Source organism: Microbacterium sp. MYb62, assembly GCF_002979475.1.
In the GTDB taxonomy this organism is placed as follows: domain Bacteria; phylum Actinomycetota; class Actinomycetes; order Actinomycetales; family Microbacteriaceae; genus Microbacterium.
In genome coordinates, this window is the sequence record NZ_PCOY01000017.1 from 1 (window position 1) to 54,470 (window position 54,470).

The 54,470-nt window shown below is 69.2% G+C and carries 58 protein-coding genes (1 of these 58 running past the window's edge); 30 read left to right on the plus strand and 28 right to left on the minus strand.

The window, feature by feature from the left end:
* Positions 1-36: 36 nt before the first annotated feature.
* The 4 genes from CQ042_RS14875 to CQ042_RS20830 form a co-directional block, all read right to left on the minus strand.
* On the minus strand, positions 37-786 hold the full coding sequence (locus tag CQ042_RS14875; protein ID WP_105671236.1) for a sulfite exporter TauE/SafE family protein: 750 nt from the start codon (positions 784-786) through the stop codon (positions 37-39).
* Positions 783-1,370 carry an ankyrin repeat domain-containing protein gene (locus CQ042_RS14880; protein WP_258132267.1) on the minus strand — a complete coding sequence of 196 codons (588 nt, stop codon included), beginning with the start codon at positions 1,368-1,370 and terminating at the stop codon, positions 783-785. The genes CQ042_RS14875 and CQ042_RS14880 overlap by 4 nt, the downstream gene beginning before the upstream one ends.
* 160 nt (positions 1,371-1,530) lie before the next feature.
* On the minus strand, positions 1,531-2,169 hold the full coding sequence (locus CQ042_RS14885) for a bifunctional 4-hydroxy-2-oxoglutarate aldolase/2-dehydro-3-deoxy-phosphogluconate aldolase (protein WP_105671238.1): 639 nt from the start codon (positions 2,167-2,169) through the stop codon (positions 1,531-1,533).
* Positions 2,170-2,231: 62 nt separating this feature from the next.
* A complete protein-coding gene (locus CQ042_RS20830) occupies positions 2,232-2,819 on the minus strand; it encodes a ribosomal protein L7/L12 (protein ID WP_374954472.1) in 588 nt (195 codons plus the stop codon).
* A gap of 70 nt (positions 2,820-2,889) precedes the next feature.
* On the opposite strand from CQ042_RS20830, the gene rlmN reads away from it, so the two are divergent.
* Positions 2,890-4,191: a 23S rRNA (adenine(2503)-C(2))-methyltransferase RlmN gene (gene rlmN / locus CQ042_RS14895; protein ID WP_181157586.1), complete on the plus strand. Its 1,302-nt coding sequence runs from the start codon at positions 2,890-2,892 to the stop codon at positions 4,189-4,191.
* On the opposite strand, the gene CQ042_RS14900 is transcribed toward rlmN, so the two are convergent.
* On the minus strand, positions 4,140-4,784 hold the full coding sequence (locus CQ042_RS14900; RefSeq protein WP_105671239.1) for an NAD(P)H-dependent oxidoreductase: 645 nt from the start codon (positions 4,782-4,784) through the stop codon (positions 4,140-4,142). The genes rlmN and CQ042_RS14900 overlap by 52 nt on opposite strands.
* Before the next feature lie 67 nt (positions 4,785-4,851).
* On the opposite strand from CQ042_RS14900, the gene CQ042_RS14905 reads away from it, so the two are divergent.
* Positions 4,852-5,424 (plus strand): TetR/AcrR family transcriptional regulator, encoded by a 573-nt coding sequence (locus tag CQ042_RS14905; RefSeq protein WP_105671240.1) that lies wholly within the window; start codon positions 4,852-4,854, stop codon positions 5,422-5,424.
* 160 nt (positions 5,425-5,584) lie between these two features.
* A complete protein-coding gene (locus CQ042_RS14910; RefSeq protein WP_105671241.1) occupies positions 5,585-7,120 on the plus strand; it encodes a DUF4407 domain-containing protein in 1,536 nt (511 codons plus the stop codon).
* Here CQ042_RS14910 and CQ042_RS14915 read toward each other — a convergent pair.
* The gene (locus tag CQ042_RS14915; protein WP_105671242.1) at positions 7,108-7,446 is read right to left on the minus strand and encodes a hypothetical protein; all 339 of its coding nucleotides are present in this window, start codon (positions 7,444-7,446) and stop codon (positions 7,108-7,110) included. The genes CQ042_RS14910 and CQ042_RS14915 overlap by 13 nt on opposite strands.
* 19 nt (positions 7,447-7,465) lie before the next feature.
* On the opposite strand from CQ042_RS14915, the gene CQ042_RS14920 reads away from it, so the two are divergent.
* The 3 genes from CQ042_RS14920 to CQ042_RS14930 are packed head-to-tail and all read left to right on the plus strand — an operon-like array spanning position 7,466 to position 10,550.
* Positions 7,466-8,965, plus strand: coding sequence for a PLP-dependent aminotransferase family protein (locus tag CQ042_RS14920; protein ID WP_258132268.1), 1,500 nt, complete (start codon positions 7,466-7,468; stop codon positions 8,963-8,965).
* 10 nt (positions 8,966-8,975) lie between these two features.
* Positions 8,976-9,485 carry a hypothetical protein gene (locus CQ042_RS14925; protein WP_105671244.1) on the plus strand — a complete coding sequence of 170 codons (510 nt, stop codon included), beginning with the start codon at positions 8,976-8,978 and terminating at the stop codon, positions 9,483-9,485.
* A gap of 51 nt (positions 9,486-9,536) precedes the next feature.
* Positions 9,537-10,550 carry an aldo/keto reductase family protein gene (locus CQ042_RS14930; RefSeq protein ID WP_105671245.1) on the plus strand — a complete coding sequence of 338 codons (1,014 nt, stop codon included), beginning with the start codon at positions 9,537-9,539 and terminating at the stop codon, positions 10,548-10,550.
* A gap of 94 nt (positions 10,551-10,644) precedes the next feature.
* Here CQ042_RS14930 and CQ042_RS14935 read toward each other — a convergent pair whose 3' ends face one another.
* Genes CQ042_RS14935 through CQ042_RS14950 form a run of 4 tightly spaced genes read right to left on the minus strand, consistent with a single transcriptional unit; the run spans position 10,645 to position 15,130 of the window.
* The gene (locus CQ042_RS14935) at positions 10,645-11,565 is read right to left on the minus strand and encodes a carbohydrate ABC transporter permease (RefSeq protein WP_219844868.1); all 921 of its coding nucleotides are present in this window, start codon (positions 11,563-11,565) and stop codon (positions 10,645-10,647) included.
* Positions 11,562-12,524 carry a carbohydrate ABC transporter permease gene (locus CQ042_RS14940; RefSeq protein ID WP_105671246.1) on the minus strand — a complete coding sequence of 321 codons (963 nt, stop codon included), beginning with the start codon at positions 12,522-12,524 and terminating at the stop codon, positions 11,562-11,564. The genes CQ042_RS14935 and CQ042_RS14940 overlap by 4 nt, the downstream gene beginning before the upstream one ends.
* A gap of 3 nt (positions 12,525-12,527) precedes the next feature.
* Positions 12,528-13,838 carry a sugar ABC transporter substrate-binding protein gene (locus tag CQ042_RS14945; protein WP_105671247.1) on the minus strand — a complete coding sequence of 437 codons (1,311 nt, stop codon included), beginning with the start codon at positions 13,836-13,838 and terminating at the stop codon, positions 12,528-12,530.
* A 56-nt stretch (positions 13,839-13,894) separates the two neighbouring features.
* On the minus strand, positions 13,895-15,130 hold the full coding sequence (locus tag CQ042_RS14950; protein WP_105671248.1) for an aminotransferase class V-fold PLP-dependent enzyme: 1,236 nt from the start codon (positions 15,128-15,130) through the stop codon (positions 13,895-13,897).
* A 178-nt stretch (positions 15,131-15,308) separates the two neighbouring features.
* Here CQ042_RS14950 and CQ042_RS14955 point away from each other — a divergent pair, with 178 nt between their 5' ends.
* Positions 15,309-15,992 carry a FadR/GntR family transcriptional regulator gene (locus CQ042_RS14955; protein WP_105671249.1) on the plus strand — a complete coding sequence of 228 codons (684 nt, stop codon included), beginning with the start codon at positions 15,309-15,311 and terminating at the stop codon, positions 15,990-15,992.
* A 15-nt stretch (positions 15,993-16,007) separates the two neighbouring features.
* On the opposite strand, the gene CQ042_RS14960 is transcribed toward CQ042_RS14955, so the two are convergent.
* The 6 genes from CQ042_RS14960 to CQ042_RS14985 form a co-directional block, all read right to left on the minus strand.
* Positions 16,008-16,523, minus strand: a complete 516-nt coding sequence (locus CQ042_RS14960; protein WP_105671250.1) for a glycine cleavage system protein R — start codon at positions 16,521-16,523, stop codon at positions 16,008-16,010.
* A gap of 23 nt (positions 16,524-16,546) precedes the next feature.
* A complete protein-coding gene (locus tag CQ042_RS14965; protein ID WP_105671251.1) occupies positions 16,547-17,605 on the minus strand; it encodes a PLP-dependent cysteine synthase family protein in 1,059 nt (352 codons plus the stop codon).
* Between the two features lie 42 nt (positions 17,606-17,647).
* Complete coding sequence (locus tag CQ042_RS14970; protein ID WP_105671315.1) at positions 17,648-18,004, minus strand: cupin domain-containing protein; 357 nt, start codon at positions 18,002-18,004, stop codon at positions 17,648-17,650.
* 43 nt (positions 18,005-18,047) lie between these two features.
* Positions 18,048-18,860, minus strand: coding sequence for a GntR family transcriptional regulator (locus tag CQ042_RS14975; protein WP_105671252.1), 813 nt, complete (start codon positions 18,858-18,860; stop codon positions 18,048-18,050).
* A complete protein-coding gene (gene rbsD / locus CQ042_RS14980) occupies positions 18,860-19,264 on the minus strand; it encodes a D-ribose pyranase (RefSeq protein ID WP_105671253.1) in 405 nt (134 codons plus the stop codon). The genes CQ042_RS14975 and rbsD overlap by 1 nt, the downstream gene beginning before the upstream one ends.
* Positions 19,265-19,327: 63 nt before the next feature.
* Positions 19,328-20,290 (minus strand): ribokinase, encoded by a 963-nt coding sequence (locus CQ042_RS14985; RefSeq protein WP_105671254.1) that lies wholly within the window; start codon positions 20,288-20,290, stop codon positions 19,328-19,330.
* 118 nt (positions 20,291-20,408) lie between these two features.
* Between CQ042_RS14985 and CQ042_RS14990 the strand changes: the two genes are divergently transcribed.
* A complete protein-coding gene (locus tag CQ042_RS14990) occupies positions 20,409-21,071 on the plus strand; it encodes a transaldolase family protein (RefSeq protein ID WP_105671255.1) in 663 nt (220 codons plus the stop codon).
* A 25-nt stretch (positions 21,072-21,096) separates the two neighbouring features.
* Here CQ042_RS14990 and CQ042_RS14995 read toward each other — a convergent pair whose 3' ends face one another.
* Positions 21,097-21,774 (minus strand): FadR/GntR family transcriptional regulator, encoded by a 678-nt coding sequence (locus CQ042_RS14995; RefSeq protein ID WP_105671256.1) that lies wholly within the window; start codon positions 21,772-21,774, stop codon positions 21,097-21,099.
* A gap of 46 nt (positions 21,775-21,820) precedes the next feature.
* On the opposite strand from CQ042_RS14995, the gene CQ042_RS15000 reads away from it, so the two are divergent.
* Complete coding sequence (locus CQ042_RS15000) at positions 21,821-22,795, plus strand: amidohydrolase (protein WP_105671257.1); 975 nt, start codon at positions 21,821-21,823, stop codon at positions 22,793-22,795.
* Positions 22,796-22,860: 65 nt separating this feature from the next.
* On the opposite strand, the gene CQ042_RS15005 is transcribed toward CQ042_RS15000, so the two are convergent.
* Positions 22,861-23,628, minus strand: coding sequence for an SDR family NAD(P)-dependent oxidoreductase (locus CQ042_RS15005; protein WP_374954473.1), 768 nt, complete (start codon positions 23,626-23,628; stop codon positions 22,861-22,863).
* Positions 23,625-24,485: a fumarylacetoacetate hydrolase family protein gene (locus tag CQ042_RS15010; RefSeq protein WP_105671259.1), complete on the minus strand. Its 861-nt coding sequence runs from the start codon at positions 24,483-24,485 to the stop codon at positions 23,625-23,627. The genes CQ042_RS15005 and CQ042_RS15010 overlap by 4 nt, the downstream gene beginning before the upstream one ends.
* A gap of 123 nt (positions 24,486-24,608) precedes the next feature.
* Between CQ042_RS15010 and CQ042_RS15015 the strand changes: the two genes are divergently transcribed.
* Both CQ042_RS15015 and CQ042_RS15020 read left to right on the plus strand, forming a co-directional pair.
* Entirely contained in the window at positions 24,609-25,904 is a 1,296-nt protein-coding gene (locus CQ042_RS15015; protein WP_105671260.1) for an L-fuconate dehydratase, read from the plus strand.
* 55 nt (positions 25,905-25,959) lie between these two features.
* A complete protein-coding gene (locus CQ042_RS15020; RefSeq protein WP_258132269.1) occupies positions 25,960-26,952 on the plus strand; it encodes an aldo/keto reductase in 993 nt (330 codons plus the stop codon).
* Positions 26,953-26,970: 18 nt separating this feature from the next.
* Here CQ042_RS15020 and CQ042_RS15025 read toward each other — a convergent pair whose 3' ends face one another.
* Positions 26,971-27,972 carry a LacI family DNA-binding transcriptional regulator gene (locus CQ042_RS15025; RefSeq protein WP_105671262.1) on the minus strand — a complete coding sequence of 334 codons (1,002 nt, stop codon included), beginning with the start codon at positions 27,970-27,972 and terminating at the stop codon, positions 26,971-26,973.
* 196 nt (positions 27,973-28,168) lie between these two features.
* Here CQ042_RS15025 and CQ042_RS15030 point away from each other — a divergent pair, with 196 nt between their 5' ends.
* From CQ042_RS15030 to CQ042_RS15075, 11 genes are all read left to right on the plus strand, one after another.
* Positions 28,169-29,038 (plus strand): sugar phosphate isomerase/epimerase, encoded by an 870-nt coding sequence (locus CQ042_RS15030; protein ID WP_105671263.1) that lies wholly within the window; start codon positions 28,169-28,171, stop codon positions 29,036-29,038.
* 189 nt (positions 29,039-29,227) lie between these two features.
* A complete protein-coding gene (locus tag CQ042_RS15035) occupies positions 29,228-30,730 on the plus strand; it encodes a sugar ABC transporter ATP-binding protein (protein ID WP_105671264.1) in 1,503 nt (500 codons plus the stop codon).
* Positions 30,730-31,764, plus strand: a complete 1,035-nt coding sequence (locus CQ042_RS15040) for an ABC transporter permease (protein ID WP_171011018.1) — start codon at positions 30,730-30,732, stop codon at positions 31,762-31,764. The genes CQ042_RS15035 and CQ042_RS15040 overlap by 1 nt, the downstream gene beginning before the upstream one ends.
* A gap of 156 nt (positions 31,765-31,920) precedes the next feature.
* Complete coding sequence (locus CQ042_RS15045) at positions 31,921-32,922, plus strand: ABC transporter substrate-binding protein (RefSeq protein ID WP_105671265.1); 1,002 nt, start codon at positions 31,921-31,923, stop codon at positions 32,920-32,922.
* 106 nt (positions 32,923-33,028) lie between these two features.
* Positions 33,029-33,325, plus strand: a complete 297-nt coding sequence (locus CQ042_RS15050) for a hypothetical protein (protein WP_146115411.1) — start codon at positions 33,029-33,031, stop codon at positions 33,323-33,325.
* Entirely contained in the window at positions 33,322-33,807 is a 486-nt protein-coding gene (locus tag CQ042_RS20520; RefSeq protein ID WP_181157587.1) for a putative T7SS-secreted protein, read from the plus strand. The genes CQ042_RS15050 and CQ042_RS20520 overlap by 4 nt, the downstream gene beginning before the upstream one ends.
* A gap of 52 nt (positions 33,808-33,859) precedes the next feature.
* Positions 33,860-35,149 carry an alpha/beta hydrolase gene (locus tag CQ042_RS15055; RefSeq protein ID WP_181157588.1) on the plus strand — a complete coding sequence of 430 codons (1,290 nt, stop codon included), beginning with the start codon at positions 33,860-33,862 and terminating at the stop codon, positions 35,147-35,149.
* A 115-nt stretch (positions 35,150-35,264) separates the two neighbouring features.
* Positions 35,265-35,612 (plus strand): hypothetical protein, encoded by a 348-nt coding sequence (locus tag CQ042_RS15060; RefSeq protein ID WP_181157589.1) that lies wholly within the window; start codon positions 35,265-35,267, stop codon positions 35,610-35,612.
* Positions 35,613-36,168: 556 nt separating this feature from the next.
* Complete coding sequence (locus CQ042_RS15065) at positions 36,169-36,642, plus strand: hypothetical protein (protein ID WP_105671269.1); 474 nt, start codon at positions 36,169-36,171, stop codon at positions 36,640-36,642.
* A gap of 496 nt (positions 36,643-37,138) precedes the next feature.
* The gene (locus CQ042_RS20525; RefSeq protein WP_181157590.1) at positions 37,139-37,423 is read left to right on the plus strand and encodes a WXG100 family type VII secretion target; all 285 of its coding nucleotides are present in this window, start codon (positions 37,139-37,141) and stop codon (positions 37,421-37,423) included.
* Between the two features lie 120 nt (positions 37,424-37,543).
* On the plus strand, positions 37,544-38,125 hold the full coding sequence (locus tag CQ042_RS15075) for a glyoxalase/bleomycin resistance/extradiol dioxygenase family protein (RefSeq protein ID WP_105671271.1): 582 nt from the start codon (positions 37,544-37,546) through the stop codon (positions 38,123-38,125).
* A 14-nt stretch (positions 38,126-38,139) separates the two neighbouring features.
* Here the strand turns inward: CQ042_RS15075 and CQ042_RS15080 are convergent, their stop codons facing one another.
* From CQ042_RS15080 to CQ042_RS15105, 6 genes are all read right to left on the minus strand, one after another.
* Entirely contained in the window at positions 38,140-39,111 is a 972-nt protein-coding gene (locus CQ042_RS15080; RefSeq protein WP_105671272.1) for a phosphotriesterase, read from the minus strand.
* Positions 39,111-40,070, minus strand: coding sequence for a shikimate dehydrogenase (locus CQ042_RS15085; protein ID WP_105671273.1), 960 nt, complete (start codon positions 40,068-40,070; stop codon positions 39,111-39,113). The genes CQ042_RS15080 and CQ042_RS15085 overlap by 1 nt, the downstream gene beginning before the upstream one ends.
* Positions 40,067-41,056, minus strand: coding sequence for a phosphoglycerate dehydrogenase (locus tag CQ042_RS15090; protein WP_105671274.1), 990 nt, complete (start codon positions 41,054-41,056; stop codon positions 40,067-40,069). Before CQ042_RS15090 ends, CQ042_RS15085 begins: the two co-directional genes overlap by 4 nt.
* Positions 41,032-42,522: a xylulokinase gene (gene xylB, locus CQ042_RS15095; RefSeq protein ID WP_105671275.1), complete on the minus strand. Its 1,491-nt coding sequence runs from the start codon at positions 42,520-42,522 to the stop codon at positions 41,032-41,034. The genes CQ042_RS15090 and xylB overlap by 25 nt, the downstream gene beginning before the upstream one ends.
* A 9-nt stretch (positions 42,523-42,531) precedes the next feature.
* Positions 42,532-43,107 carry a glucose-6-phosphate isomerase family protein gene (locus CQ042_RS15100; protein ID WP_105671276.1) on the minus strand — a complete coding sequence of 192 codons (576 nt, stop codon included), beginning with the start codon at positions 43,105-43,107 and terminating at the stop codon, positions 42,532-42,534.
* A 231-nt stretch (positions 43,108-43,338) separates the two neighbouring features.
* On the minus strand, positions 43,339-43,875 hold the full coding sequence (locus tag CQ042_RS15105) for a CGNR zinc finger domain-containing protein (protein ID WP_105671277.1): 537 nt from the start codon (positions 43,873-43,875) through the stop codon (positions 43,339-43,341).
* 39 nt (positions 43,876-43,914) lie between these two features.
* Between CQ042_RS15105 and CQ042_RS15110 the strand changes: the two genes are divergently transcribed.
* The 5 genes from CQ042_RS15110 to CQ042_RS15130 all read left to right on the plus strand — a co-directional run bounded on the left by CQ042_RS15110 (position 43,915) and on the right by CQ042_RS15130 (position 49,286).
* Positions 43,915-44,922 (plus strand): DMT family transporter, encoded by a 1,008-nt coding sequence (locus CQ042_RS15110; RefSeq protein WP_105671278.1) that lies wholly within the window; start codon positions 43,915-43,917, stop codon positions 44,920-44,922.
* A 34-nt stretch (positions 44,923-44,956) separates the two neighbouring features.
* Positions 44,957-45,637 carry a GntR family transcriptional regulator gene (locus CQ042_RS15115; RefSeq protein ID WP_105671279.1) on the plus strand — a complete coding sequence of 227 codons (681 nt, stop codon included), beginning with the start codon at positions 44,957-44,959 and terminating at the stop codon, positions 45,635-45,637.
* A 3-nt stretch (positions 45,638-45,640) separates the two neighbouring features.
* Positions 45,641-47,167, plus strand: coding sequence for an MmgE/PrpD family protein (locus tag CQ042_RS15120; protein WP_105671280.1), 1,527 nt, complete (start codon positions 45,641-45,643; stop codon positions 47,165-47,167).
* A complete protein-coding gene (prpB, locus tag CQ042_RS15125) occupies positions 47,167-48,075 on the plus strand; it encodes a methylisocitrate lyase (protein ID WP_105671281.1) in 909 nt (302 codons plus the stop codon). Before CQ042_RS15120 ends, prpB begins: the two co-directional genes overlap by 1 nt.
* Before the next feature lie 77 nt (positions 48,076-48,152).
* Complete coding sequence (locus CQ042_RS15130) at positions 48,153-49,286, plus strand: bifunctional 2-methylcitrate synthase/citrate synthase (RefSeq protein ID WP_105671282.1); 1,134 nt, start codon at positions 48,153-48,155, stop codon at positions 49,284-49,286.
* A gap of 72 nt (positions 49,287-49,358) precedes the next feature.
* On the opposite strand, the gene CQ042_RS15135 is transcribed toward CQ042_RS15130, so the two are convergent.
* Entirely contained in the window at positions 49,359-50,024 is a 666-nt protein-coding gene (locus tag CQ042_RS15135; protein WP_105671283.1) for a type 1 glutamine amidotransferase domain-containing protein, read from the minus strand.
* 93 nt (positions 50,025-50,117) lie between these two features.
* On the opposite strand from CQ042_RS15135, the gene CQ042_RS15140 reads away from it, so the two are divergent.
* Positions 50,118-51,011, plus strand: a complete 894-nt coding sequence (locus CQ042_RS15140; protein WP_105671284.1) for a LysR family transcriptional regulator — start codon at positions 50,118-50,120, stop codon at positions 51,009-51,011.
* A gap of 25 nt (positions 51,012-51,036) precedes the next feature.
* Here the strand turns inward: CQ042_RS15140 and CQ042_RS15145 are convergent, their stop codons facing one another.
* The gene (locus CQ042_RS15145) at positions 51,037-51,621 is read right to left on the minus strand and encodes an antibiotic biosynthesis monooxygenase (protein WP_105671285.1); all 585 of its coding nucleotides are present in this window, start codon (positions 51,619-51,621) and stop codon (positions 51,037-51,039) included.
* A gap of 425 nt (positions 51,622-52,046) precedes the next feature.
* Between CQ042_RS15145 and CQ042_RS15150 the strand changes: the two genes are divergently transcribed.
* Positions 52,047-53,546, plus strand: coding sequence for a CoA-acylating methylmalonate-semialdehyde dehydrogenase (locus tag CQ042_RS15150; protein ID WP_105671286.1), 1,500 nt, complete (start codon positions 52,047-52,049; stop codon positions 53,544-53,546).
* 26 nt (positions 53,547-53,572) lie between these two features.
* Positions 53,573-54,470 carry the 5' portion of an acyl-CoA dehydrogenase family protein gene (locus tag CQ042_RS15155; RefSeq protein ID WP_105671287.1) on the plus strand. 308 nt of this gene lie beyond the right edge of the window, so only the first 898 of its 1,206 coding nucleotides appear in the window; its start codon is at positions 53,573-53,575; its stop codon lies off the right edge, out of view.

Genomic DNA, 54,470 nt, shown 5'->3' on the forward strand with positions numbered 1-54,470 from the left:
AGGGCTGGAGTAGGGGGCGGGAGACAGGGCCGCGGGTCAGATCAGCAGATACACCGCACCGACGATCGTGAGCGCGATCACGATGCGGTCGAACACGCGCTGGTTCATGCGACGCGCGACCCGCAGGCCGAGGAGTGCGCCGATCACGACGAGCGGGGCGAGCACGGCATCCATCAGCAGCACGGGCGCCTGGAACAGCCCGAGGCCCGTGAGGAACGGCACCTTGATCACGTTGATGATCGCGAAGAACCACGCGGACGTGCCGAGGAACACCTGCACGGGCGTGCGGGTGGCCAGGAAGTACATCGACATGACCGGGCCGCCCGCGTTGGCGACCATCGTGGTGAACCCGCCGAGCGTGCCGTAGGCGGCCGCGAGCACGAGGCCTCCGGATGCCGGTGCCACGGCATCCGCTCTGCTCTGCCGCCAGCGCCGCCACAGCGTCACGGCGATCATCAGCAGCAGGATCACGCCGATCGCCCGACGCACCACCCCGTCACCGGCGAGCGCGAGGAAGGCGAATCCGACGAGGAGACCGGCGATGACCGCGGGGGCGAGCCGCAGCAGCGTCGGCCAATGCGCGTGACGACGGTAGGCGAACAGCGCGAACAGGTCACCGACCATCAGCAGCAGCAGGGTCGCCGCGGTGGAGGTGCGCGCGGGCAGCACGGCCGCGAACAGGGCGATCGCCAGGATGCTGCCGCCGGGCAGCGCGGTCTTCGAGATGCCGATCGTCACCGCGGCGACGGCGAGAGCCGCCCAGGCCCACGGATCGAGGGCGATCACCGTTCGAGCTCGGTGACGATCGCGTCGTAGCCGCGGGCTGTCGCGAGGTCGATCGGGAGCACGCCGTCACCGTCGGGGATGCCGATGTCGGCGCCGCCGTCGATGAGTGCCCGCACCACGTCGACGTAGGTCGCTGATCCGTCTCCGAGTACGATCGCCTCGTGCAGCGCCGTCCAGTTCAGGTTGTTGACGTGGTTCGGGTCGACGCCCGCCTCGAGCAGGATCTCGATGGTCGAGAGCAGCCCGCGTTCGGACGCCGGGATCAGGGCGGTGCCGCCGAAGCGGTTCGTGCTCTCGAGGTCGGCGCCGTTCTCCAGAGTCAGCAGGAGGATGTCGTCGTGTCCGCGGGCGCCCGCGTAGAGGTAGGCGGAGTCCTGGATGTCATCCTTCGCGTTCACGTCGGCGCCGGCGTCGATGAGGATCCGCGCCGCGTCGACGTGGTTCGCCTTGGTCGCGGCGATCAGGGCCGTCATACCGCCGGCTCCCCGCGCCTCGATGTCCGCGCCCCGGTCGATCGCCGCTCGCACGGACTCGGCGTCTCCGGCCTCGGCGGCGGTGAGCAGCTCGCGAGTGGCGTCGGTCATGGGGGCCTCCTGAGTCGGCGGGGATGAATGCGGTGCCGACGCCGACGACGCCGCCGTGCAGCCGGTCGCGGTCAGCAGGACGGCCACGACGGCGCCGGTGACCAGGATCCGTCGCACACGCATGCGTCCGGTATACCAAACGATGGGGCGTGTGGAAGAATCAGCCCCGCGTGGCGGCGAGCGCGGCGGCGAACCGTGCGGCGCGCTGCTCGATGTCCGCCCAGTCGGATGCCGTGATCGATGCGCTGTTCGCGAGGTCTCCGCCGGCGCCGACCGCCACCGCGCCGGCCGCGAACCAGGCGGCCAGGTTGTCGGGGTTCACGCCGCCCGTCGGCATCAGAGGCGCATCGGGGAACGGTCCGCGCAGGGCACCGAGATAGGACGGGCCGCCGAGGGACGCGGGGAAGATCTTCACGACGTCGACGCCGAGCTCGAGGGCTCCCATGACCTCGCTGGGCGTCATCGCGCCGGTCATCACGACGCGGCCGGTGTCGAGCATGCTGCGCGTGAGGTGGGGGAGGGTGCCGGGGCTGACGAGGAACTCCGCTCCGGCCTCAGCGGCCTCCGCGGCCTGTTGCGCTGTGGTCACGGTTCCGGCGCCGATGTAGGCGGCGTCACCGTGGCGGGAGATGAGCTCGCGGATCACGGCCGGTGCGTCGGGGGTCGAGAAGGTGACCTCGATGCCGGTGACCCCGCCGCGGATGATGGCCTCGGAGGCCTCCAGTGCCAGTTCGGGGGAGGGGGCGCGGAGGACGGCGAGGATCCCGGTGGTGCGGGCGCGGTCGAGACGGTCGGACATGGGGCTCCTTCATCGGGCGGGCTCGTCCATTCTCGCGGGCGCAGCCTGTAACGACAAGTTGATCAGGAGGCGTGCGTGTGCGGCCAGGCCTCGATCAGGTCCTTCGACTCCTTGAGCCCGAGTCCGGTGTGCTCACGGAGCGCCTTGATCGCGACGATCTTCGCGCCGCCGGCGACCAGCTTGTCGATGTCGGACGCCACCGAGGCCGGCAGCTGCGCGCGCACCGACGACGGGATCGGTGCCGTCGGGGTGATCGACGAGCGCGTGGCGGTGGCGTTCGACACCGCCGCGAGGTGCGGGGCCGTGGTGCTGACAGACCAGTGGTCGATGCGGTCCTTCGCCTCTTTCAGACTGACTCCGGAGCGGTCGCGGTACAGCTTGATTGCGTGGATCTTCTGTCCGGCCGCGACGAGCCGGTCGATCTCGGCGACCACGTCGGGGGTCAGGCCGGAGACGGTCGTGGTCGCGGAGGAGGCGGCCACGGAGTGCGACATCGCGGTCGTCGGCGCGTAGGCCGGCGGCTCGGGCAGTTTCGGCCGCGTCTTGCGCAGCGCGATCACGATGATCCAGATGCCGCCGATGATGACGCCGCCGAGGAAGAGGAAGAATCCCAGGAAGAGCCAGGGGAGAGTCTCCCATGCGTCCATCATGGGGGCAGTCTACGGGGCGGTGCCGCCCGCCCCAGGCGCTTCCCATCCGTCACCGCGTACCCTGGAGGGTATGACCGAGACTCCCCGCACGCGCGAGACGCGCCCCGCTGCATCCGCGTCCGCCCCGCAGGGTCGCCCCGCTCAGGGAAAGGTCCGTGAGACCCAGAAGCCACAGGTGCGCCCCGCGACCGAGGGCTGGACCCAGCAGAAGGATGCCGAGGGGCGTCCGCTCCTGCAGTTCGCGAGCCCCAAGCGCGGCAAGCCGCCGGTGCACCTGGCCGACCTGACGCCGGCCGAGCGTGTCGAGAAGGTGAAGGAGCTCGGGCTGCCCGGCTTCCGCGCGAAGCAGCTCTCGACGCACTACTTCCGTCACTACACGTCGGATCCCGAGCAGATGACCGACCTCCCGGCCGACACCCGCGAGCAGCTCGTCGCCGGGATGCTGCCGCCGCTGCTCACCGAGGTGCGGCGCCTCGAGACCGACCGCGGCGACACGATCAAGTTCCTGTGGCGTCTGCACGACGGGGCACTCGTCGAGTCGGTGCTCATGCGCTACCCCGGCCGCATCACGCTCTGCGTGTCGAGCCAGGCCGGCTGCGGCATGAACTGCCCGTTCTGCGCGACCGGTCAGGCGGGTCTGACCCGCAACATGTCGACCGCCGAGATCATCGAGCAGATCGTGCGTGCCAACCGTCTGATCGCCGAGGGCGGCCTCGGTGGCAAGAAGTCCGACGACCACAGCATGGAGCGCGTCTCGAACATCGTCTTCATGGGCATGGGAGAGCCGCTCGCCAACTACAAGCGCGTCATGGATGCGGTGCGGTCGATGGTCGCCCCGCAGCCCGACGGTCTGGGCATGAGCGCCCGCGGCATCACCGTCTCGACGGTCGGCCTGGTGCCCGCGATCAAGAAGCTCGCCGACGAGGGCATCCCCGTCACCTTCGCGCTGTCACTGCACGCCCCCGACGATCACCTGCGCGACGAGCTCATCCCGGTGAACTCGCGCTGGAAGGTCGACGAGGCCCTCGACGCCGCGTACGAGTACTACGCCAAGACCGGTCGTCGCGTCTCGATCGAGTACGCCCTGATCAAGGACATGAACGACCACGCCTGGCGCGCCGACCTGCTGGCCGAGAAGCTCAACCAGCGCGGACGCGGCTGGGTGCACGTGAACCCGATCCCGCTGAACCCGACACCGGGATCGATCTGGACGGCTTCCGAGAAGGATGTGACGAACGAGTTCGTGCGTCGGCTCAACGACGCCGGCATCCCGACGACCCTCCGCGACACCCGCGGCAAGGAGATCGACGGCGCGTGCGGTCAGCTCGTCGCCACGACCGAGGACGAGGCTGCCTCCGCCGCCATGGCCTGAGGCGCAGAGGCGACGGCCTGAGGTGCACCGTCTCGGCGTCCGTCCGCGGCGCCGAGACGTTCGGCGCGGTCGAGCCATCGAGTGATGGTCGCCTCCTTGGCGTCCTTCACGCCGAGCATGCGATGCGTGCGCACCGAGCGGATCCCGCAGAAGCGCATCGTCCCTCGGGCGACGTGGGTCTGGGCGGGGAGCCCGGTGAACGGCACGAAGTACCAGGGTGTGTCCGCGAGCAGCAGCAGGCGGCCGTTGCGCGCCGGCAGCAGCCCCTCGACGAGGCCGAGCTGCGTGTAGCGGTACTCCTGCTGCGGCAGCAGGGCACGGTCGAAGAAGCCCTTGAGCAGGGCGGGGACCGAGCCCCACCACAGCGGCGTCGCGATGACGACCGTGTCGGCGTTCTGCAGCGCGTGCTTCGCGTCGACGAGGTCGGGCTCCAGCGTCATGCGCTCCCGGTAGCCGAAGCGCAGGTTCGGATCGAAGTCGAGGTCGCGGAGGGCGAGCACGCGGGCGTCGCCGTGGGCTTCGGCATAGCGCTGGGCGAGCGCGGCGGTCAGGGAGCGGGCGTCTGGGTGGCCGTCGATCACGAGAGCAGTCATGGCGTTGTTTCCTATCTGGACAGTGTCAAGCTGGTGGACACTGTCAAGATAGGAGAGGATGTTGCTCATGTCAAGTTCGAAGGACGGCTACCACCACGGCGATCTCGCCCGTGCCCTGGAAGATGCCGCGATGCAGCTGCTGGAGCGGATGCCGGCGGCGGAGATCAGCCTGCGCGAGGTCGCACGGGCCGCGAACGTCAGCCACAACGCCCCGTACCACCACTTCTCCGACCGGCTCGGACTGCTCAAGGCGATCGCCGAACGCAGCATGGCCGACCTCCTCGGGCAGGTCCGCGCCGCCGCGGAGAGGGCCGAGACCCCGCGAGCAGCGCTCACCGACGGCGGTTCCGCATACATCCGCTTCGCCGTCGAGCACCCGCACGCGTTCGATGCCGTCTACGACCCGACCGTGTGCGTCCCCGGATCTCCGACTCCGACGATGGCGCCCCTGATCGATGGGCTCGAGGCCGTGCTCGCCGGGGGTGCGGCCGCCGTGGGCCTGGACCGGCCGACCGACGTCGTGGCGCTGTGGGGGCTGATTCACGGACTCGGCACGCTCGCCGCCGCCGGGCACTTCACGCTCGATGAGGGCCTGTCCGCCTACGCCGCCGCCCTCGACCGCCTGCTTCCCGTGGACTGATCCTGCCGCCGTGCGCTTTCGAATCGCGCAACCGGTTCGAAATCGGGCCCGGATCGAGCCACGTGCGCGATTCGAGACCCGAGGGGACACCCCTCAACCTGTGAGTCGCTCAAAGGACTCTTCCACGCGATGCACAGGCGACCTTTCGTAGATTGTTCGGATGCCCTATTCCGCCCATCGACCGGGTCGCTACGACTCGCAGGGTCGGATCATCCTCGACAGCGAACCCGACGCCGTCACGGATGACCTCGACTTCCTGCGCGAGTTCGAGCCCACCGGCACCGACGACGCCACCCGCGAGGCGCCCGAGTCCGCGCCGTCGGAGGCGACCCCGATCGCCGATGCCATCGCCGCCGAAGCGCCCGCTGCGGAAGAGCCCGCCGCGGTGAAGGCACCGCGTGAGCCGCGGGTCCGCAAGCCCCGCAAGACGCGTGCGCCGCGCACTCCCGGTTCGCGCGCACGGACCCTCGCGATCCTCGGCGGCGCGGAAGGCGAGATCCTCGACCGCGTCCCCGGCGAGACGCCCCGCTTCGTGCAGATGTTCTTCGTGCTCGCCGGCACCGCGCTCGTCTCCGCGATCTCGATGCTCTTCGCGCTCACCACCGGCGTGCAGGCCGCCGTGTGGCTGGCCGTGCCGCTGGCGCTCGTGTGGGCGCTCATCATCTTCAACCTCGATCGCTTCCTCACCTCGACCATGAGCTCGACGAGGAACGTGTGGCGGCTCATCGGTCTCGCGATTCCTCGAGTGATCATGGCCGCGATCATCGGCTTCGTCGTGGCCGAGCCGCTCGTGCTGCAGATCTTCCACAACGACATCGCCCGGGAGGTCGCCTCCACCAACATCACGCAGTCGCAGTCCGACCAGGAGGCGCTCGAGACCGGGCCGGAGAAGATCGCCCTCGATGCGGCATCCGCCAAGGTCGCCGAGCTCGAGAACCAGGCGGCCACCGGCATCGTCGCGGGAACCGACTCGTCGTCGGCGACCGAGTCCGCGGCGCAGGCCACGGTCGACGATGTGACGGCGAAGATGACCGCGCAGCAGGCCGTGATCGACCAGGCGCGCGTGCTCTACCAGTGCGAGCTGACCGGTGAGGGTGCCGGCACGGTTCCCGGCTGCACCGGCGTCAACGGCCAGGGCGCCAGCTCGGATGCCGCCCAGGCGCAGCTCGCCGAGGCCCAGCAGACCTATGACGCGCTCGCCGCGCAGCTGCGCACCGCCAACGACGAGCTCGCCGCCGCCGGCACCGCCGCGAAGGAGAACACCTCGTCGTCGGAGACGCAGAACCGCGAGCAGGCGAAGTCGCAGCTGCCGACCGCCCGCGATTCCTACGACCAGGCGCTCGCCGCGTACAACGCGAGAGCGGATGCCGTGGCGCAGGGCAACGCCGGAGCGGTGGGGCTGCTCAGCCAGATCAGCGGACTGAACCGATTGAGCGAGAAGGAGCCCTCGATCCTGTGGGCGCACATCCTCATCGCGGCGCTGTTCTTCATGATCGAACTGCTCCCGGTGCTGGTGAAGGTGCTCACGAGCTACGGCGACCCGAGCCTGTACGAGAAGGCCGCCGCGATCCGCAAGCAGGTCGCGCTCGACCGGGTGACGGCCGAGGGCTTCCGCGACCGCGCCGACATCGTGACGACTCCGACCCCTCCCTCCCCTCCGTCCGCTCCGTCTGCTCCGTCGGCTCACGCGACCTGACGCTGCGGCTTTCCTTCCGCTCGCGGTTTCGGTCGTCCGCTCACGAGATGAGCGGCAGGAACTGCGACCGGAAGGAGGACGTCGGCGATCACGGAGTCGGGACGGTGCGGGGCCGCCAGGGTCAGGGAGCGGATCAGGGCGACGGTCGACGGGGTGCGCGACCACTGCTCGCCGGTGAGCGCGGACTCGATCAGAGCCAGCGGAAACTGCAGTGCCGGGTCGTGCTGACGGGAGTCGTCGCTGAGCCATTCGATGAGCTCGGCGATGGTCCAATAGGGATCGATTGGCCCAAGATCGGTGGCGAGGGTGGTCAATGGCTTGTCCATTGGTCCAGAATCAGTTCTCATGAGCACGGATGACAGGGCCAATGGGTGGCCACTGGACCACCGATCGGCCACGGATGGCGCTTCGTCGCTCGTGCGTGCCGGGGACGTCTCTTCCGATGCGCTCTCGGCGCGGCTCGGCCGGTGGACGCATGGCGACGGCACGCTCGCGACCCGTCTCGCCCGCGGCATCGAGGCCCTGATCGCGAGCGGCGAACTGCGTCCCGGTGACCGTTTGCCGGCGGAACGCACACTCGCCGCCGCGAGCTCCGTCTCCCGGGGCACGGTCGTGGCCGCATACGCGGACCTCGCCGAACGGGGTGTCGTCGAGCGGCGACAGGGGAGCGGCACCCGCATCACCGGTGTCGCGGCGTCCGTCGTGCCCCCATCGCGACCGGGCAGGGGCGAGGCGCTGTTCTCGGCCCTCCCGAACGCCATCGATCTGCTGCGCACGGTGCCGCAGATCTCCGAACTCGGCGTCCAGCTCATCCGCGACCACAAGCCGCGGCTCGATCTCGCGCTGCTGCCCGAGGCGGACCCGGCCGGGCTTCCGGCGCTGCGTACGCTCATCGCCGACATGTACACCGCGGAGGGGACGCCCACCACGCCCGAGCAGATCCTCGTCACCCACGGGGCGCAGCAGGCCATCAGCCTCGTGGTCAACGCGCTCGTGGGACCGGGCGACATCGTGCTCGCGGAGGAGATCACCTGGCCGGGCGCCAGCGACTCGGTGGGGCTCCGCGGTGGCACGATGCACGGCATCCCGATGGGCCCCGACGGGCTCGACGTCGGCGCGCTCGAGCAGGCGCTCGCTCGCCTGCGTCCCGTGCTCGTCGCCCTCAACCCGCATCACCAGAACCCCACGGGCACGCGCCTGCCCGCCGCGGCACGGCACCGCGTCGCCGAGCTCGCCGCGCAGTACGGCGTTCCCGTCATCGAGGACCGGGTGCTCGCCGGCATCGCCTTCGACGGCGTGGTGGCGCCCACGCTCGCCGCCGAACGTGCGGATGCCCCGATCATCGTCGTCGAGTCGGTGTCGAAGTGGGTGTGGGCGGGGCTCCGCATCGGCTGGCTGCGCGCCGATCCCGTGCTCGTGCGCCGCCTGCGCGGTGCGCGGCAGCTCGCCGACCAGTCCACGAGTGTGCCGGGGCAACTGCTCGCGCTCGACCTGATCGCCCGTGCCGACGACCTCCGCCGCGCGAACAGCCGCATCCATCAGGAGCGGCTGCGGCTGCTGCAGAGTCTGATGGCCGAGCACCTTCCCGACTGGACGGCCGAGCCGCCCCGGGGCGGGCTCTCGCTGTGGGTGCGGGTGCCTGCGGGGTCGGCTGCCGCGCTCGTCAGGGTCGCGGCGGCGCACGGGGTCTCGATCGCCGGAAGCGCGGCGTTCGCGGTGGCCGAATCGCCCGACGACCACATCCGCATCCCCTTCACCGCACCCGACGACGCGCTCGCCGAGGGTATCCGCCGGCTCGGGGCCGCCTGGCGCGAGTATCGGGAGACTCTCGGGATGTCTTCCTAGGATGACCCGCATGACTCGGCTGCGGCATCGGACCCTGCGGATCCAGACCGTAGGGATCTCGATCGCCGGCGTGCTCGCCGTCACGGCCTACGCCGTGCTCGCCGCGATGCAGATCCTGGTGTGGACGCCGCTCGCGGCCGCCCCGGGGCTCACCCTCGAACAGATCAGAGGCGAGCTGAGCGGAGCGGGCGAGTCCATGAACGAGGGCATGACCATCGCGATCGTCGGTGTGGGGGTCGTGCTCGCGCTCGCCCTCGGCGTGATCGCGGTGACGGCGCGTGCCGCTCCGATGATCGCGGCGGCCGGATTCCTGAGTCTGCTCATGTTCGGAGCGCCGGGCTTCTTCGTCGCCTCGTTCGGCCCGGGCATGGCGCTGGCGGACACCTTCATGATCTCGGCGGGCGTCCACCTCCCCGGGGTGAGGGTGTTCTACGCGATCAGCGCCCTGGCGGCGCTGCTCCTGGCGATGGGCGGGATCGTCGCCGTGATCCGCGCCCGATCCGCGCCCGCGCCGGCCTGACCCGATCCCGCATCCGGCCCCACCGTCGGAGGCAGCCAGTAGCGTTGATCCATGGTCAACTATCGCTATCTCGGCAACAGCGGTCTCAAGGTCTCGGAGATCACCTACGGCAACTGGGTCACCCATGCCTCGCAGGTCGGCGACGATGCCGCCGTGAAGACCGTGCATGCCGCGCTCGACGCCGGGATCACCACCTTCGACACCGCCGACACCTACGCCAACACGGCGGCCGAGGTCGTGCTCGGCAAGGCACTGGAGGGTCAGCGCCGTGAGGGGCTGGAGATCTTCACGAAGGTCTACTTCCCGACCGGTCCCAAGGGTCCGAACGACACCGGCCTGAGCCGCAAGCACATCTTCGAGTCGATCAACGGTTCGCTGCAGCGCCTCGGCACCGACTACGTCGACCTGTATCAGGCGCACCGCTTCGACTACGAGACCCCGCTGGAGGAGACGTTCCAGGCCTTCGCCGACGTCGTCCGTCAGGGCAAGGCGCTCTACATCGGCGTCTCGGAGTGGACGGCCGAGCAGCTGCGCGACGGGCACGCTCTCGCCAAGCAGCTCGGCATCCAGCTCATCTCGAACCAGCCGCAGTACTCGATGCTGTGGCGTGTGATCGAGGGCAAGGTCGTTCCGGCGTCGGAAGAACTCGGCATCTCGCAGATCGTCTGGTCGCCGATGGCGCAGGGCGTGCTCAGCGGCAAGTACCTGCCCGGTCAGCCGGTGCCGGAGGGCTCGCGCGCGACCGACCCGCACAGCGGCGCCGACTTCATCAAGAGCTTCCTGCAGGACGACATCCTCACCGCCGTCCAGCGCCTGAAGCCCATCGCCGAGCAGGCCGGGCTCTCGATGCCGCAGCTCGCGATCGCCTGGGTTCTGCAGAACCCGAACGTGGCGGCGGCCCTGGTCGGAGCCTCGCGTCCCGAGCAGCTCGCCGAGACCGTCAAGGCCTCGGGCGTCAAGCTCGACGCCGACACGATGGCTGCCATCGACACGGCCCTCGGCGACACGGTCAACCACGACGCCGAGAACACGTACTCGGTGTCGCCGAAGTCCCGCCTGGTCTGACGCATCCAGGTCTGACGCATCCTCGTCTGACGCACCACACGAAGAAGGCCGCCGTTCCTCGAAACGGCGGCCTTCTCGCTGCGCGATTCGAGTATTACTCCTTGACGGCGCCGGCGGTCAGGCCCTGCACGATCCAGCGGCTCGCGAGTGCGAACATCGCCATGGTCGGCAGGATCGTCAGGACGGCCGCGGCGCTCATGGAGCCCCAGTCGATGTTGAACGTCGAGATGAAGCCGTTCAACGCCGACGGGACGGTGCGGTTCGCGTCGGTGTTCATCAGCACGACTGACAGGAACAGTTCGTTCCAGCAGTTCACGAAGTTGAAGATGAACGCCGCGATGATGCCGGGGGTCATCACCGGGACCAGCACCCGGAACAGGGCGCCGAGGCGTGAGCATCCATCGATCATCGCCGCCTCTTCGAGCGCATCGGGCACGTTCTCGAAGAAGCCGCGGAGCATCACCGTCGAGAAGGGGATGCAGATCGCGATGTAGACGAGGATCAGGCCGGGCTTGGTGTCGACCAGGCCCAGGTCGGTCATCATCGAGTACAGCGGGCCGAGCGCGATGAACGCCGGGATCATCTGCGTGAGCAGGAACGCGATCAGGACCGCGCCCTTTCCGCGGAACTCGAACCGGGCGAGCACGTAGGCGCTCAGCAGGGCGATGAGCGTCGCCACCGCCCCGCCGACGACGGCGACCAGGGCGGAGTTGCCGAGGAAGACGCCGAACGAGCTCTTCTGGAACAGGCTGATGTAGTTCTCGAGCGACGGCTCGCTCGGCCAGTACTCGATCGGGAAGCGGTTGATCGTGCCCGGCGACTTGATCGACGTCAGCGCGATCCAATACAGCGGGAACAGCGTGATCACGAGCCAGAGTCCGAGACCCACGACGCGGACGACGCCGCCGATCGTGACGCGCGGCTTCGGGCGTGGGGCGGATGCCGGATCCGGCACGGTGATGCGGCGGGTCTCGGTGATCGAGGAGCCCGTTCGCGAGGCGTCTGTCATGGTCATCGCTGCACTCTCCGCATCGCCATCAGGTAGAACGCGCAGAACACGAACAGGACGGCCATCACGATGAGGCCGATCGCGCTCGCGAAGCCGTAGTTGCCCTGCTGGGTGTAGTTGATCATCCAGGTCGTGATGATGTGCGTCTGGTTGGCGGGGCCGCCGTTGGTCATCGCGTAGATGATGTCGGGGAAGTTGAAGATCCAGATCACCCGCAGCAGGATCGTCAGCAGCAGCGTCATCGAGATGTACGGGATGATGATCGAGAACAGCTGCCGGAACTTACCGGCGCCGTCGAGGCTCGCCGCCTCCAACATCTCGTCGGGAACCGACTGGAGGGCCGCGAGGATCATGATCGCGAAGAACGTCACCCCGTACCAGACGTTGGCGACGATCACCGCGAACATCGCGAGCTTCGGGTCGGCCAGCCAGGGGAGAGGCGCGTCGATCAGCCCGACCTTCATGAGCAGGTCGTTGACCACGCCGAACTCGGCGTTGAACATCCAGCGGAACAGCATGCCGATCAGGAAGCCCGACACCGCCCACGGGAAGAACACCAATGCCTGGTAGAGGCCCCGGAAGCGGAACCTCTTGCGCAGAGCGAGCGCGATCAGGAACCCGATGACGAGCTGCGGCACGAGCGAGCCGACGACCCACAGCACCGAGTTCCATGCCACGGTCGGGAAGGCCGGATCGCGGAACACCGCGAGGAAGTTGTCGAAGCCCACGAACGGCGTCGAGGTGAGGTCCCACAGGTTCCAGTCGTGGAAGGCCATGCGCGCGCCCTGCAGCATCGGCCAGTAGGTGAACCAGCAGACGAAGACGATCGCCGGCGCGAGGAACGCCAGCAGCGTCCACGCCTGACGGCCGCGGAACGGGCGTCGGCGGGATGCCGGGGAGGCCCCGACGGCTGCCTGCTGCGAAGCAGTGCCGACGGAGCCTCCCTCAGGAGCGATGCGGGCCACAGGTCAGCCCTTTTCCGCGGCGTACTTCTCGGTCCAGAACGCATCCCACGAGGCCAGCAGGTCGCTGGTCGACATGTTGCCCAGCAGCACGTTCTGCACGTCCTGGTCGGACTTCTGGATCCACTCGGTCCACCAGCTGACCCCTCGCGGCTGCCGGACGTTGACGTAGGTCTCCGGGTCGTCGGTCATCGTGACGTAGCTCGTCCAGGGGCCGGAGGCGTAGAACTCGTCGTCCGCGGCGGCGGAGATGATCGGCACCAGGCTGTTGGCCTGCGCGAACTCGGTGGCCGGCTCGGCCGACGAGAGGAACTCGACCAGCTTGACGGCCGCCTCCTTGTTCTCGCTGGCCTCCGCCACGCCCCAGCCGGCGACGGCCAGCGGCTGCGCCGCCTTGCCGGACGGGCCGACGAGCAGCGGGGCGGTGTCCCACTGGTCCTCGGTCAGTGAGGAGTCCTGCACGGTCGCGATGACCTCGGGATCCTGCAGCAGGAACGCGGTGGTGCCGTTCGTGAAGCCGGCGACCATCTCGGGATAGCCCCACGAGACGGCCGAGGGCGGAGAAGCTTCCTTGAACAGGTCGAAGTAGTCGTCCACGGCATCCTGCGCCTCGGGGGCGGCGAAGATCGTCGAGCCGTCTTCCATCAGGAAGGCGTCGTCGACGTCGAGCCCGTCGATCGTGTACGCCTCGATGGCCGCGACCACGTTGCTGTTGGCGTTCTGGCCACCGCGGAACGCGTAGCCGTAGATGTTGTTCGACGGGTCCTGGATCGTGCTCGCCTGCTCCAGAAGGTCCTTCCAGCTGTGCGGCGGACCGTCGAAGCCCGCGTCCTTCACGAGGTCGGTGCGGTAGAACAGCGACAGCCCGTAGAAGCCGTAGGGCACGAAGTAGCTCTTGCCGTCGGCGGCGACCGAGGCGGACTGGGCGTTGTCGGTCAGGGCATCCCAGCCGTCCCACTTCTCGAGGTCGGGGGCGAGATCGTACAGCCAGCCGTTGTTGGCGAACGGTCCGACCGTGATGTCACGGACCTCGAGCACGTCGACGCCCTTGCCGGACTGCAGCATCTGCTGGATCTTCGCATCGGCCTGCTCGGTGGGCGGCGAGACGAGGTTGACCGTGATCTTCGGGTTCGCCTTCTCGAAGTCGTCGAGCAGCCCGCGCAGGAGCTCGGTGCGGGCGGGGTTGGTCAGACTCTCGACCATCTGCAGGGTGACGGTGCCGTCGGCGGACGGGCCGGAGCTTGCGGAACAGCCGGTGAGAGCGAGGACGGCGACGGTGCCGAATCCCGCTGCGGTCGTCAAGATCTTGTTCTTCACGATGTGCCTCTCGGTTGGGGTGGGGGTGTTGCGGTCGGGCGGGCGGACGGATGCGGTCAGGGAAGGATCAGGGAGTCGGCGCGGCGGATGCCGGCGCGGCTCAGGATCTGCGGGATGCAGCGCTCGACGAAGGCCTCGTAGTCGGCGGCCTCGTTGTAGAGATGCGCGGACAGACGGAAGTAGCCGATGCCGCGGAAACTCGTGAAGGCCGTCTCGACCCCGACCTCGTCGAGCAGGTCCATGCGCAGGGCATCGGCTTCTTCGCGCGTCGCGCCGAGTCCGAGCGGAAGACGCACGAGACGCATCGACGGCACCGGTGAGGGGAGTGGGGTCAGGGGGTCCTCGTCGCCGTACGGGCGCAGTGCTTCGGCGATCAGCTCGGCGCCGGCATCCGCGATCTCCGCCATCGCCATGCGCGCCGCCGCCCAGCCGAACTCGTCCTCGATGAAGTCGATGGCGGTCGGGGTGGCCAGGTACGTCGTGGCGTCGATCGTGCCCTGGGTGTCGAAGCGGGAGGGGTACGGCTCGCGCGCGGCCCAGGAGTCGATGAGCGGCCAGAGCTCGTCGCGGTCGGGCGCGGACGTGACCAGCAGGGCGGATCCGCGCGGGGCGCAGGGCCACTTGTGCAGGTTGCCGAACCACCAGTCGCCGCCCGCGACCGCGGCCGCATCGGGGATGAGGCCGGGGGCATGGGCGCCGTCGACGAGCGTGCGCACGCCCCGTTCGGCCGCCGCGTCGGCGATGCGTCGAGTGGGCAGCAGCCGGGCGGTGGGCGAGGTGATCTGGTCGATGACGAGCAGGCGGGTGCGGGGTGTGAGCTCGTCGACGAAGAGCTGCACGATCTCGTCGTCGGAGGAGAGCAGGGGAAGGGCGACGGTGCGCACGCGTGCGCCGAAGCGGCGGGCGAGGCGCTCGGCTCCCATCGTGATGGCGCCGTAGCCCTGGTCGGTCACCAGGATCTCGTCGCCGGTCTCGAGCTGCAGGGCGTTGTAGACGACGGTCGCGGCTGCGGACGCATTGGGCACGAACGCAGTGTCCTCCGCGCGGGCACCGACGAACGGGGCGGTGCGCTCGCGGGCCTCCTGCACGCGTTCGGCGATGCGCGGGAACCACTCGACCGGGCTGAGGTCCGCGCGACGGCGCAGGGCATCCTGGTGCTCGACGACGACGGACGGGACCGCGCCGAAGGATCCGTGGTTGAGGTGGATCACTGCCGGGTCGAGGGGCCAGGCGTCGCGCGCTCGCATGCCGGAGTTCAGCGTGAGCGGTGCGGGGAACAGCGGTGCGGGCATCGATCCTCATCGGTGAGTGGGGCGAGTTGTTGCACAACTTTGCCACACGCCGCCCATTACTGCCACGAAAACGCGAAGATGAAACATAGTTGTCATACGAGTTTGACGAGACTCCTCGTTCCGACAGACTCGCAGAGGAATCGGCGGAGCCCGATCGGCGGAGTCAGGGAGGATCACGATGGGCGCACTGGACACGGCGCTGCACGGGTTGCGAGCCCTGATCGCCGACGGCACGCTGCGACCGGGAGACCGGCTGCCGAGCGAAGGCGAGCTCTGCGAACGACTCGGCGTCTCACGCGGATCGCTCCGCGAGGCGATCCGGATGCTCGCCGCGCTGGGCGTGCTCGACACGCGCCACGGCTCCGGCAGCTACGTCAGCGAGCTGCGTGCCGCCGACCTGATCGGCAGCCTGTCGCTCACGGTCGGGCTGCTGCCGATGGCGGGGGTGCTCGAACTCACCGAGCTGCGCCGGGTGCTCGAACCGCATGCTGCCGCGCTCGCCGCCGCGCGCATCGACGAGGAGACCGTGAAGTCGTTGGACCGCGTGCTCGACGAGATCGAGGCGACCACCGACTTCGAGGAGCAGTCCCGGCTCGACCACGAGTTCCACATGGCGATCTCCGGCGTCGCGGGGAACGAGGCGCTGACCAGTCTGATCGACGTGCTGCGTTCGCGGTCACGCGCCTACCGGATCTCCGAGCCCGACGATGCGGCAGAGCTCAAGGTGCATTCCGATGCCGGTCACCGCGCGATCCTGCGTGGCCTCGCCGCGGCGGATCCGGTCGCCGCGAGCGCCGCCGCCTCGGCCCACGTCGCGTACACGGAGTACTGGGTGCGGCGATACTCCGGCCTCGAGGACTGAGCCCGTGGGGAGACCTCAGTAGAGCGTGATGTCGACCTGGATCTCGGTTGCGATGCGTTCGAGGTCGGCACGCAGGGCGTCGAGATCGACGGAGGCGGGGACCTTCGCGGTGACCGACGCTTCGAACAGGCGCCCTCCGGCCATCGCGGCATCTCTGGTCTCGGTCGCCAGCTCTTCGATGCTCAGCGCGTGCGCACTCAGAACGCCGGAGACCTCGCGCACGATGCCGGGTCGGTCGTTGCCGAGCACCTGGATCTCGAGCAACTGGTCATCGTCGGAGGCGGCGTCCGGGGTGCCTGTGAGCACGGCGAGGGTGAGCATCCCCTGACCCTGGAGGCCGCGCAGGGCGGACGTCAGTTCGGCTTCCTTGTCGTCGGCGACCGAGATCTCGATCACGCCCGCGAACGTGCCGGCGAGCTCCGCCAGCGAGCTGTTCTCCCAGTTGCCGCCGTGCGCATCCACGACATCGGCGACGGCGGCCACGAGGCCAGGACGGTCTGCACCCGCGACGGTGAGGATCAGAGTAGTCATGCGGCCAGCGTAGCCCGCAGCCCTCACTCCACCCAGGCGCCGGACTCCAGGAAACCTTCGAGTCGCGCGCGGTGCGGGAGAAGGTCCCAGCCTTGAGCTCTGACCCACTCGTCGGAGTAGTAGGTGCCGGCGTAGCGGACGCCGCTGTCGCAGATCAGGGTCACGACGCTGCCGGTCTCGCCCGCGGCCCGCATCCGGGCGATGAGCTGGAACGCGCCGTAGAGGTTGGTGCCCGTCGACCCGCCCGCCCAGTGCAGGGTGCGCTCGCGCAGCAGCCGGATCGCGGCGATCGAGCCGGCATCGGGCACACGGATCATCTCGTCGATCACGGTCGGCACGAACGAGGCCTCGACCCGGGGCCGTCCGATGCCTTCGATGCGACTCGGGTGTCCGGCCGGCGCATCCACCGTTCCGGCCCAGCCGTCGTAGAACGCCGATCCCTCCGGGTCGACGACGGCGACCCTGGTGTCGTGCATCCGGTACTTCACGTACCGTCCGAACGTCGCGCTCGTGCCGCCGGTGCCGGCGCCGACGACGATCCAGGTGGGGATCGGATGCCGCTCCTGCGCGAGCTGGCTGAACACGCTCTCGGCGATGTTGTTGTTGCCGCGCCAGTCCGTGGCGCGCTCGGCGAACGTGAACTGGTCGAGGTAGTGGCCGCGGCAGTCGGACGCCAGGCGCTGCGCCTCGGGCGACATGTCCTCCGCGCGGTCGACGAAGTGGCAGGTGCCGCCGTAGAACTCGATGAGGTCGATCTTCTCCTGCACGGTCGATCGGGGCACGACCGTGATGAACGGCAGCCCCAGCATCCGGGCGAAGTACGCCTCGGAGACGGCAGTCGATCCGCTCGACGACTCCACGAGCGTGGTGTCCTCCCTGATGCGCCCGTTGACCAGGCCGTAGAGGATGAGCGAACGCGCGAGGCGGTGCTTGAGGGAGCCCGTCGGGTGCACGGACTCGTCCTTGAGGTAGAGGTCGATGCCCCACTCGGGCGGCAGCGGGAAGAGGTGCAGGTGCGTGTCGGCGCTGCGGTTGGCATCGGCTTCCAGCAGGGCGATCGCGGTGCTGGTCCAGTCGCTCATGCCCTCGACACTACCGGCCGCTCAGCCGGAGGCTCTGACCGATCACGCGGCGGCGGGATGCTCCGGGCCGAGGTGGGTGGAGGTCGGCTCGCCCGCCCCGTCGCCCTTGAGCTCGATGAGGATCGTGTGTGTTGGCGTCGTGCCGGTGTTCTCACCGGAGTGGCGCTGCGCGGGCAACCAGACGGCCTGCCCGGCGGCGAGGACGGTGTCGAAGGTGCGCTCGCCCAGGCTGAGGCGCCGGGAGAAGTCACTGAGGGTGACCAGGATGCTGTTCGGATGGTCGTGCGGCGTCGTCTCGTCGCCGGGCTCGTCGGTGTAGTCGAGCACGCGGACGTGCTCGTTTTCCCAGAGCGTGCGGTAGTGATCGGGGTTCGTGAGGGTGGGATCGTCGGTGATCATGCGGTGACGGTACACCCGGCGCGCTAGCGCCGACAGGGTCTCCTCAGCCGACCGTCCCGGCGCGGGACGCCCCGCCGTCGCCGTCGACGTGCAGGAGTGAGGCCTGCGACTGCTCCTGCTGCAGCTGGAACTCGAAGCGCGAGCGGTCGCCGCGGTGGTAGGCGATGAAGTACTCGATGGGGGTGCCGTCGGAGCTGCGGCTGATGCTGCGCAGACGCAGCAGGGCCGAACCGGCGCTGACACCCAGGTGCTGCGCCTGTTCGTGCGTGGCCACGGTCGCCTCTGCCGAGCGCACGCCGTGCGTCGCGACGATGCCGTTGTCGGCGAGCAGTCGGTACAGTGAGCCCTCGGTCAGGTCGGCGCCGAGTGTCACGGAGCCGGTGGCCTCCGGCATCCACGTCGTCGACAGCGACCATGGCTCTCCGTCGACATGGCGCAGGCGCTCCAGGACGACGACGGGCGAGCCGACCGGCACCTCCAGGGCGCGCGCGACCTCCTCATCGGCCGTCGTCTGCTCGTGCCGCAGCACGTCGCTGTGCACGTGCCCGCCACGACGCTCGACGTCGTCGTACAGACCCACGAGCGTATGGACCAGGCTCTCGCTCGTGCGGGGGCGGGAGACGAAGGTGCCCTTGCCCTTCACGCGCTCGACGAGCCCCTCGTGTTCGAGCTGGGCGAGCGCCTGGCGCACGACGGTGCGCGAGATGCCGTACCGCTCGCACAGACGGTGCTCGCCGGGCAGCGGGTCGCCGGGCTGCAGGCCGTCGCGGGCGATGCCGTCGATGATCAACTGGCGCAGCTGGTCGTACATGGGTGCGGCGGAGTGGCGGTCGATCGCGTCGTCGATGGTGGTCATCAGTACGCCACCCCCGCGTGCAGGATCACGTTCGCGTAGGGGGTGAACTCGCCCGAGCGCACGAACGCGCGGGCCCCGTGGGTGCGCTTCTTGAACTCGACATGAGGGATGAGCTCGATCTCGAACCCCATGCCGGCAAACCGTTCCCGCAGCGCCGTGAGTACCTCTGGACTCTTCTCGGCGACCTCGGCCGAGACCGTCGCCCCCTCGACCACCATCTCGGCGAGCACGGTGTCGAGCACGTCGAGGAAGGCCGGGGCGCCAGGGCGATAGGCCAGGTCGATGCGCTCGGAACCGGCGGGGATGGGCAGGCCCGCATCGGTGACGACGAGCAGGTCGGTGTGCCCGGTCTCGCTGATCACGCGGGACAGCGCGGGATTGATCGTGGTGGTCGTCTTGCGCATGTGTCTCCTCGGTTCTCCGCGTGCCCGGTTCGCAGGTTCGGTTCGTCGGTTCGGTTCGTCGGTTCAGTTCGTGACGGTGGCGGGCGTGCGCTCCGCCAGGAAGGCGTCGACCTCGGCCCGGTGCGGGAGGCTCGGCGAGGCGCCCTGCTTCGTCACGGTCAGCGCGCCGGCGGCGGTCGCCAGGCGCACGGCATCGGCCAGACTGCTGCCGTTCGCGAGCGCCGCGCCGAGGTAGCCCGCGTAGGCGTCGCCCGCAGCGGTGGTGTCGACCGCGGTGACCGGGAACGGCGGGACCACGGATGCGCCCTCGGTCGTGACGACGCACGACCCCTGGCCGGCGAGGGTGATCACCGCGGCGCCGACACCCTGGGCGAGGAACCAGCGTCCGGCGCGCTCGGCCGACGCGGCATCCGTCACCTCGATGCCGCTGATCAGCGTCGCCTCGGTCTCGTTCGGGGTGACGATGTCGACGTTCCGCCAGATCTCGGGGTCGAGCTCGGCGGCCGGTGCCGGGTCGAGGATCACGGTCATACCGTGCTCGCGCCCCCGTGCGGTGATGTGCGCGGTGAGCGCGGAGGGCGTCTCGAGCTGGGTGAGCAGCACCGAGGCCGTGGGGGCGAGCGCCGCGAGTGCCTCGTCGATCTGCGCTGCGTGCAGCGCGGCGTTGGCGAGCGGCACCATGACGATGTCGTTCTGCGCCGAGGAGTCGACGCGGATGTGCGCGACGCCGGTGGGGCCGGGGACCGTGCGCAGGTGCGCCAGGTCGACACCGGCGGTGGTCAGCCCGTCGACGACCAGGTCGTGGAACAGGTCGTCCCCCACGCAGCCGACGAAGCTGGTTCGTGCCCCGGAGCGTCCGGCCGCGACAGCCTGATTGGCGCCCTTGCCGCCGAGCATGAGGGTGAACTCGTCGCCGAGGATCGTCTCGCCCCTGGCGGGGAGCCGCCGGGAGAAGGTGGTGACGTCGGCTGTGACGCTGCCGACGATCACGACGCCGGAACGGTCCTCGGGGTGTGCGGGGGTCATCTCGCTCCTGATCTTCCTCGACGGCAGGCGTCGCCGACGCTTTGACAGACCGCGGTGGCTGTCATTACATTAGCCGAATCCGCACCTGTAACGACAGGTTGTCCGCGAGGAGACCCCGATGAACCCGATCGCGCCACGCCTGTACGTCGACAGCGCCGATGTCGACCGCGTCTCCCGGCTTCTCGCCGCGGGCGTGGTGCACGGCGTCACCACGAACCCGACCATCCTCGAACGTGGGGGCCGCACCGCCGCGGAGATCCCCGATCTCTATGCCCGGTGGGAGTCGGAAGGGGCGCGAGAGATCTTCTTCCAGACCTGGGGCGGCGACACGGACGCGTTCCTCCGCAACGCCGAGGGCATCCGCGCGCTGGGCGATCGGGTGGCCGTGAAGGTGCCGGCGACGGCCGCGGGCTTCGCCGCCGCATCCGCTCTCGTGCGCGACGGCGCGACGGTGCTCGTCACCGCCGTGTACTCGGTGGCCCAGGCGCTCGCGTGCGCCTCGATCGGCGCGCAGTACATCGCGCCGTACCTCGGACGGATGCGCGATGCGGGTCTCGACGGCGATGCCGTGATCGCCCGGATGCAGGCCGTGTGCGCGGGGAGCGGCTCGAACGTGCTCGCCGCGTCGCTGCGGTCACCCGACGACATCACGGGGCTGCGTCTTGCCGGAGTGCCCTACTTCACGGCCGCACCCGACGTACTCGACCGGGTGCTCTTCCACGAGGTGAGCGACAGCTCGGCGGCGGAGTTCGACGCCGCGATGGTGCGCCTGGGGGCGTGAGGCCCGCGGGGCGGTCGTCGGCGGGTCAGCTCGTAGCGGCCTGACGCAGCCAGCGCTCGACACCGGCGATGTGCGCGGTGGCCAGCGACGTCGCGAGGGAGGAGTCGTGCTGGGCGATCGCGTCGGCGATGGCCCGGTGCTCCGACAGGGTGCGCTCGACCGCGCCGCCCTCGGTGAGGCCGCGCCAGACGCGCGCACGGACCGTCTGACTGCTCAGGTGCTCGATCAGACTCGCGAGATACGCGTTGCCCGACATCGCGACGATCTCGCGATGGAACCGGATGTCGTGGTCGACCAGAGCTTCGATCGTGACCGCCGCATCGATGGAATCGACCTCGTCCTGCAGCTCGGAGATCTGCTCGTCCGAGCCGAGCGTGGCCGCCAGGCCCGTCGCCTGCGACTCCAGCATGCGGCGCACCGCGAAGATCTCGAGCATCGAGTCGTCGTCGTGCATGTCGACGACGAACGAGATCGCCTCCAGCAGCAGGTGCGGTTCCAGGCTCGTCACGTAGGTGCCGTCGCCCCGGCGCACGTCGAGGACCCGGATGACCTCCAGCGCCTTGACCGCCTCGCGCATGGAGCTGCGCGAGAGGCCGAGCCGTTCGGACAGTTCCTTCTCGGGGGGAAGCCGGTCGCCGGGGGCGAGCTCGCCCGCCACGATCATCGCCTTGATCTTCTCGATCGCCTCGTCGGTGACTGCCATGGCGTCATCCTAGCGATTGATCGGATGTCTGCGGCAGGATGGTGCCATGCGCGTTCTCGATTCACATCTGCACCTCTGGGACCCGGAGGTTCTGACGTACACCTGGCTCGAAGGGCCGATGGCATACCGGTTCGCCGACCTGGAGCTCGAGCATGCCCGCCTGCCGCAGGCCGAGCGGGAGACATCCGTGTTCGTGCAGGCGGAAACCGCGGAGGACGATTTCCTCCGCGAGGTGCGCTGGGTCGCAGGCCTCGCCCCCGCACTCGGCATCGGGGGGATCGTCGGCGGCATCCGCCTCGACCGGGGAACCGACACGGTCGCGCACCTCGAGGGACTCATGGCCGAGCCCCTCGTCGTGGGCGTCAGGCACAACCTGCAGGGTGAGCCGGACGGGCTGGCGGTCTCGGCCGCCTTCGTCACCGGTGCCAGGGAGGTCGCGGCCCGCGACCTGGCCTTCGATGCGTGCGTGCGCGCCGATCAGCTCCCCGAGATCGCCCGATTCGCCGGAGCGATCCCGGAGTTGCGGATCGTGCTCGACCACCTCGGCAAGCCCGCCGTCGGCACGGCGGCGGCTCCGCTCCCACCCTCGGCGGAGTGGGCGCGCGACCTCGCCGAGCTGGCCCGCCATCCGCACACCTTCTGCAAGCTCTCGGGTCTGCCGGGCGAGGCCGGAGGGGAGTGGGGTGCCGAGCAGCTGGAGCCGTTCCTCGACGTGGCGGCCGATGCGTTCGGTGTCGAGCGGCTGATGTGGGGGAGCGACTGGCCGGTCTCGGCGATCGGTCCCGCCGAGCCCGGCGACCCGCACGCGCCGGAGGACGGGTCCGCGACCTACCAGCCGACCGCGCGATCGCGCTGGGCCGACACCGTTATCGCCTGGGCGGAGGCGCGCGGCCACGACCTCGACGCGCTCCTGTGGCGCAACGCCGAGCAGTTCTACCGCACCGCTCAGCCGCGGGAGGTGCCGTCGGACGAGGCTCCGCGCTCCGGCATCCGGGGCTGGCTCCGCGGCCATCGCGGCTGAGCGTCGTCTCTCCGGCGCTGGCCTCTGCGCTGCTGGCGACCGGAACGTGCGTGAGTTGGTGTGAGCTACTCCGCGCGCAGGCGCAGCTGGGCCATGCCGCCGTCGACCTCGATGAAGGTTCCGGTGGTCGAGCCGGCGGCCGGACTCACGAGGTAGGCGACCGCGGCGGCGACCTCGTCGGGGCTGACGAGGCGTCCGTGCGGCTGGCGCGCTTCGAGGGCCGCGCGTTCGGCGGCGGGGTCGACGGCCGAGTCGAGCAGTCGCCCGACCCACGGGGTGTCGGCGGTGCCGGGGTTGACCGCGTTCACGCGGATGCCCTCGCGCAGGTGATCGGCGGCCATGGCGCGGGTGAGGGCCGAGACGGCTCCCTTCGATGCGCTGTAAAGTGCGCGCTGCGGAAGCCCGGTGGTCGAGGCGATGGATGCCGTGTTGCACACCGCGGCGGACGGCGACTTCCGCAGCCACGGGAGGGCGGCCGAGGTGACGCGGGCGATGCCGGTGACGTTGACCGAGAGCACGCGGGCCCATTCGTCGTCGTCGTTCGCGGTGATGTCGCCCTGTGCGCCGATGCCGGCGTTGTTGACGACGATGTCGATGCGTCCGAACCTCTCGGCGACGGCGGCCACCGCGGCGTCGACGCTCGCGCGGTCGGAGACATCGGCCGTGAAGGCGGCGAAGGCGGGATCGGCGGCGGCGGTGTCGCGGTCGAGGACTGCGATGGTCGCCCCGTCGGTGTGCAGACGCTGCGCGATCGCCGCGCCGATTCCGGATGCTCCGCCGGTGACGATCGCCACCAGTCCGTTCAGACCGTCCTGTCCGTTGACCGTGCTCACTTCTGGGCCTCCCATGCCACGAATTCCTGCCGCTGACGGCCGAGGCCGTCGATCTCGATCTCGACCACGTCGCCGGCGGCGAGGTAGGGGTACTTCCCCGACAGGGCGACGCCCTGCGGGGTGCCGGTGAGGATCAGGTCGCCGGGCTCGAGCGTCACGTACTGCGAAAGGTGATGCACGAGGTGCTCGATCGTGAAGATCATGTCGCTCGTGTTCGAGTCCTGCCGCGGCTCACCGTTCACGAAGCTGCGAAGTCCGAGCGCTTGGTGGTCGACCTCGTCGGGGGTGACCAGCCACGGACCGGTCGGGTTGAAGCCGGGGGCGATCTTGCCCTTCGCCCACTGCCCGCCCGAGACGGTCATCTGGAAGTCGCGCTCGGAGACGTCGTTCGCGGCGACGAAGCCGGCGATGTGGGCGAGTGACTCCTCAGGGGAATCGAGGTACGCGGTGCGGGTGCCGATCACGATGCCGAGCTCGACCTCCCAGTCGGTCTTCTCGCTGCCGCGCGGGATGGTCACGGCATCATTCGGGCCGACCACGGTGTTCGGCGTCTTGAGGAAGAGGATCGGGATGGTCGGCGGCTCCGAGCCCGACTCGGCCGCATGGGCCGCATAGTTCATGCCGATGCAGATCACAGCGCTCGGGCGGGCGATCGGGGCGCCGATGCGCATGTTCGCGGCATCCGCGAGCTCCGGGAGCTCTCCGGCATCGCGGGCGGCCGCCACACGGGAGGCGAAGTCGCTCTCGAGGAAATCGCCGTTCACATCGGATGTTACGGAGCGGAGGTCGAGGTATCGGTCGCCCTCCACGAGGACGGGGATCTCATTCCCGGGGGTGCCGAGCCGCGCGAACTTCATGTTTCTCCTGATCGGTCGGTGGGCCGCCACGACGCGGCTGGTCTCGTTGACAGTATAGACATCGGATGTTTACACTCCAAGAGATCCGCACGGAGAAATCACCCGTGCATGGAGAGGAATCCCGTGAGCCGTATCGTCGCCCTCGACACCACCGACATCCGTTTCCCCACGTCCCTGAGCCTGGACGGGTCGGATGCGATGAACCCCGACCCCGACTACTCGGCCGCGTACGTCATCGTGCGCACGGACGCCGCCGACGACATCGAGGGCCACGCGTTCGTCTTCACGATCGGCCGCGGCAACGACGTGCAGGTCGCGGCGATCGACGCGCTCGCCGGTCACCTCGTCGGGCGCGAGATCGAGCCGCTGCTCGACGACATGGGGGGCACCTTCCGCGACATCATCGGCGACTCGCAGCTGCGCTGGCTCGGACCGGAGAAGGGGGTCATGCACATGGCCATCGGCGCGGTCATCAACGCGCTGTGGGACATCAAGGCCAAGCGTGCAGGGCTCCCGCTATGGCAGCTGTTGGCCCGGATGACGCCGGAGGAGCTCGTCGATCTCGTCGACTTCCGCTACCTCACGAACGCCCTCACGCGCGACGACGCCCTCGAGATCCTCCGCGCCGCCGTGCCCGGTCGTGCGGAGCGGGAGCAGCAACTGCTCGCCACCGGATACCCGGGCTACACCACGAGCCCCGGCTGGCTCGGCTACTCCGACGAGAAGCTCGAGCGCCTGGCCCGCGAGGCCATGGCCGACGGCTTCACGCAGATCAAGCTGAAGGTCGGCGCCGACCTCGATGACGACATCCGCCGCTTCCGCAAGGCGCGCGAGGTGTGCGGACCCGACTTCCCCATCGCGATCGACGCCAACCAGCGCTGGGAAGTGTCGGAGGCGATCGAGTGGGTGAACGCGCTCGCCGAGTTCCACCCTGCATGGATCGAGGAGCCCACGAGCCCCGACGACGTGCTCGGTCACGCCGAGATCGCCCGCGGTGTCGCGCCCATCCGCGTCGCCACCGGAGAGCACGCCCAGAACCGGGTCATCTTCAAGCAGCTGCTGCAGGCCGATGCCATCGGGGTCATGCAGATCGATGCCGTGCGCGTCGCCGGCGTGAACGAGAACATCGCGAACCTGCTGCTCGCCGCCAAGTTCGACGTGCCGGTGTGCCCGCACGCGGGTGGCGTCGGCCTGTGCGAGGCCGTGCAGCACCTGTCGATGTTCGACTTCGTCGCGGTCACCGGCACCCGCGAGGGCCGCATGATCGAGTTCGTCGACCACCTGCACGAGCACTTCGTCGTGCCCACCGACATCCAGGGGGGTTCGTACATGGCGCCGACCGCGCCGGGAAGCGGCATGGAGATGAAGGCCGACAGCATCGCGACCTACACCTGGACGGGTGCACATGTCGGCGCCTGAGGCCGGGGCCCCCACTTCGGGGGCCGACACGCCAGATGTCGGACGGAAGCCCGGTGTGGGTCCGACATCTGGCGTGTCGGCGGGCGAGGGGCGGGCGCTGCACGTCCCGACGCTCGGCTACGGCGCCGCGAACGTGGGCAACCTCTTCCGCCCGCTGAGCGACGACGAGTCCTGGGCCGTGCTGGATGCGGCGTGGGAGAGCGGCATCCGCTTCTACGACACCGCTCCGCACTACGGGCTCGGACTGTCGGAGCGTCGTCTCGGAGCGTTCCTGCAGACCAAGCCGCGCGACGAGTACGTGCTCTCCACCAAGGCCGGGCGCCTGCTGCGGCCGAACCCCGGCCACACCGGCGGCCTCGACACCGCGAACGACTTCCACGTGCCGGACGACCTGCAGCGGGTGTGGGACTTCTCGGAAGCGGGCATCCGCGCGAGTGTCGACGAGTCTCGCGAGCGGCTCGGCATCGAGCGCATCGACCTGCTCTACCTGCACGACCCCGAGCGGCACGACCTCGACCTCGCGCTCGCCGAAGCGCTTCCGGCCATGGAGCAGCTGCGCGCCGACGGCGAGGTGACCGCGATCGGCATCGGCTCCATGGTGTCGGATGCTCTCGCCGCTGCCGTGCGCTCCGCCGACCTCGACCTGATCATGGTGGCCGGCCGCTACACACTGCTCGAACAGCCCGCCGCGGTCGACGTGCTGCCCGCGTGCCGTGAGACCGGGACGGGGATCGTCGCGGCTTCGGTGTTCAATTCCGGGCTGCTCGCGTCGAGCGAGCCTCGGCGCGACGGGCGCTACGAGTACGGGCAGCTTCCGGACGAGTTGTGGGACCGACTCGTCCGCATCGCCGCCGTGTGCGCCGAGCATGGTGTGCCGCTGCCCGCTGCGGCGATCCAGTTCCCGCTGCAGTCCGACGTCGTGCGCTCGGTCGTGGTGGGCGGCAGCCGTCCGGCGCAGTTGCAGCAGAACGCGGAGTACGCCGCGCTCGAGATCCCGGCGGCGCTCTGGGAGAACCTGGCGATGGAAGGGCTCATCCCGGCGGGCTGACCGCGGTGGCTCCTCCGCTCAGCGGCCGACGGTCGACTCCCGCACGATGAGCTCGGCGGGGAACGGCGTCGTCGCGGGCGGCGGAGACGTCGGATCGGCGAGCTGCTGCAGCAGCGCGGCGCCGGCGGCGCGCCCGATCTCATAGCCGGGCTGCCGCACGCTCGTGAGCGGCACGACGCCCTGGTGGGCCTGGGCGACGTCGTCGAATCCGATGAGCGCGATCTCCTCCGGCACGCGGATGCCGTGGCGCAGCAGCTGGGTGAGCACCCCGAGCGCCACCATGTCGTTCGCGGCGAACACGGCATCGGGGCGCTCGGCGGCCGGCATCGCGATGATCTGCGCGCCCGCGTGCAGGCCGTCCTCGGTCGCCAGGTGCGCCACGTCGACCGTCGAGACCGCGGCTCCGGTCCCCGTGACGGCTTCCCGCAGCCCGGCCAGGCGGTCGTTCGACTGGCTCACCGCGGGGCTCCCGAGGAACATGATGCGTCGTCTGCCGAGCTCCACGAGGTGCTCTCCGGCGAGCCGCCCGCCGCTGCGGTCGTCGAAGAGCACGGAGGCCACTTTCGGCGAGTCGGGGATCGGGCCCACGACCACCGAGCGGATGCCGCGATCGGCGAGCGCCTCCAGGCGGGGCACGACGTCGCCGAGCGGGTAGATGACGATGCCCTGCACGCGGTGGGCTTCGAACATGTCGAGGTTGCGCCGCTCCTGCGCGTCGTCACGGTTGCTGTTGCTGAAGAAGAGCGACCAGCCGCCCTCCCGTGCCACGTCCTCCACCCCGCGCGACAGGTCGTGGAAGTAGGGCAGCCAGGCGTCGAGCAGGATGAGCGCGAGCGCCTTGCTCGACCCCGCACGCAACTGCCGCGCCGACTCGTTGGGCACGAAGCCGAGATGCTCGATCGCCGCCCGCACCCGCTCCCGGCTCGCGGTTCCGAGCACATGGGGGTGGTTGAGGTAGTTCGAGACGGTGGAGGAGGAGACCCCGGCGAGGGCGGCGACGTCCTTGACGCTCGCGGGCATGAGGCTCCTTCGTCGGTGCCGCATCGGTCCGGGGTTCCGGACCACGTCGGCGGCATCAGGATACCGGAGGACTTGGCACGTGCCAAGAAAGTTCTTGACAGCGCGCGCCGACCGCCGTAGCGTGACACGCACACCGAAATTGGCACGTGCCAAGTCGGGACGGCGACGGTGCCGCACACCCGCTGGGAGAGGTCTCATGAACATCGGCTGCCACGGGCTCGTCTGGACGGGGAACTTCGATGCCGACGGCATCCGTCTGGCGGTGCGGAAGACGAAGGAAGCGGGTTTCGACCTCATCGAGTTCCCGCTGATGGATCCGTTCTCGTTCGACGTCGACGTCGCGAAAGACGCTCTGGAGGAGTGCGACCTCGCCGTCAGCGCCTCGCTCGGTCTCTCCGAGGCGACGGACGTGACGAGCTCCGACCCCGCGATCGTCGCGGCTGGTGAAGCACTGCTCATCCAGGCCGTCGACGTGCTCGCCGGCCTCGGCGGACAGCACTTCTGCGGGGTGATCTACAGCGCGATGAAGAAGTACATGGAGCCCGTGACCGCCGAGGGGCTCGCGAGCAGCAAGGCCGCGATCGCCCGTGTCGCCGACCGTGCGGCCGCGCGCGGAGTGTCGGTCTCGCTCGAGGTCGTGAACCGCTACGAGACGAACGTGCTGAACACCGCACGCCAGGCCCTGGCCTATGTCGCCGAGGTCGATCGGCCGAACCTCGGGATCCACCTCGACACGTACCACATGAACATCGAGGAGTCGGATATGTTCGCGCCCGTCCTCGACGCCGCTCCCGCCCTGCGCTACGTGCACATCGGCGAGAGCCATCGCGGCTATCTCGGGACCGGGACCGTCGACTTCGACACCTTCTTCAAGGCTCTGGGGCGTATCGGCTACGACGGTCCGATCGTGTTCGAGTCGTTCTCGTCGGCGGTCGTCGCCCCGGATCTCAGCCGGATGCTCGGCATCTGGCGCAACCTCTGGAGCGACAACGTCGAGCTCGGCGCGCATGCCAACGCGTACATCCGGGACAAGCTCGTCGCGGTCGATTCGATCCGGCTCCACTGAGCCCGATCCGAGTCCGAGAGAATCCCGGAGATCAAGATGTCATTACAGGTCTTCCCAATCCCGCGGACGTTAGATACATTTAGATACAACTTGCGCTGCCCGTAGCGCAAGACGCACAATTGCTCCGATGTTTACGACGGAATCGTCCGTCGACATCGAAGCGGAACCTTCAAGGAAGCAGGTGAGCGCATGAGTGGACCCATCCTCCGGGTCGAGGGGATCAGCAAAGGATTCCCCGGCGTGCAGGCGCTGAAGGACGTGCACCTCGAGGTGCACGCCGGCGAGGTGCTCGTGCTCGTGGGCGAGAACGGCGCGGGCAAATCGACGTTGATGAAGATCCTCTCCGGGATCTACACCAAGGACGAGGGGACGATCACGTTCGAGGGGCAGGAGGTCGAACTGACCGGACCGCTCCAGGCGCAGGAGCTCGGCATCACGATCATCCATCAGGAACTCAACCTGATGCCCGATCTCACGGTCGCGCAGAACATCTACGTGGGGAGGGAGCCCACCACGGGGCCGTTCCTGTCGGAGCGCAAGCTGAACGCGCAGACCGCGGACCTGCTGCAGCGACTGGACATCCACCTGAACCCGCGCCAGCTCGTCGGCGAGCTGACAGTGGCCGAGCAGCAGATGGTCGAGATCGCCAAGGCGCTGTCGTTCAACGCCAAGGTCCTCATCATGGACGAACCCACCTCCGCCCTCACCGACACCGAGGTCGAGACGCTGTTCGTCCTGATCGAGCAGCTCAAGGCGCGCGGCACCGGGATCGTCTACATCTCGCACCGCATGGACGAGTTGCGTCGCCTGGCCGACCGTGTGACCGTCCTGCGTGACGGCACATACATCGGATCACTCGACCGGGCCGAGATCACCATCCCGACGATCATCGAGATGATGGTCGGACGCGTGATCGACGAGGGAACCCGCCCTCAGGCCCGCGAGCACGCCAACGATCCGGTGGTTCTCGAGGTGCAGGGCCTGTCGACCAAGAGCCTCCTGAAAGACGTCTCGTTCCAGCTGCACAAGGGCGAGATCCTCGGCTTCGCGGGTCTCATGGGTGCCGGGCGCACCGAGACCGCCCGTGCCGTGATCGGGGCAGACCATCGCGACAGCGGCACGATCGCCATCGACGGCCGCACGGTGCGCATCGCCCAGCCCGCGGATGCGGTGCACCACGGCCTCGGGTACCTCTCGGAGGACCGGAAGCTCCTCGGGCTCATGCTCGAGCAGGACGTGACGTTCAACACCGTGCTCGCCTCACTCGGCTCCTACGCCAACGCGATCGGGTGGATGGGCGACAGCAAGGCCAAGAACCGCACGAAGGAGTACGTGCAGCAGCTGCGCGTGAAGACCCCCTCGGTCAACCAGGTGGTCAAGCTCCTCTCCGGTGGGAACCAGCAGAAGGTCGTCATCGCCCGATGGCTGATGCGCGACTGCGACATCCTCATCTTCGACGAGCCGACCCGAGGAATCGACGTCGGCGCGAAGGAGGAGATCTACCGCCTCATGCAGCAGCTCGCCGACGCCGGCAAATCCATCATCGTCATCTCATCCGAGCTCCCGGAGATCCTCCGTGTGGCGAACCGCATCGCGGTCTTCGCCAACGGCCGCATCACCGGGACGCTCCGCAACGAGGAAGCAAGCCAGGAGAAGATCATGCAACTCGCAGCCCACGGGGAGGAAGACTGATGAGCGCTCCGCAGCAGCCCGGATCGTCGACGACGACGATCATCCAGACCGCCGTGAACGAGAACACGGACAAGAGGGACGTCGGGGCGTTCCTGAAACGTCAGTTCCAGCAGTCGTTGGCGTTCGGCACGCTCATCGTGCTGATCATCTTCTTCTCGATCGCCAGCCCGAACTTCTTCACCTTCAGCAACATCGCCACGGTGCTGCTGTCGACAGCGGTGATCGGCATCCTGGCCCTCGGTACGACGTTCGTCATCATCACCGGCGGCATCGACCTGTCGATCGGCACCGGCATGGCGCTCTGCGCGGTGATGACGGGTGTGTTCGTCACCAACATGGGACTCCCGGTCTGGGTCGGCGTCATCGGCGGCGTCCTTACCGGCGTCCTGATGGGGCTCGTCAACGGCGTGAACATCACGTTCCTCCGCCTCCCGCCGTTCATCGCCACCCTCGCGATGATGATGATCGCCGGCGGACTCGCCCTCGTGATCTCGGGTGTCGCACCGATCTACTTCTCGACGTCGGCTCCCGACTTCAAGAAGATCGCCCTCGGCGTGATCATCCCCGGCATCCCGAACGCCGTGCTGGTCACCGCCGTGCTCGCGGTCATCGCGTACCTGGTGCTGTCGAAGACGCTGCTCGGCCGGTACACGTTCGCGATCGGCTCGAACGAGGAGGCCACGCGCCTCTCGGGTGTCAACACGCGTCGCTGGACGATCCTGATCTACATGTTCGCGGGCGCCTTCACCGGCGTCGCCGGTATCGTCATCGCCTCCCGCCTCGATTCGGCGCAGCCGCAGATCGGCACCGGCTACGAGCTGCAGGCGATCGCCGCGGTCATCATCGGCGGCACCTCGCTGCTGGGCGGACGCGGATCGATCCTCGGCACCGTGATCGGCGCCCTCATCATGAGCGTGCTCGTCAACGGCCTGCGCATCATGTCGATCCAGCCCGAATGGCAGAACATCGTCGTCGGCGTGGTCGTGCTGCTCGCGGTCTTCCTCGACTCGCTGCGCAACCGACAGCGCACCTGAGACCTGGGCGGCGGCGAAACCCGTGCCCGCCGCCGCCCGCCGACTCCGGCCGGCATCCGCGGAGTGATCCGCACAGGCACCTGGAATGTCCACAGCGCCGGCTCGTCCGGCATCCACACAGAACAAACCGAGTCGTACCCAAACAATGGAGTTCTCATGAAATTCGGGAAGAAGACCGCATTCGCAGCCCTCGTGGCCGCATCCGCACTGGTGTTCGCCGGCTGTGCCGGCGGTGGCGACGTGATCGAGGAGGGCTCCGGCGGCGACTCCGGCAGCAGCGACGGCGAGATGTACATCGCCATGGTCTCGAAGGGCTTCCAGCACCAGTTCTGGCAGGCCGTCAAGCAGGGGGCAGAGGACAAGGCGGAAGAGCTCGGCGTCAAGATCACGTTCGAGGGCCCTGCCGCCGAGACCGAGATCGCCGCTCAGCTCGAGATGCTGACCGCCGCGATCGACAAGAACCCGGATGCCATCGCCTACGCCGCCCTCGACCCCGAGGCGTGCGTCGCCCCGCTCGAGCAGGCCAAGGCGAAGGACATCCCCGTCGTCTACTTCGACGCCCCCTGCAACGGCGACGTCGGGCTCAGCCTCTCGGCCACCGACAGCAAGGTCGCCGGTGCACTCGCGGCCGAGCACATGGCCGAGCTGATCGGCGGCGAGGGTCAGGTCGCTATCGTCGGCCACTCGCAGATCAACTCGACCGGTGTCGAGCGTCGCGACGGCTTCGTCGACAAGATCAAGGCGGATTACCCCGACATCGAGATCGTCGACATCCAGTACGGCGACGGTGACCACCTCAAGTCGGCCGACATCGCCAAGACCCTGATCGCGGCCCACCCCGACCTCAAGGGCATCTACGGCACCAACGAAGGCTCGGCCATCGGCGTCGTGAACGCCGTGAACGAGCTGGGTCTCGAGAAGGGCAAGATCACGATCGTCGGCTTCGACTCCGGAGCCGCGCAGATCAACGCCATCAAGGACGGCACCATGGCCGGAGCCATCACGCAGGACCCGATCGGCATCGGCGCCCAGGTCGTGCAGGCCGCCTACGACGCCGCCAACGGCAAGTCGGTCGAGAAGTTCTACGACACCGGTTCGTACTGGTACGACGAGACGAACATCGACGACCCGAAGATCGCGGCCGTCCTCTACGAGTGACACCGCGCTGAACGAAGAAGCCCCTCACCTCGGTGGGGGGCTTCTTCGTGTCGGGCATCTTGTGCTGATGGCCGGCGACCCCACCAGTATCAGGTAACGTGTTACCGTGCTTCGATTCGTGGTGTCGCCAGATGGGTTGCGAGCCGCGGCGGCGAAGGTCGATGCGATCGTGGACGGTCTCGCCGCCACGGCTCGACTCGAGGCCGGGGTCGACCTGGGGCACGCGCGACTCGCGTCCTCCGTGGCTTCGTTCGCCGCTGCCTTCACACGGGCGTGGGAGGAGCGTCGCGCATCGACGGACGCCGTCGCATCGGGCCTGCGCCGCACGGCGACGATCTACACGGTCGCCGATGGCGACGGAGCGGCCGTCTTCCGGACGGGGTCAGGGGTCGCGCTCTCGTGACCGAGTTGGGGGAGACCGCGGATCCGCGGGTGCTGGTGCCGGGGAAGGCTGCGGGCATCGACCAGACTGCTGCGCGGTGGCGCCTTCTCGCGGGCAAGGCGGAGCAGGCCGCCGCATCGTTGAAGGCGGTGGGCGTGCCGGAAGGGTGGGCGGGAGACGCCGCTGACGCATTCGAATCGCGAGTGGCGTCGGTAGGGCGACGGTGGGATCGCGTGCGCGATGCGCTCACGGCTGCGGCGACGGCGTTGGAGGGGTTCTCGTCGACGCTCCTGTGGGCGCAAGGGCAGGCCGAGGTCTCGGTCGACATGTGGGAGCGGGCGGCTCGCCAGAGCGCGGAGGTATTCGCCGCGCCCACGCTGGGTCTCGGCCTGCGCTCGGAGGCGAGTTTCGTCGTCGCCTGTCGATCCGGGTGGTCCACTCCGCCAGCGGGCTGTCGAGCTCCTCGGCGATGCGCGGGAGAGACTCGCCGCGGCGGGGGATAGCGCGGCATCCGCGATCGATGCCGCTGCTGCCGAGCCCGATCTCGATGCCGAGGTGTGGGTCGCGCTCGGCGCATCCGCTGGCACCCCGCAGGAGGCATTGGCGGTGTTGCGGGGGCTCGATGCCGACGATCTCGCCTCGATGCTCCGGGTGCGTCCGGACCTCGCAGACACCCTCAGTCGGGCGGAGGCCGCGGATGTCGCGGTGTGGTGGAAGGGCCTCGACGATAGCCAGCAGGGTGCGCTCATCGCCGCCATCCCCGCGGTGGTCGGCAACCTCAACGGCGTCGCCTATGTCGCCCGCGATCGGGCGAACCGGGAATGGTTGGATGACCAGCTCGACGATGCCCGGAAGGCACTGACTGCGGCCGAGAAGCCCCTCCTGTTGTGGCAGCACGACGATCCGGGACTCGTGGGCGCGCACGATGCCAGGCTCATTGCGGCTCGAGAGCAGATTGAAGCGCTCACGAACATCGGCGCTGCGCTGACCCGTCCTGACGGGGGGACGGAGCGGTTCTTGATCTCGTTGTCCGCGGACACGCCGCCCCTCGCTGCGATCTCGATCGGCGATATCGACGTCGCCGACAACATCACCTACGCGGTGCCGGGCATGGGCACGACGACCAGCGAGGGCATCGATGTATGGACTCAGGCCGCGGAGAACATCGAGTGGCGACAAGCAGACCTTGCACCGGACGAGGTGTATGCGGTGGTGGCGTGGGTGGGGTACGAGACCCCGCCCGTCCCCGGGGATGGTGGGTTCCAGGTGCTTGGGACGGAGCATGCCGAGGCCGGTGCGACGAAACTCAGCCGGGCACTCGCGGGAATCGAGGCGACCCGACCCGATGCGCACGTCAACGTCGTCGCGCACTCCTACGGGACCACCACGTCGTCGATCGCGCTGACGCAGTCGGGCACCCAGGTCGACTCCTTCGTGAGCCTGGGTTCGGCCGGCCTCCCCTCGAACATCGACCAGGCGTCCGACCTGAACGCCGGGGAGGTGTTCGCCGGTCAAGCCCGCGACGTGATGGCGATCGACCCTGCCGGAGGCGACCAGTGGGCGTGGACGGGCAGGCTCTCGCCCGAACACCCCGTGAACCCCATCGACGATGGCTTCGGAGCCCACGCGTTCGGAACAGACGGAAGTGGAACCGGAGCCGGAGTCACCGACCACAGCCCACTCACCCCCACCGGCAACGGATACCTCGACCGTGGTACAGAATCACTACGCAACGTCGCGTTCGCGACCACCGGACAAGGTGACCGGGTATCCGCGTACGTGCCGCCGGAGCCGACACCTTTCCAAGAAGCAATCCTGGACGGAGCCACCCATGGCCACGGGTAAACCCACCAACCGAGCCCTCACCGCTCTCGCGGTCGCGGGGGCCCTCATCGCCGTGCTGGCTGCTTGTTCATCGTCGGAGGATTCCTTGACCCCGCAAGAATCACGCGACGCCCTCGTGAGCACAATCGCTGATACCGCCGCGTTGGTCGACGGGCCCGACTGGGCCGAAACCTCCGAACCCTCACCGCAAAGGTGTGAGACCGGGTGGGCGACCGGCACGAAGTACGGGTACGCGTACTCTGCTCCCCGACCCGAACGAGACCGCATCGCCGACGTGGAGAAGGTGGCCGAGTACTGGAAGTCCCTCGGTATGAGCGTCCATATCGACATCGACAACGGACCAGTTGTGTTCGGGGTCGGGGGTCCCATTCAGAACATCGAGTTCTCGACGGACCCCGGTAACTACAGCATCGGGGGTACGTCGTTGTGTGCTCCGGGTGAGCCCGCCGAGGATGCCGAGTGAATCCGGACGGTGGCATCTGTGGCCACGGGTAGCGCCACCACCCGATTCCTCACCGCGCTCGTCGTCGCCGCGACGGCCAGTGCTGTGCTGGTTGCTTGCGCTTCATCGGAGGATTCCATGACCCCGCAAGAATCGCGCGACGCCCTCGCGAGCACAATCGCTGAAACCGCCGCGTTGATCGACGGCCCGGACTGGGCCGAAACCTCCGAACCCTCACCGCAGGAATGCGAGACAGGGTGGGCGACCGGCACGAAGTACGGGTACGCGTACTCTGCTCCTCGTCCGGAAAGGACCGGGCGTCTCTCCCCCGAACATCCCGTGAACCCCATCGAGGACGATTTTGGAGCCCACGCGTTCGGAACGGACGGAAGTGGAACCGGAGCCGATGTGACCGACCACAGTGTGCTCACTCCCACCGGGAACGGGTACCTCGACATTGGTACAGACTCACTACGCAACGTCGTTTTCGCGACCACCGGGCACGGCGACCGGGTATACGCGTATGTGCCGCCGGAGCCGACACCTTTCCAAGAAGCAATCCTGGACGGAGCCACCCATGGACACGGGTAAACCCACCGCCCGAGCCCTCATCATGGTCGTGGTGACCGGGGTTCTCTGCGCTGTGCTGACCGCTTGCACTTCATCGGAGGAACAGATGACACCCGAAATGGTTCGTCGGACTCTTGTTGCGACGGTCACGGACACGGCGGCTTTGATCGAGGGTCCGGATTGGGCCGAGACACTGACGACTGGCGCTCAAGAATGTGTGGTGGGTGCGGTGCCGGGGACCATGTACGGGTACGCGTACTCGGCTCCGCGTCCGGACCGGGATCGTCTCGCCGACGTGGAGAAGGTGGCCGCGTATTGGGAGTCCCTCGGCATGGACATCCGCATCGTGCCCGAAAGGCCGGCGGTATACGGCTCTGGGGGCCCTGTGCAGAACATCAGCTTCTCGACTGACCCGGGAAACTATGACATTGGGGGTACGTCGTTGTGTGCTCCGGGTGAGCCTGCCGAGGATGCCGAGTGAATCCGGAGGGTGCCGTCTGTGACCACGGATAATCCCCCGCCCCGGGCACTCGCCGTCCTCTCGGGCGCTCTGGCTCTCACTCTCGTGTTGGCTGCTTGCACTTCATCGGAGGATTCCATGACCCCGCAAGAATCGCGCGATGCCCTCGTCTCCACGATCAGGGACGCGGCGGCGTTGATCGAGGGGCCCGACTGGGCTGAAACCTCCGAACCGGCGGCGCAGGAATGCGAGACAGGGTGGGCGACCGGCACGAAGTACGGATACGCATACTCTGCTCCTCGTCCGGATCGGGATCGTCTCGCCGATGTGGAGAAGGTGGCCGAGTACTGGGAGTCGCTCGGCATGGACATCCACATCGTGCCCGAAAGGCCTGCGGTATACGGCTCCGGGGGGCCTGTGCAGAACATCAGGTTCTCGACAGACCCGGCAACGACAGCATCGGGGGTACGTCGTTGTGTGCTCCGGGCGAGCCTGCCGACGAGGACAAGGACGGCGAATGAGCATAGAGATCGATCCGGCGCGGCACCGGGAGCTCATCGCTGCAATGTCACGCGCGGTCACCGCGATCTCCGCCGAGCTGGATGCGCTCGAACGTACGACGAGTGACCTGCGCCCACGCTGGTCGGGAACGGCGCAGCGCGCCTACGATCGCGCGCATGACCAGTGGCGCCGGTCGATGAGCGAGGTGCGGAACGCGCTGGAGGCAGCGGCTGCCTCCGCCACGGAGGCGGCGGAGATCCTGACCCGAGCGAATCGCGACGCCGCGGCCGTGTGGAGATAGCGCTCCGGCGCCGGCACCGATGCGCATTCTCACGTGTGCTGTCTTCTCCGCCGCCTCGATGAATCAGGACAGCAGGTGTCCTCGGTGAGTGCGACGCTGAGCGTGACGAAAGGACACACTATGACCACTCCCGCCCTGCCTGCCGGCTCGAACACCATCAACCCCTTCCTCATGACCGACGACGCGGCACGCATCATCGAGTTCCTGATCGAGGTCTTCGGGGCGGTCGATGTGCCCGAGGCGCGTACCGTCGACACCGACGGACTGATCCTGCATTCCGAACTTCGCATCGGCGACTCCATGGTCACCGTTGCCGATCGCAAGCCCGACTGGCCCTTCACCCCCGGATTCCTCCAGGTGTACGTCGACGATGTCGAGGGCACACTCGAGCGGGCCGTTGCACGCGGCGCACGTATCGTGACCCGCCCGACCGACTTCTTCGGCGACACGTTCTCGCGATTCATCGACCCCTCGGGCAACCTCTGGTGGGTCTACACGCACGTTCCCCAGGAGCAGGCATGGGATGTCGGCGGTGACGAGGACGACGCGACGTCGTGGGGTTCGGCGGGCGGCGATGAAGCCGGATCCTCGGACAGCTCCGCCGAGGACTGGTCGAGCTTCAGCTCGCCGGAACTCGAGTACATCCACGAGAGCCTCGTCGAGGCCATGGCATCGCTGCGGGATCCACGGCTCGATCGCTGATCGGGGTCGCGCGCTCAGGCGGAGAGCGTCAGCAGGCGTGCCGCATTGGTGACCAGCATCCGGTGCACGGCCTCGTCGCCCACGGCTGCGCGGAGGCGAGGGAGATAGCGGTCACCGAGGTAGGCGAGTCCTGGCATGCCGCCGTAGGCGATGTATCGCGTGCGCCGGGCGACGTCGCCGCCGAGCACGATCCGGTCACCGGCGCCGCGCTCGACCACCGCGACGGTCAGGGCGAGCAGTTCGGCGTCGGAGCGGGTGCGCGGACGCGCGAAGCCGTCGTAGCCGAGGTGGGCGCCGCGTTCGGCGAGGGAGACGTGCAGCCCGGGGTCGGGGTCACGGTCGGCGTGCGCCAGCACGACCCGGTCGGCGGCCACGCCCTCGTCCACCAGCAGATCGAGCACCTCGTGGGCTGCCGTGCCGAACTCCAGATGCACCATGACCGGCGCGCCCGTCGCGCGGTGCGCCTCGGCCACGGCGATCAGCGTGGTGCGCTCGAACGGGCTGATGCGCCAGTAGTCGGCGCCGCCTTTGAGCAGTCCGGCGCGCACGGGGCCGCCGTCGGGTGCGGCGGCGACCGGCACGTCGGGGGTCTCGAAGACCGCGCCGTCGTCGGCGGGCATGCCGCGCGTGATGTCGGCGATGAACAGGGCGGCCAGGCGGTCGGCAGTCCACACCTGCATCGGATGGTCCGCGCCGTAGTGGGCCTCGCGGTGCCGGCCGGTCGTCGCGACGATGTGCAGTCCGGTCGAGGCGCTGATCCGGGCCAGGGCTGCGGGCTCGCGCGCGAGGCCGAACGGCGTGGCATCCACCATCGCCTCGAACCCGCTCGCCTGCAGCAGGGCCGCCTCTTCGCCCGAGGCGGTCTCGTCGTCGAGTTCGTCGCCCGGCAGCAGTGGTGACACCTGGAACAGGTGCTCGTGATAGTCCACCCGCCCGAGGAGCGCAGGGGCGATGTCGCCGAGCACGGTCCGGACGACGGCGGGCATCAGCGCACCGACTCCGCGGCCTCGGCGAGTCGCTCGACGACCTCGGGCGTGAGGTCGAGCTCGAACACGTCGGCCACGACCTGCGACCAGCCGTGGATGAAGTAGCGCCACCCGTCGACCACGTGCAGGCCGCGCGTCGCCGCCTGCGCCTCGGCCTGGTGGAGGAACTCGAGCGAGCCGCGGTAGTTGAACTCCCACGCGTACGCCCCCTCGGGGAACACCACGTCGTCGCTCAGGGGCGAGCCGGGGCGATCCTTGCCGAGCCCGGTCGCGTTGGCGATCACGGAACCGGCCGGGGCCGCAGCCACCAGGGCATCGGCGTCTGCGGGAGACGCCGTCACGACGTACTCGATCAGTCCCTCGCGCGTGGCGTGCTGGCGGTGCACCTCGCGCAGATGGTCGAGCTTGTCCTGCGTGCGGGCGGTCACCGTGATCTTCGAAGGAGCGTCGTCGCGCTCGGCCAGCGCCCAGCTCAGCGCGGTGCCCGAGCCGCCGGCGCCGAGGATCACGACCGCAGCGCCCGTGCGCGCGAAGTGGTCAGGGGGAAGGAAGTCGTTCAGTGCGAGGTCGACCGTGATCGGATCCTTGGCACGCCCCGACAGGACCGTGCCGCGTTTCGCGATGCTGGAGATCTCGGAGCACGACACCGCGAACGGGTCGAGCTCGTCGAACAGGTCGGATGCCGCGGCGTACACGTTCATCTTGTGCGTGGTCACCAGCGCGCCGCGGTGGTGCGGGTCGTCGCGGATCTGCTCGACCATCGCGCGATACTGCGCGGGCTCGGCATCCATCGGCAGGTCGTGGCCGACCAGGGTGCGGGTCGGCAGATCCAGGATGTCGGCCCACAGGGGGAAGACCTTCATGATCGACGAGGACGCGGTGGTCACCCCGACGAAGCCCATGTAGTCGGCGGACGCGGTGACGGATGCGGGGCTGGCGGCGTCGGCGGTGGTGGTCATCGGGTCTCCTCGGGGACGGGGACGGGGTGGACGGGATCCGATCCCGCGAGCACGGCGATCACGTCGGCGAGCGAGAGCGAGCCCATGTTGTCGACGGCCTGGGTGGTCTGCGCGCCGAGGTGCGGGGTCACGATCACGCGGTCGGCGAGCTCCGGTGCGAGCAGCGGACTGTCGTGTGCGGCCGTATCGCCGTCGAGGGTGTCGGCCGCGTAGCCGGCGAGAATGCCGTCGTGCAGGGCCTGTGCCACCGCGGCCTCGTCGATCAGGTCGCCGCGGGCGGTGTTGACCAGCACGGTGCCCGGTCGCATCTCGCTGAGGCGCTCGGCGTCGACGAGCCGCTGCCCTCCCGGAGCGTGCAGCGTGATCACGTCCGCGGCGCGGAACAGGTCGTCGAGCGAGGCGGGTTCCGCACCACGCGCCCGCACGACATCGTCGGGAAGGAACGGATCGGCGGCGAGCACGCGCGGCCGGAACCCGCTCAGCCGTGCAGCGACGCCCTGTCCGATGCGCCCGAAGCCGACGATTCCGACCGTGGCGGCACCGAGCTCGCGCCCGCGCCGCACACCCCAGTCGCCCGCGCGCACGCGGCGGTCGCCGTCGGGCACGAAGCGGAGGGCGGCGAGCATCAGTCCGACAGCATGATCGGCGACCGCGTCGGCGTTGGCGCCGGGGGTGTTGGTCACCGGGATGCCGCGGTCGCGTGCGGCATCGAGATCGACCGACTCGGTGCCGACACCGTAGCGGGCGACGACCTTGAGCTTCGGGGCCGCGGCGAAGTGCTGGTCGGTGACCGCGCCCGTGCCGGCGATCCAGGCATCGGCGCCGTGCAGCAGCGACCGCAGCTCGTCGAGGTCGTGATGTGCGGGGCCGCGCAGGATGCGGTGCCCGGCCTGCGCCGCGCGTTCGACCAGGTCGAGGTCGCCGTCCGAGAATGAGCGGCTGGTGACGAGGATGACGCCCATCAGAGCGGCCGTCCGGCGAACCACGGCGCGAGGGCCGTGTAGGCGTCGGCGAAGCGGGCGTGTCGCTCGGCGTAGACGGTGTGACGCCCCGCGTCCGGGGTGAACTCGGCGGTGACCTCGCTCAGGGCGCGGGCGGCCGAGAAGTCGGTGAGACCGAGCCCGACCGCGGCGGTGACCGCGGCGCCGAGACTGTTCGCCTCTTCCACGATCGTCCGGCGGCGCACCGGCACTCCCCACACGTCGGCGAGTACCGAGAGGTACACGTCGCTCTGGGCTCCACCGCCGACCGCGTCGATGCGGTCGATCACGGCGCCGGCTTCGCGGAACGCCTGGATGCAGCTGAGCAGGTTGAACGCGGTGCCCTCGAGCACGGCCCGCACGAGGTGCGCCCTGCCGTGGTGCCGGGCGAGGCCGACGAATGCGCCGCGGGCATCCGGATCCCACATCGGCGAGCGCTCGCCGAGGAGATAGGGGAGGAAGTAGAGGTCGTCGGTGTCGACGTCGGCGGAGGCCTCGGCCGTCAGCCGCCCGGTCTCGGGATGCGCGGGGTCGGGGGAGAGGGCCTCGGCGATCCACTGCACCGAGGCGCCGCCGGCCTGCATCGTGGCAGTGGGCACGAACGAGCCGGGCACGACGTTGTCGAACGTGAAGGTGCGCATCGCAGGGTCGTGCAGCGGGGCGTCTGCCGCGAACGAGATCCACGACGAGGTGCCAAGACACACGTACGCGCCGTCCTCCGGCGCGACGACACCCGAGCCGACGGCCGCCATCGGACCGTCGCCGCCGCCCATCACGACGGGCACGCTCGCGGGCAGGCCGAGGGCGTCGGCTGCGGCATCCGTCAGCGTGCCGGCGATCTGCGTGGATTCCACGATCTCGGGGAACAACGCCGCGTCGAGGCGCGCGGCCCGCAGCACCTCGTCCGACCACGTGCCCGCGGCCTGGTCGTAAGCGTTGGTGCCGGATGCGTCGGAGCGGTCGGTCGCGAGGCGCCCGGTGAGGCGCAGCACGATGAAGTCCTTCGCGACGCAGACGCGGCGCACGCGCGCCCAGGTGTCGGGCTCGTTGTCGCGCACCCACATGATCTTCTCGACCGAGTAGGTCGGGTTGAGGCGGTGGCCCAGGATGCCGTAGGCGCGCTCGGCGCCGATCGCGATCTCGAGTTCGCGCTGCTGCGCACCGGCCCTGGTGTCGGCCCAGATGATCGCTGGGCGAGCCGGTTCGCCGTCGGCGTCGAGCAGCACCGCGCCCATCATCTGGCCGCTCACCACGAGTCCGGCGATCTCATCGGTCGCGGTGCCGGTGCGGGCGATCAGGTCACGCGTCGCCGCGACCACCGCGTTCCACCAGTCGGCCGGGTTCTGCTCGGCCACCCCGCCCGCGGCGAAGTGCGCGGGATAGGGGACGGTGACCGAGGCGACGAGCCGGCCGTCGTCGTGGTGCAGCGACGCCTTGTTCCCGGTCGTGCCCAGGTCGTGCGCGATGATCATGGCCGGAGCCTATTCCGCGTAGGGACGCAGGTCGACGCCGCCGGCTGCGCGGTAGGCGCGCGAGCCCATGCCGTGCTCGAGCACCCAGCCGTAGTCGTGTCCTGCCCCTCCCGGATACACCGCGAGGAAGGCGTAGGGCTCGTCGCCGGTGTTGACCGAGCGGTGCGCCCAGCCCGGCGGGATGTAGCCGATCGTGCCGGGGAGCATGTCGAGCCACTCGGTGCGCTCGCCGTCGAACATGAGCAGGCCCCCCTGGCCCTTGAGTGCCAGGTAGATCTCGCCCTGGTGGTCCGGGTGCTGGTGGCCCTTGGTCATCCAGAGCTCGCCGCCGGTGTCGCCGGGCATGATCGTGGTGATCGACTGCGGCAGCTCGCGGTCGACCTCGGGCACGGGGGAGCTGACGACCGTGTAGACCACCGGGTTCTCGCCTGCCGATGCCGTGGCCCAGGCGTCCGCGTCGAGGAAGAGCCCTTCGAGGTCGGACATCCGTCGGGTGAGGGTCGGTCCTTCGGGGGAGAGCGTCAGCTTCTCGGCGTCGAAGGCGATCGCCATCGGAGAGATCGGCGGGGTGTGGAACTCGGGCATCGGTGCTCCTCGTAACGGTGCTGCGGCGCTGCGCAACCTGTAATGACAGGTTCACTGTACCTGTTATGACAGGTTGCGTCCAGAGCGTGTGCCGTTCCGGTCGCAGCTGGTGTCGCCTGCTGCAGCTCCGGTCACAGTCGGTGCCGCCTGATCGCGAAGAATCCGGTAGGAACTGCGACCGGAGCGCTGAGCGTCAGCCGGAGCGGCCGAGGCGGCCGGAGCCGCGCCGGCTCAGTGCGCCGCGAGCCGAGCGCGGTAGGCGGCGACGGCGTTGCGGTTCGCGCACGTCGTCGAGCAGTAGCGCTTCGAGCGGTTGCGGGAGAGATCGAGCGAGATCGACTGGCAGGTGTCGTCCGCGCATACGGTGAGGCGCGAGCCCTCGTCCGCGCGGATGACGTCGATCAGGGCCATCGCGGTCTCGACCAGGACGCGTTCGGCGAGGGGATGGTCGTCGGCGACGGCGTGCAGGTGCCAGTCCACGCCGTCGTGGCGACGGAGTGCGGGGGTAAGGCGGGACTCCGCGAGGGCATCGTTCACGTGGTCGGCCATCTCGTCGCGGGGGGCGAGCAGCATCTCACGCAGGCGCGGGCGCAATCGACGCAGGGAGGCGACCTCTTCCTCGTCGCGGTCGAGTCGACCCGTGTAGGGGAACTCCTGGAGGAACGCGTGCTCGTCATCGAGGTCGACGAGCGTGTCCGGCTGTTCCGCCGAGTTCGCAAGCCAGACGGCGGAACGCAGCGCCTCCTCCGTGTCATCGGTGAAGATCATGTTGACATCTTACAGCCGGCGAGAGTAGCGTCATCGATCATGAGCAAGGTGAGCAGTGACATCACGGTCACCGCGGTGAACGGGGTGCGCCTCGGGCTGCCGCTCGCGATCGCCGCGGCGTTCGCCTTCGGGATGTCGGGTGCGTGGGCGCGGGGGCTCATCGATGCGGGGTGGACGCCCGGAGCCGCCGTCACCGCGCGCATCTGGGTCGCCGCCCTCGTGCTGCTCATCCCCACGATCCTGTCCCTTCGCGGGCGGTGGGGGTTGCTGCGGCGCAACGCGGGCATGATCCTCGCCTACGGACTGCTCGCGGTCACTGCGACGCAACTCTTCTACTTCCAGGCCGTCGCGGTCATGGATGTCGGTCTCGCGCTGCTCATCGAGTACACCGCTCCGGTCGCGGTGCTGCTGTGGCTGTGGGTGCGGCGCGGTGAGCGGCCGACCCGTCGGAGCATCATCGGCGCCGCCATCGCGTTCGTCGGCCTGGTGCTCATGCTCGACATCCTCACGGGGGCCGACGTGAACGTGGCCGGCATCCTGTGGGCACTCGGGGCCATGGTCGGCGCCGCGACCTACTTCGTGCTCTCGGCCAAGGTCGACACGGGTCTGCCGCCCATCGCCCTCGCCGGCAGCGGCCTGCTGTTGGGTGCATTCGGACTCACCGCCGCCGGCGCGATCGGTGTGCTGCCGATCAGATGGACGACCGACGACATCGCGTACCGGTTCGGCAGCGTGCCGTGGTTCGTCCCGGTGCTGGCGATGGGCGTCGTCGCGACGGCGCTCGCGTATCTGCTGGGCATCGCCTCGACCCGGATGCTGGGTTCGCGGCTCGCGTCCTTCGTGGCGCTCGCCGAGGTCGTTGCCGCACTCCTGTTCGGGTGGCTTCTGCTCGGACAGCTCCCCGACCTGCTGCAGGCGCTCGGGGGAGTGCTCGTGCTCGTCGGCGTCGTGGTGGTCAAGCTGGGAGAGCCCGTGGCGCCGGAGTTCATCGAGCCCGTGCCCCCAGTCAGGAATGTATACGACGAGAGCAGTCAAGGCGAACACTGACCCCTATTTGTGACTTTATGTATACACTGAGGGCATGAGCATCGTCGTCGAACGCACCTCCGCGAGCGATCGTGCGTATGCGGCGCTGCTCGACGACATCCAGTCCGGTTCCCTCCCCGCCGGCTTCGTGCTCGGCGAGGTCGAACAGGCCGAACGCCTCGGCGTGAGTCGCACCCCGATGCGCGAAGCGCTGCGACGGCTCATCGCGGATGGGCTCGTCGTGCAGCAGTCGCCGCGGGTCACTGTGGTCGCCGACCTGGATGCCGACGACATCCGCTCGCTCTTCGAGATCCGCCGCGCGCTCGAGGAGAGCTCGGCCCGTCTCGCCGCCGCCCGCGGGGATGCCGCACTCTTCGCGGCGCTCGCGGACGAATTCGCGCACGTCGACCTCGACGCCGTCGAGGGCCGCGACGCGTATTACGCCCTGATCGCCCGCTTCGATGCCGCGCTCGACGCCGCCGTCGCCAACGACTACATCGCGTCGGCACTGCGCACCGTGCGCACGCACCTCGTGCGTGTGCGTCGGATGGCCCGCGACAAGCCCGCCCGCCTCGCGGCCTCCGCCGCCGAGCACCGCACGATCGCGGAGGCGCTCGCCGCCCGCGACGGCGACCTCGCCGCCCATGCCACGCACGTGCACCTGCACAACGCGCTCGCCGGCATCCTCGATTCACTCGACCCCAACGATGTCGATTCCCGCACCAGCGAAGGATAAGAAATGACCGTCACCCACCACGTCCGTGTGCACCGCAGCGACGAGAACCTCGCCCGCGAAGACCAGCTCGCCTGGAAGATCGCCGAGGTCGCGGCCGACCAGGTCGAGGTCGAGCAGGACGTCGTCGACATGATCATCAACCGCATCATCGACAACGCCTCGGTGGCGGCGGCATCCCTCACCCGCGCCCCGATCAACGCGGCCCGCGCGCAGGCGTTCAGTCACCCCGTCTCGACTGGCGGCGTCGGCGCGAACCTCTTCGGTGCGGCGCTCGACCACCGCACCAGCCCCGAGTGGGCGGCGTGGGCGAACGGCGTGGCCGTGCGCGAGCTCGACTACCACGACACATTCCTCGCCGCCGAGTACTCGCACCCGGGCGACAACATCCCGCCGATCCTCGCAGTCGCCCAGCACGCCAGCAAGGACGGCCGGGCTCTCGTGCGCGGCATCGCCACCGGCTACGAGATCCAGATGGATCTGGTGCGCGCGATCTGCCTGCACAAGCACAAGATCGACCACGTCGCCCACCTCGGCCCGTCGGCCGCCGCCGGAATCGGCACCCTGCTCGGCCTCGACGTCGAGACCATCTACCAGGCCGTCGGCCAGGGACTGCACACGACGACCGCCACGCGTCAGAGCCGCAAGGGCGAGATCTCCACCTGGAAGGCGCACGCTCCGGCCTTCGCCGGCAAGATGGCCGTGGAGGCGGTCGACCGGGCGATGCGCGGGCAGACCAGCCCCGCCCCGATCTACGAAGGCGAAGACGGCGTGATCGCCTGGATGCTCGACGGCAAGGACGCGTCCTACGACGTGCCGCTGCCTGCCACCGGTGAGCCCAAGCGCGCGATCCTCGACTCGTACACGAAGGAGCACTCCGCCGAGTACCAGGCCCAGGCGCTGATCGACCTCGCCCGCAAGCTCGGCACCTCGAACCCCGCACTGCGCGACCCCGCGAACATCGCGTCGATCGTCATCCACACCAGCCACCACACCCACAACGTGATCGGCTCCGGCGCGAACGACCCGCAGAAGTACGACCCGACCGCCTCGCGCGAGACGCTCGACCACTCGGTGCCCTACATCTTCGCGGTCGCACTGCAGGATGGTGGCTGGCACCACGTCGACTCCTACGCCCCCGAGCGCGCGGGCCGTGCCGACACCGTCGCGCTGTGGCACAAGGTCACAACGGCCGAGGATGCCGAGTGGACGCGCCGCTACCACTCCGAGGACCCCGCCGAGAAGGCGTTCGGCGGTCGCGTCGAGATCCGCCTGACCGACGGCTCGACCGTGGTCGACGAGATCGCCGTGGCCGATGCGCACCCGCTGGGAGCTCGTCCGTTCGCCCGTGAGAACTACATCGCGAAGTTCCGTCTGCTGGCGGAGCCCGTGCTCGAGCCGGCCGAGATCGAGCGGTTCCTCGCCCTTGTGCAGCGCCTGCCCGAGCTGACCGCGGCCGAGGTCGGCGAGCTGTCGATCGTCGCGAAGCCCGGCCTGCTCGACGCGGCGCCGGCACCCGCGGGGCTGTTCTGATGCTGTACTCCACCGTCACGCCCGCCGAGAAGCGCCGGCTGTTCCGCGAGCGCCTCGCGAGCGGTGAGCTGCTGCGCTTCCCCGGTGCGTTCAACCCGCTGAGCGCCCGCCTGATCGAGCAGAAGGGCTTCGACGGCGTCTACATCTCCGGTGCCGTGCTCTCGGCCGATCTGGGCCTGCCCGACATCGGACTCACCACGCTCACCGAGGTGGCCGGTCGGGCGAAGCAGATCGCCCGGATGACCGACCTCCCCGCGATCGTCGACGCCGACACCGGCTTCGGCGAGCCGATGAACGTCGCCCGCACGATCCAGGAGATCGAAGACGCGGGCCTCGCCGGCACGCACATCGAGGACCAGATCAACCCGAAGCGCTGCGGCCACCTCGACGGCAAGGCCGTGGTCGACGAGAACACCGCGATCAAGCGCATCCGTGCCGCCGCCGATGCCCGTCGCGACGAGAACTTCCTCATCATGGCACGCACCGACATCCGGGCTGTCGAGGGGCTGGATGCGGCGATCGACCGGGCCAAGGCGCTGGTGGATGCCGGTGCCGACGCGGTGTTCCCGGAGGCGATGCGCACGCTGGCCGAGTTCGAGGCGATGGCCGAGGCGCTCGACGTGCCGATCCTGGCGAACATGACCGAGTTCGGCAAGAGCGAGCTGTTCTCCGTGGACCAGCTGCGCGACGCCGGGGTGAACCTGGTCATCTGGCCTGTGTCGCTGTTGCGCATCTCGATGGGGGCGGCGGGCCGTGCGCTCGATACGCTGAACGACGAGGGGCACCTGACCTCGAAGCTCGGCGAGATGCAGCACCGCGCCGATCTCTACGATCTGATCGACTACGAGTCGTACAACCATTTCGACTCGGGCGTCTTCAACTTCACACTCGACACCACCGAACGCTGAGTGCAGCGAAGCGGACAGCCGACTCGGTTGCCGAGCGAGGAGCGAAGCGACGAGTCGAAGTACACGAAGGAGTGACCATGACCGAGCCGGACATCAAGAAGGGCCTCGCGGGCGTCGTCGTCGATACGACCGCGATCTCGAAGGTCAACCCCGAGACGAACAGCCTGCTGTACCGCGGCTACCCGGTGCAGGAGTTGGCCGACACGCAGCCGTTCGAGGCCGTCGCGTACCTGCTGTGGAACGGCGAGCTGCCGACTCCGGAAGAGCTCGCGGCGTTCCGGCTCGAGGAGCGGAAGCACCGCGCCCTCGCCGACAACGTCAAGACCGCGATCGACCTGGTGCCGCTCGACGCCCACCCGATGGACGAGGTGCGCACCGCGGTCAGCCTGATCGGGGCCTCCGACCCCGGTGCCGGCGGCTCGGTGCTGGATGCGGGCGGCAGCCCGGAGCAGAACCTCGAGCGCAGCATCCGCCTGTTCGCCGCCCTCCCGGCGATCGTCGCGTACGGTCAGCGTCGTCGTCGCGGCCAGGAGATCATCGCCCCGCGCGACGACCTCGACTACTCCGCGAACTTCCTCTGGATGACGTTCGGCGAAGAGGCGGACGCCGTCGTGGTGGATGCCTTCAACCGCTCGATGATCCTGTACGCCGAGCACTCCTTCAACGCCTCGACGTTCACCGCACGCGTGATCGCCTCGACGCTGAGCGACATCTACTCGGCCGTGGTCGGTGCGATCGGCGCGCTCAAGGGGCCGCTGCACGGTGGCGCCAACGAGGCGGTGCTGCATATCTTCGACGACATCGGCACGGCCGACAACGTCGTGCCCTGGCTCGACAAGGCTCTCGCCGAGAAGCGGAAGATCATGGGCTTCGGGCACCGCGTCTACAAGAAGGGCGACTCCCGCGTGCCGACCATGAAGGCCGCGCTCGACACCCTCGTGGAGCACTACGACCGCCCCGAGGTCGCGGCCCTCTACGACGCGCTCGAGTCGGAGTTCGTCGCACGCAAGGGCATCTACCCGAACCTCGACTACCCCTCGGGCCCGGCGTACAACCTGATCGGTTTCGACACCCTCACCTTCACACCGCTGTTCGTGGCGGCGCGGGTGACCGGCTGGACCGCCCACGTGATCGAGCAGGCCGGGTCGAACGCCCTCATCCGTCCGCTGTCCTTCTACGACGGCCCCGACGAGCGGCACGTCACCGCCTGAGTATTCGACGTCTCGGCGTAAGAATGGCCCCGTCTCGGCAGCAGACGGGGCCATTCGCGTGTTCGGTCCCGCTCAGGCGAGCGCGGCGACGAGCGCGCGAGCCGCGGATGCCGACGACTGGGGGTTCTGGCCGGTGATGAGCTGCCCGTCGATCACGGTGTGGTCGCTCCACGGTGAGGCGATGTCGAGTTCGGCGCCCCGTGCCCGCAGTTCGCTCTCGAGCAGGAACGGGGCACGGTCGGCGAGGCCGCCGATGCGCTCCTCTTCGTCGGTGAACCCGGTGATGCGGCGTCCGGCCACGACCGATTCCCCTGCCGCGGTGCGGGCCGGGAGCAGAGCCGCGAGCCCGTGGCAGACGGCGGCGAGCGGGCGTCCGGCGGCGAGGGTCGCCGTGATCAGCGCGGCGGAGTCTTCGTCGACCGCCAGATCCTGCATGGGGCCGTGACCGCCGGGGTAGTAGACCGCGTCATACGCAGCGGGGTCGACGTCGGCCAGAACCAGCGGGGCGATGAGCTCGTCGATCGCGGCGATCGACTCGGCGTCGCCCTCGGCGAGGCTGGACGCATCGGCCACCGGTGCGACGCCACCCGGGGTCGCGAACGACACCGTGTGGCCGGCCTCGCTGAGCAGGCGGTAGGGGGTCAGCAGTTCTTCCGCCCAGTAGCCGGTCGCGTGCGCGGTGCCATCGGCGAGGGTCCAGGTGCGGGCGCCGGTGACGACGAAGAGAACAGAGGACATGCGTGCTCCAGAAGGTCGGACGGCAGAAGCCGTGCGGATGCGATACCGAGGACAACGGCACGGTCTCGGCACTGATTCCGATACATTTTCGATATGAGCGATCGGAATGGCGATGGGTTGAGTGACCTCGCCCTGTGGCGGACATTTCTCGCCGCCTACCGATCGGGGTCGGTGTCGGCAGCCGCGCGGATGCTGGGGATCGCCCAGTCCTCCGTGACGACGCAGCTGCAGGCATTGGAGCGCCGCATCGGGGAGCCGCTCTTCATCCGCCATGCGCGTGGGATCGCCCCCACGCCCCGCGCCGACGATCTGGCCGCGCGCCTGTCCGGGCCGCTCGACGCGCTCGCCCTCGCCGTCGGGACCCCCGCACCGGCTGCCGCTCCGCCGGTGCGCATCGGCGGAGCGGGTGAGTTCGTCGAGCGCGTGGTGATGCCGGCGCTGGCGCCGATGATCGCGGAGGGGCGGCGGTTCACCGTCACCACGGGGTTGGCGGATGAGCTGCTCGAGCAGCTCGGTGCCGGAAGCCTCGATCTCGTGCTCTCGGCCATCCGTCCGAAGGGGCGCGCGCTTCCTGCTGCCGCTCTCGTCGACGAGGAGTTCGCCCTGGTCGCCGCACCGTCGCTCGGGGTCAGCGCTTCGGCTGAACTCGTGCCGAGCGCCCTCGAGGGCATCCCGCTCCTCGCCTACGCACACGACGTGCCCATCCTGCGTCGGTACTGGCGGCATGTGTTCGGCCTCCGCCTCGAGCGCGAACCCGCCCTGATCGTGCCCGACCTCCGAGCCCTCGCCGCGGCAGCCGTCGCCGGAGCGGGGATCACGGTGCTGCCGACGTACCTGATCGCCGAGGAGCTCGCCGACGGGCGGTTGGTCGTGCTGCGCGAGACCGACGACCCGCCGATCAACACCCTCTACCTGGTGCGCCGCCCCGGTCCGTTCACCGATGTCGTCGCCGAGATCGATCGGGCGCTTCGGCTCGCTGTCGCCTGATCCCGCATCTCGGGTGAGACGGGCGTCAGCGCGTGAGCCAGGTCCGCAGCGAGCGGGTGACGAAGGGGAGCACCCAGTACGCCATGATCGGCGTGAGAACGAGGGTCGTGACGAGCACCCGCAGCCAGATCGGCAGCTCGTTCCATCCCGGCACGGGGCTCATCGCGTAGGTGAAGGCGAGGTTCACGGGGAAGAATCCGAGCCAGATCGAGGTCGCCTGCTTCCAGCGCGGCGGAGCGGGGGCGACCGTGACCGTCTCGGTGGTGCCGTCGGGCGACGGGAGCGTGATCGTGCCGGTGGTCGGCTCGTCGAACCAGCCCTCGATCCCGGTGCGGCGCTTGGAGCGCTCGCTGCGCACGAAGCCCTCGCCCATCGACAGCCACCACGCCCGCTCGGCCGACTGCTCCCACGCGGTGAGCGAATCCTCGCTCGCGAAGCGGTAGAGCATGTGCCACACCTGCGAGTCCTCGCCGGCGCGCACCCAGCCCGAGCCGAGGAAGCCCGGATACTTCGTCGCGAGGTTCACCCCCGTCTGCACCCAGGCGGTCGCCTCGACGATGCGCTCGGGGTCGACTTCGCGGCGGATGGACACGGTGAGGGGCTCGGACAAGGTGGGTCCTCGGTGAAGGGCGTCCGGGGTCGGGACGCCGAAGCGGATGCGCCAGGGGTGGCGGCGCTCCCTCGATTCTAATTCGGATGCGGGAGGTGCCCGGCCGCTCCCCGCCCCACTCCCCGCCCCACGAGGAGGACCCCCGCCGACCCGATTCGGCGGGGGTCTCGCGGCGTGGGAGCCGCGACGGGAGCGAGAGTGCTCACCGTGCGCGCGGTAGACGTGACACCCGATCCGGTCTGAGTCTCTGTCCGCGCACTTGTAGTTGTACCCGGCCGAGATGACGCGGCGGTGAACGCGATGCGAACAACCTCGATCCGATCGTGGCACCGAGTGGATCGAGATACAAGGACGTCCTAGTAAATGTCCGGGTCTCAGAGTAAACTCCCCAATGTGCCAACGACGGCACGGAGGGATGTCACACAATGACTCGTACTATCCCGCACTTCGTGGGCGGATCGCTTCTCACTCCCGACTCCGGTCGCTTCGCTGACGTGTTCGACCCGAGTACCGGCGCGGTGCAGGCACGCGTGCCGCTCGCCTCGGCCGACGAGGTGCGACGCGTCATCGCGAACGCCGAAGAGGCCCAGGTGGCATGGGGCGCCACCAACCCGCAGAAGCGCGCTCGCGTGCTGCTGCGGTTCCTCGACCTGGTGCAGCGCGAGATGACGTCGCTGGCCGAGCTGCTCGCGAGCGAGCACGGCAAGACGGTCGACGACGCGAAGGGCGACATCCAGCGGGGGCTGGAGGTCATCGAGTTCTCCGCCGGGGCACCGCACCTGCTCAAGGGGGAGTACTCCACCGGCGCCGGTACCGGCATCGACGTCTACTCGATGCGGCAGCCGCTCGGGGTCGTCGCCGCGATCACCCCGTTCAACTTCCCCGCCATGATCCCGCTGTGGAAGGCGGGTCCTGCGCTTGCCGCCGGCAATGCGGTCGTGCTCAAGCCCAGCGAGCGCGACCCCTCGGTGCCGGTGCGCATCGCCGAGCTCTTCCTCGAGGCCGGCCTCCCCGCCGGTGTCCTCAACGTCGTGCACGGCGACAAGGAGGCCGTCGACACGCTGCTCACCGACGACCGCATCCGCGCCGTCGGCTTCGTCGGCTCGACCCCGATCGCCGAATACATCTATGCGACGGCGGCGGCGCACGGCAAGCGCGCGCAGTGCTTCGGCGGTGCGAAGAACCACATGATCGTGATGCCGGACGCCGACCTCGACCAGGCCGTCGACGCGCTGATCGGCTCCGGCTACGGATCGGCGGGCGAACGGTGCATGGCCATCTCGGTCGCTGTCCCCGTGGGGCAGGAGACGGCCGATGCTCTCGCCGCCAAGCTCTCCGAGCGTGTCGCCCAGCTGCGGATCGGCCCCTCTCTCGCGGCCGACGTCGACTACGGACCCCTGGTCACGCGGGCGGCGGTCGAGCGGGTCGAGGGCTACATCCAGCAGGGTGTCGACGAGGGCGCGACGCTCCTCGCCGACGGCCGCGGCTTCACGGTCGAAGGACACGAGGAGGGCTTCTACCTCGGGCCGACCCTGTTCGACCACGTCACCACCGACATGGCGATCTACCGCGAGGAGATCTTCGGCCCGGTGCTGGTGATCGCGCGCGCTGCCGACTACGAGGAAGCCCTGCGCATGGCGTCGGAGCACGAGTACGGCAACGGCGTCGCGATCTTCACGCGCGACGGCGACGCCGCCCGCGACTTCGCGGCCCGCGTCGAGGTCGGGATGGTCGGCGTGAACGTGCCGATCCCCGTGCCGATCGCGTACTACACGTTCGGCGGGTGGAAGCGCAGCGGCTTCGGCGACCTCAACCAGCACGGCACCGACGCCTTCCGGTTCTACACCAAGACCAAGACGGTGACGAGCCGCTGGCCGAGCGGCGTCCGCGAGGGTGCCAGCTTCGTCATCCCCACCATGCACTGACCCGGAACCTCCCACAAGGAATCACGATGACCATGACCACCGTCACCACCACCGCCGAGGAGCGCGAGGCGATCCTCGGCGCCGTCCGCGAGTTCGCCGAGACCGAGCTGGCCCCCTACGCCGCCGAGCGCGACGAGAAGCACCTGTTCCCGAGGGAGTCGCTCGGCAAGGCCGGCGAGCTCGGCCTCGGCGGCATCTACGTCGATGAGGAGTTCGGCGGCAGCGGCCTCAGCCGCCTCGACACCGTGGCGATCTTCGAGGAGCTGGCGAAGGGCGACCCCGCGGTCGCCGCCTACATATCCATCCACAACATGGTCGTCTGGATGATCGACACCTACGGTGACGACGCGCAGCGCGGAGCGTGGCTGCCGAAGCTGACGGCCATGTCCGAGTTCGGGGGCTACTGCCTCACCGAGCCGGGAGCGGGATCGGATGCCGCGAACATCGCGACCAGCGCGGTGCGCGACGGCGATGACTTCGTGCTCACCGGCGTGAAGCAGTTCATCTCCGGAGCGGGAGAGGCCGCCGTCTACGTCGTGATGGCGCGCACCGGCGAGCCGGGTGCGCGAGGGATCAGCGCCTTCCTCGTCCCCGGTGATGCCGAGTCGCTGAGCTTCGGCGCCCCGGAGAAGAAGATGGGCTGGCATGCGCAGCCCACCCGCCAGGTGATCCTCGACGGCGTCCGGGTTCCGGCATCCGCCATGCTCGGCGACGAGGGCCGCGGGTTCGCGATCGCGATGTCGGCGCTCAACGGCGGACGCCTCAACATCGCCGCCTGCTCGTTGGGCGGGGCGCAATGGGCACTCGACAAGGCGGTGCAGTACGTGCACGAGCGGATGGCCTTCGGCGAGCCGCTGGCAGAGAAGCAGTCGATCCTGTTCGCGATCGCCGACATGCGCACCGACCTGCACGCCGCACGGCTCA

Excerpts from the sequence above, each read along its gene's own strand:
- CQ042_RS14905 (WP_105671240.1), top strand. The coding sequence starts at position 4,852 with ATGTCAAGTTCGAAGGACGGCTACCACCACGGCGATCTCGCCCGTGCC.
- CQ042_RS14935 (WP_219844868.1), bottom strand. The coding sequence starts at position 11,565 with ATGACCATGACAGACGCCTCGCGAACGGGCTCCTCGATCACCGAGACC.
- CQ042_RS15040 (WP_171011018.1), top strand. The coding sequence starts at position 30,730 with ATGAGCGCTCCGCAGCAGCCCGGATCGTCGACGACGACGATCATCCAG.
- CQ042_RS15075 (WP_105671271.1), top strand. The coding sequence starts at position 37,544 with ATGACCACTCCCGCCCTGCCTGCCGGCTCGAACACCATCAACCCCTTC.
- CQ042_RS15110 (WP_105671278.1), top strand. The coding sequence starts at position 43,915 with ATGAGCAAGGTGAGCAGTGACATCACGGTCACCGCGGTGAACGGGGTG.
- CQ042_RS14885 (WP_105671238.1), bottom strand. The coding sequence starts at position 2,169 with ATGTCCGACCGTCTCGACCGCGCCCGCACCACCGGGATCCTCGCCGTC.
- prpB (WP_105671281.1), top strand. The coding sequence starts at position 47,167 with ATGCTGTACTCCACCGTCACGCCCGCCGAGAAGCGCCGGCTGTTCCGC.
- CQ042_RS15115 (WP_105671279.1), top strand. The coding sequence starts at position 44,957 with ATGAGCATCGTCGTCGAACGCACCTCCGCGAGCGATCGTGCGTATGCG.
- CQ042_RS15080 (WP_105671272.1), bottom strand. The coding sequence starts at position 39,111 with ATGCCCGCCGTCGTCCGGACCGTGCTCGGCGACATCGCCCCTGCGCTC.
- CQ042_RS20525 (WP_181157590.1), top strand. The coding sequence starts at position 37,139 with ATGAGCATAGAGATCGATCCGGCGCGGCACCGGGAGCTCATCGCTGCA.
- CQ042_RS14995 (WP_105671256.1), bottom strand. The coding sequence starts at position 21,774 with ATGGCAGTCACCGACGAGGCGATCGAGAAGATCAAGGCGATGATCGTG.
- CQ042_RS15100 (WP_105671276.1), bottom strand. The coding sequence starts at position 43,107 with ATGCCCGAGTTCCACACCCCGCCGATCTCTCCGATGGCGATCGCCTTC.
- CQ042_RS14915 (WP_105671242.1), bottom strand. The coding sequence starts at position 7,446 with ATGGACAAGCCATTGACCACCCTCGCCACCGATCTTGGGCCAATCGAT.
- CQ042_RS15120 (WP_105671280.1), top strand. The coding sequence starts at position 45,641 with ATGACCGTCACCCACCACGTCCGTGTGCACCGCAGCGACGAGAACCTC.
- CQ042_RS14975 (WP_105671252.1), bottom strand. The coding sequence starts at position 18,860 with ATGACCACCATCGACGACGCGATCGACCGCCACTCCGCCGCACCCATG.
- CQ042_RS14930 (WP_105671245.1), top strand. The coding sequence starts at position 9,537 with ATGGTCAACTATCGCTATCTCGGCAACAGCGGTCTCAAGGTCTCGGAG.
- CQ042_RS15130 (WP_105671282.1), top strand. The coding sequence starts at position 48,153 with ATGACCGAGCCGGACATCAAGAAGGGCCTCGCGGGCGTCGTCGTCGAT.
- CQ042_RS15045 (WP_105671265.1), top strand. The coding sequence starts at position 31,921 with ATGAAATTCGGGAAGAAGACCGCATTCGCAGCCCTCGTGGCCGCATCC.
- CQ042_RS14950 (WP_105671248.1), bottom strand. The coding sequence starts at position 15,130 with ATGCCCGCACCGCTGTTCCCCGCACCGCTCACGCTGAACTCCGGCATG.
- CQ042_RS14985 (WP_105671254.1), bottom strand. The coding sequence starts at position 20,290 with ATGACCCCCGCACACCCCGAGGACCGTTCCGGCGTCGTGATCGTCGGC.
- CQ042_RS15135 (WP_105671283.1), bottom strand. The coding sequence starts at position 50,024 with ATGTCCTCTGTTCTCTTCGTCGTCACCGGCGCCCGCACCTGGACCCTC.
- CQ042_RS14970 (WP_105671315.1), bottom strand. The coding sequence starts at position 18,004 with ATGATCACCGACGATCCCACCCTCACGAACCCCGATCACTACCGCACG.
- CQ042_RS14880 (WP_258132267.1), bottom strand. The coding sequence starts at position 1,370 with ATGACCGACGCCACTCGCGAGCTGCTCACCGCCGCCGAGGCCGGAGAC.
- CQ042_RS15150 (WP_105671286.1), top strand. The coding sequence starts at position 52,047 with ATGACTCGTACTATCCCGCACTTCGTGGGCGGATCGCTTCTCACTCCC.
- CQ042_RS14960 (WP_105671250.1), bottom strand. The coding sequence starts at position 16,523 with ATGACTACTCTGATCCTCACCGTCGCGGGTGCAGACCGTCCTGGCCTC.
- CQ042_RS14990 (WP_105671255.1), top strand. The coding sequence starts at position 20,409 with ATGAACCCGATCGCGCCACGCCTGTACGTCGACAGCGCCGATGTCGAC.
- CQ042_RS14925 (WP_105671244.1), top strand. The coding sequence starts at position 8,976 with ATGACTCGGCTGCGGCATCGGACCCTGCGGATCCAGACCGTAGGGATC.
- CQ042_RS14965 (WP_105671251.1), bottom strand. The coding sequence starts at position 17,605 with ATGAGCGACTGGACCAGCACCGCGATCGCCCTGCTGGAAGCCGATGCC.
- CQ042_RS15000 (WP_105671257.1), top strand. The coding sequence starts at position 21,821 with ATGCGCGTTCTCGATTCACATCTGCACCTCTGGGACCCGGAGGTTCTG.
- CQ042_RS14900 (WP_105671239.1), bottom strand. The coding sequence starts at position 4,784 with ATGACTGCTCTCGTGATCGACGGCCACCCAGACGCCCGCTCCCTGACC.
- CQ042_RS14955 (WP_105671249.1), top strand. The coding sequence starts at position 15,309 with ATGGGCGCACTGGACACGGCGCTGCACGGGTTGCGAGCCCTGATCGCC.
- CQ042_RS20830 (WP_374954472.1), bottom strand. The coding sequence starts at position 2,819 with ATGATGGACGCATGGGAGACTCTCCCCTGGCTCTTCCTGGGATTCTTC.
- rlmN (WP_181157586.1), top strand. The coding sequence starts at position 2,890 with ATGACCGAGACTCCCCGCACGCGCGAGACGCGCCCCGCTGCATCCGCG.
- CQ042_RS15085 (WP_105671273.1), bottom strand. The coding sequence starts at position 40,070 with ATGACCACCACCGCCGACGCCGCCAGCCCCGCATCCGTCACCGCGTCC.
- CQ042_RS15035 (WP_105671264.1), top strand. The coding sequence starts at position 29,228 with ATGAGTGGACCCATCCTCCGGGTCGAGGGGATCAGCAAAGGATTCCCC.
- CQ042_RS15025 (WP_105671262.1), bottom strand. The coding sequence starts at position 27,972 with ATGCCCGCGAGCGTCAAGGACGTCGCCGCCCTCGCCGGGGTCTCCTCC.
- CQ042_RS15010 (WP_105671259.1), bottom strand. The coding sequence starts at position 24,485 with ATGAAGTTCGCGCGGCTCGGCACCCCCGGGAATGAGATCCCCGTCCTC.
- CQ042_RS14910 (WP_105671241.1), top strand. The coding sequence starts at position 5,585 with ATGCCCTATTCCGCCCATCGACCGGGTCGCTACGACTCGCAGGGTCGG.
- xylB (WP_105671275.1), bottom strand. The coding sequence starts at position 42,522 with ATGATCATCGCGCACGACCTGGGCACGACCGGGAACAAGGCGTCGCTG.
- CQ042_RS15105 (WP_105671277.1), bottom strand. The coding sequence starts at position 43,875 with ATGATCTTCACCGATGACACGGAGGAGGCGCTGCGTTCCGCCGTCTGG.
- CQ042_RS15030 (WP_105671263.1), top strand. The coding sequence starts at position 28,169 with ATGAACATCGGCTGCCACGGGCTCGTCTGGACGGGGAACTTCGATGCC.
- rbsD (WP_105671253.1), bottom strand. The coding sequence starts at position 19,264 with ATGCGCAAGACGACCACCACGATCAATCCCGCGCTGTCCCGCGTGATC.
- CQ042_RS15065 (WP_105671269.1), top strand. The coding sequence starts at position 36,169 with ATGGACACGGGTAAACCCACCGCCCGAGCCCTCATCATGGTCGTGGTG.
- CQ042_RS14920 (WP_258132268.1), top strand. The coding sequence starts at position 7,466 with ATGAGCACGGATGACAGGGCCAATGGGTGGCCACTGGACCACCGATCG.
- CQ042_RS15140 (WP_105671284.1), top strand. The coding sequence starts at position 50,118 with ATGAGCGATCGGAATGGCGATGGGTTGAGTGACCTCGCCCTGTGGCGG.